The following is a 57,351-nucleotide window of genomic DNA, read 5'->3' on the forward strand; positions in this document are numbered from 1 at the left end:
AAGGTTCAAGCGGGCGATACTGTTTCACTATGGCGGACTGCCTATGGCTCCTAACCCACACGGATAAGTGAAGAGCCATAAATCAACAGCGCCTTGTGGAGCGAGAGATGATCAGGTTTGAATCAGCAATGTAACCCGACACCAATACATGGCGAACCAGACTCAAAAATCGTACACAGTCACCGGAACACCCGCTGCCAGGAGCGTGTCCGCGATAAGAGGTTCAATTCGATCCCATCGACCGCCAGCCAGGCCACAACCGATTCGCGGCATATGCACGGAGGAGCCGGTTTCCATGGCTCTGTGGGCTACCGCTGCCAGGCCGGTGCGAACCGCGTCGTAGCGAATTGGTGGAGTTTTCTGCCCCCGCCGGGCGATGCCCCGTTGGCCGATGAGGTTGGCCACCTCAACAAATGTTTCCACCGGTACAAACTGGACACTGCCGAGGGCTGGTGGTGAGTTGCTGGCGTAAGCCTCCCGATAGGATCGCTCCGGCGCCGGCCACCGTTTGCTGAGGGCAAGCACAAAGCCCCGCCCCCACTTGCCGAGGTCATTGCAGACATGAACGATGATTTTGGGTTTTGCCGCGGCCTCTTGAGGATCGGTGGCGTCACCTTTTAGATAGCGAATTGCCGTCAAACAAACGCCCTCCTTTGCACCAGAATTCAGGCAGAGTTGATGTTGGTTACTCACCCTCCACCAACTGCCGGTGCCTCAGGCAGGCGTTGTTGCGGAACGCTTTGTTCCTCGAGTTGGCTTCCCGCTCATGCTGCGTAATCCAGTACTCACACTCTTCCCGGGCATTGACGATCAGCATGGACCGCTGCGCCGTGTAGGTTCTCAGCGGGGCGTACGGGTCCTGTTTGGGGGGTGGGGTGTCGTGCACCACGATGTCTGGCGTGATCGCGGTGACGTTGGACGTGGCTTTGCCGGATGACAGCCAGTCCGAAGCATTGCTGATAGCGCTGCCAGCAAACAGCATTGATGCCCCGAACAGCGCCAGCAGGGTAAGAACATTGGCGGTAAACACCGCAAGAACAACCTTGAGGAATCCCACAGTCAGCTCCCTTGACCGTTGATCATGGATTGCTCAGTTATGTTACCGCAGCGCTCGCCGTTGTTCTATTGCGAGTTATTGTCCGGAGTTTACTCGACCCCTTCAGGCCAAGCCGACAGGGTGCCCAGCGCCTCACGGACCAGTTGACGGCGTTTCGGCAGATCCGCCAGACCATTCGGCATGTCGATATGAAGCGCAAAGAACACCGGACCATCGGGCCACTCGATCCAGCCAACCCACCAGCCTCGCTCTCCGTCCCAGCCGGTCTTGCTCCGTAGTCGCCACTCGGGGCCGGCGGCCGAGATCATCAGGTCCCGCACCAGGCGCTGGTGGCGCTCAAGAAAAGGCAGTCGGTTGCGATACAGCCGCTGGAGAAAATCAAGTTGTTCATCGGCAGACACCGCCAGCTCACCATCGATCCAGAATGCCGGCGTCGCGCCGTCAGGATTGGCGTTGCCATAATCCACCAGATTCAGGTAGTAGCGCTCGGTGTCCCGACCCAGCACGTCGGCAAATCCTTCATACACCCACACCACTGAGTGGGTCATCGCCGAACGCAGAGTCTGGTTGCGGTTCCAGGTCTCCATTCCACGGTCTTCGCCATCCCAGGGCAGCACATCGAACTCACTGGCCACCAGGCCGGCATCCAGCGCAAACAGAGTATGGGGAATCTTGAACGTCGATGCCGGACTGTAACGCCGACCGGCCCGGGCCTGATTGTGATACCAGGTTTGCGGGCCGGCGCTGCGGTGGTCAACAACCGCCAATGTGCCCGACACACCCGCCTGCCGGAACAGCTCGGCCCAGTCCTCACGCTCCCCGGCGCCAGCCGCCATCGCCGGCCAGCTCCCCAGCAGCAGCCACAATAACGCCCACCATTGCCAATGCCTGTTCATCTCGCTCTCCTGCTCTGGTTGATGATCCATCTATTGCAACGCGATCAGATGGCAAAGCGGTGATGCAATTGTGGCGAAATGTGGCAATGATCAGTCTGCGCTCAGAGCACCGAAACGGAGGGAGTGCATCTGTGCTTCGATACGCTGGGACAGCCAGCCCAGCACGGTGCTGTCATCGCCCGGCACCGTGCAGCTGTGGGCCAGATAAGGGAACCAGGTGGAAACCTGGCCGTGGGCCACAGTGCCCAGGCCGGAGCCGGCCGTTTCTGACAGCCCGGCCAGCAGCGGCGCCGGCACATAGCCCCAGCCCAGGCCGTCACGAATGGCATCCCGAACCAGCTCGAAACTACTCAACCCCAACCGTTCCCCTGCCACTTCCGGCACATGGAAGCGGGCCTCGCCGGCCTGGTCCAGATAGACCACCTGAGGCACATCCGCCAGATCGGCATTGCTGACCTGCGACAATTGGCTGAGGGGGTGATCCTGTGCAACCGCCAGCGTCATCGTGATTCGCCCCAGCACCCGGCTGTGGATTTCCGGCCCGGCCTGCAACCCGGGGCCACCCAAACAGCAGGCCAGATCCAGCTGGCCCTGATGCAACTGGCGCAGCAGTACCTCCGGACTGGCGTAAAGCATGTTCAGCTCCAACCCCGGTCGGTGCTGACGCAGGTCCCGGATGATTTGTCGCCAGAACGCCTCGGGCAGCACGTCATCACGCCCCAGGCGCAGTTTTGCGGGCTCACCGTCCCGGCTGTGGTCAACGTTGCGACGCAGTTTGTCCGCCAGGGCAATGAGCCGGACGGCGTCATCAACCATGGCCTCACCGGCGGGTGACAGCGCCATGCTGTTGCCACTGCGCCGGAACAGCGGCGCCGCGAGTTCGTCTTCCAGAGCGGCAATGGCCATGCTCACCGTGGTGCGGTTGCGCCCCAACCTTGCAGCGGCCCGGCTCACCGAACCGGTCTGGGCCACCGCCACGAAATAACGCAGGGATTCCACTTTCACGGGCACCTCCTCCAGGCTGTTCCTCGCCGACCTCAAGCGCCAAATACTATGACACTGAGCAACTGGCGTCGCCAGGACAGCTCCCCTAATGTCTCGATTCTCCCCCTATCAACGGTATCTGGAGTTCTGAAAAATGCATTGGGTGTTCTTACTGTTGGCCATTCTTGGCGAAGTCGCCGGCACAACGTCAATGAAGCTGCTGGTCTCCGCCGGCCATCCCTGGGCAGGCACGCTGGTCGTCACGGCAATGATTGGCCTGTCTTACGTGCTGCTCAGCCAGGCCACGCTACGCATTCCCATCGCCATGGCGAACGCGTTCTGGGAAGGGCTGGGCATGATCCTGATTGCCACCGTGTCCTGGCTCTGGCTGGACGAACAGATCCAGCCCATGCAGGCTGCGGCCATTGCGCTGGCAGTGGTGGGAATCGTGATCCTGAACATCGGCCATCACCGTCAGGAGTCACAGGTATGAGTATCTATCTGGGCTATGTTCTGGGGTCGGTGGTGCTGGACATCATCGCCAACGTCCTGCTGCAGCTGTCGGACGGCTTCCGCCACAAGCGCTGGGGCATTGCTGCGGTGCTCTGCATCATGGCTGCCTTTGCCCTGCTGGCACTGGCGGTAACGGGAATGGAGCTGTTTCTGGCCTATGCGCTCTGGGGTGCGCTGTCCATTAGCGGCACCGCCCTGGCAACCCGCTGGCTGTTCAATCACCGTCTCAACCGCTGGAGCTGGACCGGGCTGGCGATTCTGATCGTCGCCATCATCCTGATGCAGTGGGGTGGACACTGACCGCGTCGAGCAGGGTCAGCAACTGACGCTGCTGGCTTGCCGGCAACGCATCTTCAAGCGTGTACCGGTCCAAAGTTGCCAGGAAGGCGGCCAACGCTTCACCAAAGATGCCCTTGAGCCCGCAGGCCGGCGCGATGACACATCGGTTATCGGCGGAGAAACACTCCACCAGTGACAGATCCTGTTCGGTCTGACGCACCAGGGCGCCGATGTTGATCGCCTCCGGGGCCTGCGCCAGGCGCATCCCGCCGTGCTTGCCCCGCACCGTTTCAATGTGGCCACTGCGATTGAGCTGATGCACCACCTTCATCAGGTGGTTTCGGGACACCTGATAGCTGTCGGCAATCTCCTGAATGGTGACCAGGCGCTCCTGGTGCAACGCCAGGTAGATCAGCACACGCAGCGAGTAATCGGTGTAACGGGTTATGTGCATTCAATCACTCCAGACAGGCCCCGAGCGTTAACCGGTAGCGGTTGCCGCCGGCACAGCGGTTATCAGTGTATCGGTCTGCCCAGACGCTTCAGCGCCACCAGTCGCAGCACGTAGGCTACCTTCAGCCCCGCCGCGAACACCATGGTACCAATATGGGCGCCAATCTGCGCCGACATGGGCAGCGCCCCTGCCAGCGGGTACGCCAGCATGACGGTGCTCACCAGAGCCAGGAAGCACACCAGCAGGGTTCGGTTGGCAAACAACAGCGTCGGGGCCATGACAGTCCTCCTCACAATGCCCGATCGCAACCGGTCGCGGACATTGTCCTGGGTCAACTATAACAAACATTCTGTTTACATCTTAATCTTTGAAGATGTATTTTGAAAGCATCTTTTAAGAATTCAGCAGACAGGAGCGAATCATGACCGCCACTCCCCACTCCCCTGAGCACCACGACAGCCACCACGATCCCGATGCCAACGCGGTTGATCTCCAGGGGCTCCAGACATTGCCCGATAACCGGCTGGTGGAGCACATACTCACCCGCTACCACGACACCCACCGCCGTCAGCTGCCGGAACTGATTCGGCTGTCACAAAGGGTGGAGCGAGTCCACGGCAGCCACCCGGCCTGCCCCGCCGGGCTCAGTGACCATCTGGAGACCCTGCAGGATGAGCTGGATATGCACATGCAGAAGGAGGAACGCATCCTGTTTCCGATGATCCTTCGCGGCGCCACAGGCATGGCGGTGGCGCCGGTGCAGGTCATGCGCCAGGAGCATGATGAACACGGCGATGCCCTTGAGCGGCTGCTCGCTCTGACCAACCGGCTCACGCCACCGGATGACGCCTGCGGCAGCTGGCAACGGCTCTATAGCGGTCTGGCTACGCTGGTCGCCGATCTGAAGGAGCATATCGAGATCGAGAACTCGGTGCTGTTCCAGCGTGTGGGTTGATACGGTGGGGAATCGAGCTTGGGGACAGCACACCCTTGCAGCTATGCTGTGGCTTTCCATTGCCAAGGACATTGTCCGATGATATCCACCAGAACCCTGTTTGCACTGGCCTCATTGTCCCTGTTTATGGGCTGCAGCAGTGTGCCGACAGACCAGGCCAGCGCCACAGTCCTGCCACAGACTGCCACCAGCAAACCCGAGCAGGACGCGCTGATGGATGTGCGGCGAGACTTCGTGCCGCATCTGTGGTCCGATCACAAGTTTGTCGCGGGCACCGCCGAGCAGTGCGCCCGCCGGGGCGAAGACAGCTTGCGTCTGCTCGGGTTTGATCACGTGGTCCGTAACGGCACCTTCGTGTATGGCAACTTCTTCGGCGAATTCAGTGGCAACCGGGCAGCGGTGAAGTGTGTGGCCATGGCGGATCGAACCTTCGCCTACACCATGGTCGCCGGGCCCCGGGTCAAGCTGGTGGAGCGGCTGCGCAATGAGATCGTCTGGCGCCTGGACACCCGCGAAGACTGATCAGCCAACCGCCAGCGTGACCGCCAGCACCAGGGGCGCCGTCACCACGGCCAGCACATTGGCGCCCATGAACGGTATCAGCCGGGGAATATCATTGGCATAACGAATCGCCCCCCACAACGTGAACACCGCTGCCAGCATCGGCACCAGGGCCAACAGCGCCAGTGCTGGCAGCCGGTCACCGACCACGCCCAACCCCACCGTCAACGCCGCCGCCAGCAGAAAGCCACCGTACAGCGCATTACTCGCTGACAGCCCCAGGGCGATCGGAATGTGCCGACGGCCAACGGCAGCATCCGCCTCCCGGTCGGGGTACTGGTTCAACAGCAGCAGGTTGTTGACCAGGAAGAACGGCACCAGTGAAATCAACGCCGCCAGGCTGGTGAATTCGCCGGCCAGGGCATACTGGGTACCCATCACCATCAGCGGGCCAAACGCCACTCCCGGCGCCACCAGACAGACCCAGGGCAGGCGGTTGATCCAGTGGGTGTAGGTCAGAATGATCACCACGCCCAGCAGACCAATGGGCAGTATGCCCCAGCCGTGCCGCAGAATGACGTAGCCCCCCGCCAGCACCGTCACCGCCAGGGTCAGGAGCGCGGAGTTGAGTACAGACACCGCCGCCGTCGGCCGCTCCACCAGGGAACCGCTGCCCCCGCTGAACGGGGTGCGCTGGGTCTGGGCATCCAGGCCGCTGCGAAAATCAAAGTATTCATTGAAGGCATTCACACTCATGTGGGCACACAGCGCGCCACCAAGGGCCACCAGAGCATCCCCCCAGTGAATTGCGGCGCCGGTGAGCCAGGCCGCAACGACCCCAAGGCCCACACACACCGGGGTCAGAACCAGAAAAGGAACACGAAACGAACGAATAACGGCTTTCAAGGGACCTCCGCCCAGAAAAGTAATTCAGAAACTCTATGAAATAACGGATGAATGTTAAGCCAAGACGACCATCGCTGCTTTGGTCCGGATCAACCCCCGCTCTCGCCACTGCCGTTTTTGGACTACTGGATGTCGCCCCGGAGCCGGCCCGCCTGCCGGTGGCGAGCCACAGTAGGACAAAACCCACCCGAACATGCGGAGACGGCCATGGCGATCAAATTCGAGCAGGCTCTGTTGGACTACCCTCAACAACGCGCCGGCGCAGCGCGCCAGACGGACAGCGTCGACCAGTCGGACCGGCGGGTCCCCATCAACCTGCGCCAGTCCGGGCCCACACCGGTGGAAATGCTGATCTCCACCCGCGTGCGCAAGTCCCCCTACTGGCACCTGGCGGTGGAAGCCGGCTGCTGGCGGGCCACCGTCTACAACCGCATGTACCACCCCCGCGGTTATGTGCGGCCAGAGGACGGCGGCGCCATGGTGGAGTACCAGTCACTGGTGAACGACGTCACCCTCTGGAACGTGGCGGTGGAGCGGCAAATCCAGGTCAAAGGACCGGATGCCGAAGCTTTCGTGAACTATGTGATCACCCGCGACGCCACCAAGATCAAACCCATGCGGGGCAAGTACGTCATCCTCTGCAACGAGGACGGCGGCATCCTCAATGACCCGGTACTGCTGCGGGTCGCCGAGGACGAGTTCTGGTTCTCGTTGTCCGACAGCGATCTGGAACTGTGGCTGCGAGGGGTTAACCTGGGCAAGGGGTTTGATGTCAGCATTGCCGAGATCGATGTGGCACCGGTACAGATCCAGGGGCCCAAGTCCGAGGCGCTGATGGCGGATCTGTTCGGCGACGAGGTCCGGGATATTCCATTTTACGGACTGATGGAAGGCCAGGTGGCGGGCCGGGACGTGATCGTATCGCAGACCGGCTTTACCGGTGAAAAGGGTTACGAGATCTATCTCAAGGACGCCAGCCGGTACGCGGAAGACCTCTGGTACACCGTATTGCGGGCGGGCGAACGCCACAACCTTCGGGTGATCGCCCCTGCCCACCACCGTCGCATTGCCGCCGGCATCCTGTCCTGGGGGCAGGACGTGGATCAGGAAACCCTGCCATTCCAGTGCAACCTGGCCTATCAGGTCCCCCGGAATAAAGCCGCCGATTACATCGGCAAGGCCCGGCTGGAAGCGGTGCGGGATGAGATCGATGCCGGCAGGCCGCCGTTCCGCCTGGTGATGGTGGGCCTGCGACTTGGCGGGGCCCCGGTGACCGATTACGCCAACGACTTCTGGCTGGTCAGCGAACGGGATGGCGACGAAGCCGTGGGCTATGTCACCTCCCCCTGGTATTCACCGGAGCTGGAGACCAACATCGCCCTGGCCTACGTGCCCTGGGAGCTGCGCCATCTGGGCACCGAGCTGAACGTGCGGCTGCCACCGGAGTACGCCGCCGCCGACGGCAGCCTGGATGCGGACGCCGAAGTGGTGGAAGTGCCGTTCCGGCCTTCGGTCAATCCCAACGCCCGGGAACGGGCCCGGGCCCGCGGCATCGACTTCGCGGACTGAACGGAGCGGCGGGAGAAACGCCATGAAACTGGTCCACGATCCCGCCCACGACCCGGCCATGACCGAGGCCTGTGCCGACGGTCTGGCCGCCATGGCGCGGGACGCCTCCATTGAACTGACCCCGCGCCAGATCGCGGCGGTAGACGAGTTGCGCCAGTGGCTGGCCGAAGGCACCCGGGTGTATGTGCCTTACCTGCCCAACGCCGACTACCAGGACGTGATCCTTGCCTGCCAACGGCTGCTCGACGCCGGGCTGACCGCGGTACCGCACTTCCCGGCCCGCGCCATGACCAGCCAACAGCAGGCCCGGGACCATCTGGACGCCCTCGCCGCCCACGGTGTCCGTGAGCTGATGCTGATTGCCGGTGATACGCCGCGACCGGCCGGACCGTATACCGATTCGCTGGCGCTGCTGGAGTCGGGACTGCTCCAACGCCATCGCTTTGGACTGGGGATTGCCGGCCACCCCGAGGGCCACCCGGCGGCCGACAGCTCGGCGCTGAAAACGGCGCTAAACACCAAGCGCGAGTACGCCCTGGCGACTGACACGCCAATGTGGGTGGTGACCCAGTTCGCCTTCGAGGCGGGCAGTTTTCTGGACTGGCTGCACGATCACGGCGACGTCATTGCGCCCCTGCCGGTGCATTTTGGCATTGCCGGTCCGACCCGGCTGCGAACCCTGATGGCCTACGCGGCCCAGTGCGGCGTCGGTGCCTCGGCGCGGGCGTTGATGCGCCACCCGGAAACCACGCGGCTGCTGCGCAGCTGGACACCCGACGGTCTGGTACAGGCTCTGGCGTGCTATCGTCTGGAGCACCCGCTCTCACTGTTCCACGGCCTGCACATTTTCCCGTTCGGTGGTCTCAAGCGCTCCGCCAAGTGGCTGGAGGGTCTGGTGGCCGCCGGCCAGCCCGAACGCGCCCCACACCTGTCGGGAGGCCTCCAGCCATGTCCCTGACCTCATCCGAATCCACCGCTGTCTCCAGCACCACTCTGCCACCGCCCGGAACCCCGGACATTGAGATTGCCCGTGCGGTGCAGCCCCAGTCGATCCTGCTGCTGGCGCAACAGCGTCTGGGGTTGGCGGCAGACAGCCTGATTCCGTTCGGCCACTACAAGGCCAAGCTGGACACCCGTCACGTCGGCCCGGTCAATCCGGCTAGCTTTGGCCGGCTGGTGCTGGTAACCGCCATCACCCCCACGCCGGCCGGCGAAGGCAAGACCACCACCAGCGTCGGCCTCAACGACGGCTTTAACAAGCTGGGCGTACGCTCCTCGGTGTGTCTGCGGGAGCCGTCACTGGGTCCCTGTTTCGGCATGAAAGGCGGGGCAGCCGGGGGCGGTCGTGCCCAGGTGATCCCGATGGAGGACATCAACCTGCACTTCAATGGCGACTTCCACGCCATCACTGCCGCCCACAACCTGCTGGCATCGATTCTCGACAACCATATCCACTGGGGCAATGAGGCCGGCCTGGACCCCCGTCATGTGTACTGGCGCCGGGTGCTGGACCTGAATGACCGCGCCCTGCGCAACACCATCGTCGGTCTTGGCGGCGGCGCCCACGGTTTGCCCCGGGAGACCGGGTTCGACATCACCGTGGCGTCGGAGATCATGGCCATCCTGTGCATGGCGGACGACCTGACCGACCTGCGCCAACGCCTTGGCCGGATCATCGTCGGCCGACGCCACGACCACACGCCGGTGACCGTCAGTGATCTGGGGGTGGAAGGGGCCCTGGCGATCCTGCTGCGGGATGCGCTGCAACCAAACCTGGTGCAAAGCCTGGAGCATAACCCGGTGTTTATCCACGGCGGCCCGTTCGCCAACATCGCCCATGGCTGCAACTCGGTGATGGCCACGCGCTACGCCCTCAGCCTCAACGACGTGGTGGTGACTGAAGCGGGCTTCGGCGCCGATCTGGGGGCAGAGAAGTTCATCGACATCAAGTGTCGCCAGAGTGGCCTGGCGCCCGATGCGGTGGTGCTGGTGTGCACGGTACGCGCCCTCAAAATGCAGGGCGGCATGCGAAAGGTGGACCTGGCCCGTCCCGATCTGACAGCCCTGCACGAGGGCGCTGCCAATCTGGAGCGTCATATCCGCAACCTGCGCCAGTTCGGGCTGACGCCGGTGGTGTCGATCAACCGTTTTCCCACCGATGCCGAGGAGGAACTCATCGCCATCCAGGCAATCTGTCGCGAACTGGGTGTCAACGCCGTGGTGGCAAACCACTGGGCCCTGGGTGGCGCTGGCGCCACCGACCTGGCCCAGGCGGTACTGGATCAGCTGGCCGAAGGTACGCCGGAGGTACAACCGCTCTACCCGGACCACTGGACTCTGGTGGAGAAGATCGAAACCATCGCCAGCCGCCTTTACCACGCCGGCGACGTCGCCTTCAGCGCCGACGCCCGACGGCAACTGGAGGAATACCAGCAGCTTGGTTTTGGCCACCTGCCGGTGTGCATCGCCAAGACCCAGTACAGTTTCTCCGCCGATCCCAAACTTCGCGGCGCTCCCAGCGGCCACACCCTGCCGGTACGGGAGGTGCGCCTGTCGGCGGGCGCCGGATTTGTGGTGGCGGTGTGCGGCGACATCATGACCATGCCCGGCCTGCCCAGGCGCCCCGCAGCACTCGACATGGGCCTGAACGCCGAGGGCGACGTCTATGGTCTGGTGTGAACACGGGATGGGTATAAGAACGGGACTGGAATGAACGTGGCTCAGGTGCGACAACTGCGCCTAAGCTATTCGGGCGAAAGCGGGTGATAGCGAAACACGCCAAAGGTAGGCTCGGCCTGGGCCCGGCTCAGGGCGTCGGTGGCCGGAGAACGCCATTCCCCGAAAGGCGCGGCTTCCGCACCAGTCGCCATCAACGATGCCGTACGTGGCTGACGGTCAGCCTTAGGCGCCGCCCCCATGTACTTCCGGTAACAGCGACTGAAATGGGTGGCAGAGACGAACCCGCACATGGCGGCAATCTCCACCACCGAACAGGACGTCTGCTTCAATAGCCGCCGGGCACGATCCAGCCTTAATTTCAGGTAGTAACGTGAGGGGGTGCAGCCCAGGTGCTTGAGGAACAGCCGCTCCAGCTGGCGCCGCGAGACCGCTGCCAGCATCGCCAGTTCCTGCAATTCCAGCGGCTCCTCAATGTTGGCCTCCATCAACTGGGCCACTTCTGCCAGCTTGGGCTGGGCCACCGCCAGCTGGTGTCGCAGGGGCAGCGGTTGCTGCTCGCAGTCCTCCCGCACCCGGTCACAAACGAACATGTCGGAGATGGCATCGGCCAGAGGTTGCCCATGCCGGCGGGCCAGCATGCCCAGCATCATGTGCAATGGCACTTCACCCCCGGTGCAGGTCATCCGGTCACGGTCGAGGCTGAACAGCCGGTTGTTGCATCGCACCCGCGGAAACCCCTCCTGCAGAGCCGCCAGGCACTCCCAGTGAGCGCTGCAGTGGTAGCCATCCAGTAGCCCGGCACTGGCCAGCACATAAGCGCCGGTGCACAACGCGCCCAGCGGCACACCGCGACGGGCCAGATCCCGCAGCCAGGCCTGCTCGCGGCCGTTGAAACTGCGGGTGACATTGATGCCGGCCACCACAATCACCAGATCGAAGCGACGACCATCCGCCATCGCCGCGTCCGGCATCACCACCATGCCATCGCTGGCTCGCACCGGCTGGCCGTCCACCGACACCAGCTGCCAGGTGTAAAGTTCACTGCCGGTGAGCTGGTTGGCCATGCGCAGGGGCTCGATGGCACTGGCCAGCGCCATCAGGGTGTAGTTTTCGATCAGCAGAAAGCCGACGCGATAGGCTGCCGGGCTCGCGCCTGGGCTCCGGTCACATTCCGCCATGTCATCACCTCCCTGGACATCCTGTCCCTGCCGAATGGGTCGACCACCCTGCACACTTTTTGACCATAACGCCCACAACGATCAGCCGCAACTATCCACCTGCAACCATCTACCCGCAACCATCCACCCGCAACCATCCACCCGCAACCATCACCCGCCTGATCCCGTGCTACCGGCGCTCAGCTGCGCATCCGCGCGGCCCCCGGATCGTACAGTGAACGGTAGCCCACCGCTTCGATGCGGATCGGGTAATGCTCGCTGAAGTATTCCAGCACCAGCTCCCGCCCCTCCTCGGCATACTCCGCCGGAATGTAACCCAGCAGCAGCATCTTGCCGACAGAGGGCCCAAAGGCCGCACTGGTGTTGTAGGAGCGGCGCCCCTCACTGTCCACCAGCACGTCGTTGGTGGCCGGATCAAGAATCGGCCACTGCCCCACCGGATAGCGGGCAACACCGTCGGCATCCCGGTTGTCCACCATGCTCAGGGTACACAGGTAGGCCGCTTGCCGAGGCCGCTGGCGCTGGGCCAGGTAGCCGGCCTTGCCATGAAAATCGGCGTCCTTCACTTTCTTGCGGGCCAGGTCCGCCTCGTAGAGGTTGTAATCGGTTTCCAGGTCCACATTCTGCAGCCGCAGGCTGTTTTCCAGCCGTCGGGTATTGGCGTAGGTTTCGATACCCACCGGCACCACACCCGCATCGAACAGCAGGTCCCAGAGCCGCAGGCCATAGCAGGGCGCGATGTACAGCTCCCAGCCCTGCTCGCCCACGTAGGAGATGCGGAAGGCCCACAGCGGGATGCCCGCCACCCGCAGTTCACGAGCGGTGGCGAAGGGGAAGTTGTCGTTGGCGATCTCATCGGGGTCGTCGAGGAACTGCTCTAGGGTCTCCCGCGCCTTCGGCCCCCACAATCCCAACGTAGCCAGGGCCTCGGTGCGGTCTTCAATGTGGACATCGGTCAGCCCCTGGCGCTCACTCATCCGCCGTATCCACACCAGGTCCCGGTGACCGGTGTCACCGCCGCAGATCACCCGGTATTGCTGCTGCCCGAGACGGACAATGGTCAGGTCGGCACGAATACCGCCGCGGTCATCGAGGAAGTGGGTGTAGACGCCCTTTCCCACCGGGGTGCTGCCGCCGACCCGGGCCACCGACAGATACTCCATCAACGCCTCGGCGTCTGCACCGGATACATCCAGAATGCAGAAATGGGACAGATTGATCATCCCCACGCCCTCACTCATCGCCAGCCCTTCGGCATCCGAGACCTCCCAGAAGTGGCGGCTGTCCCACTCATGGGCCCGTTCCGGTACGCGGTCCCGGTATCGTTCCAGCAGCGAGGCCTCGTTGCTGCGGTAACCATGGGCCCGCTCCCAACCGGCCGCTTCCATGAAGTAGCCGCCCAGTTCCACCTCGCGGGGGTAGAACGGACTGGTGCGCAACCGCCGGCCACTGACGTAGGGCTCACGGGGATGCACCGCCGGGGTGTAGATTTTCTTGGCGGTCTCGTAACAGCGATCGTAGACATACCCCCGCGCCTTCTGGGGCGGGTAGAAACGGGCGATGTCGACGCTGTGGGGGTCCAGCTCCGGCTGACCGTCGGTAAGCCAGTCCGCCAGCAGCTTGCCCGCTCCGGGACCGTCCTTGACCCAGATGGCCTCACAGAACCAGAGATTGCGAACCTCCGGTGTTTCCCCAATCATCGACCCGCCATCCGGCGTCACCGACAGCAGGCCATTGAAGGAACGCTTCTCTTCCCAGCCCAGCTCTCCGAGGATCGGTGTCATGTCGATGGCTTTCTCGTAGGCGGCCATCACCTGTTCCAGATTCAGGTCGCGCATCGAGGGGGACATCCGTGCGGTCTCCGGCTCGGCAATGGCCCAGGGCGACACCAGCCGGGGCTCATCCGGTTCATAGTAGCCCCATTCAATGAGCCCGCCCTCACTGGTGGTGGGGTCACCGGTGTCACGCACGTAGGCGGAGTTGCCCTGGTCCCGGAACAGCGGATACACGATCTCTTTGCCGGTGCCTTTGAGGGCGTCATAGGGTCCGAAAAACAGCAACGGATGTTCCACCGGCATCAGTGGCAGCGCGGCACCGGCGGTGTCCGCCATGATCGGCCCCCAGATACCAATGGTCAGGACCACGTACTGGGTTCTGATGTACCCCTTGTCGGTCTCGACACCACAGACCCGGCCATCCTGCACGTCGATGCGCCGGGCCGGGGTGTAGGGAAACGCCTGCAGGTGGCCACTGGCGACCGCCTCGTCCACCAGATCGCCGGCCACCGTTTGTGAGCGCGGCACCACCAGCCCCGCATCCGGGTCCCACATGGCGCCCTGGATCTGGCTTTCATCCAGCAGCGGGAACAGCTCCTTGGCCTGTGACGGCGTGATCAGGCTGACGTTGGTGCCAAAGGCCTTGCCGGAGCCCACTTTACGGCGGAGTTCGTCCATGCGCTCATCGTCGCCGACCCGCGCCACTTCCATCCCGCCCACCTGAATATAGTTGCCGCGACGGGCATAGAACGCCTGGCTGTAGCGGGTGGTGTGAATGTTGAGCTTGTCGTGGGAGGTGGTGAAACAGAAGTCCGAAGCATGGGACGTGGAGCCGATGTCGGTGGGAATCGCCGATTTCTCCAGCCCCACGATGTTGCTCCAGCCCCGCTCAATCAGATGGTGGGCCACCGAGGCCCCTACAATGCCGCCCTGGCCAATGATCACCACATCGGCACTTTCCGGAAGTTTTGCCACAGCTTACCCCTCCCACAGTCGGTTGACGGCAGCATCTGCCAATCAATTTCACTCTGGGGGGCTAGGTGCCGGCACGCGGTTTCCAATGCGACACGAAACCGACCAAAAGCGTCACGGCGTGAAAGGGAGGAGGTGGGAGCCCGCAGGGAGCGGGATAACGCAGAAACTCCAGCCCCGGACCGAAGTCGGGGCTGGACAAACGGGCGCTTAGCGGCGCTGTTGCAGGGAATAGTCTTCCGGGACCATGAAGGTGGAATCGTGAACCATCTGCTCAGACACCTGGGTGGCTTCATACTCGTAGCGAACCAGGGCCTTCTCTTTCCAGTTACTCGCTGAGCCGCTGCGCTGATCAGCAATGAAGCCTCCCAGGGCATTCGCCGCGACATCCGCCAGGCTTCCAGGGCCTTGGCCACCCCCGGCTCCTGCGGCACGACCACCGGCTCTGCCACGACAGGCGTCCGTTTTCTGGAACCACTCGACCTTGCTGGCCAGCGGATAGCCTTCAATGGCAGACAGTTGCTCGGCGGCATCAGAGATCGCGCCATCGTGAATCTTATCCAGATCCTCGATGAACCCGCTGAATGCCTCATAGGCCTCGGGCCCAACCATCCGGGCCAGCGGATGATTCGCATTCAATGCCTGGTAATAGTTGTCCATAGATTGCTGGTGTCCCTGCCACAGCGGGCTCTGGGCTGCTTCGGGCGTGATGGTCCAGAACACAAACTTGAACAGGTTGGTGTCAACACGATTGCGCTGATCGGCCATATCAATCTGCCAACTCACCTGATATTCGATGGTGTCGTAACCACCAATTACCCGACGTTGGCCGGTTTCCTCTACCGTAAAATCATTGGACTTCAGCGACACCTGACAGCCACGGTCACTGTAGCCCTGATACTCACCACCAGCGCCTGCCCCGGAGTTGCCACCGGGCCCCAGGGAGCTCAGATCAAACTCGAGATCGCCGAAACAGCCTGCCAGGGGGCACTCCCGATAGGACTCGTTGTTGTTGTCCAGCATCCAGAGCTTGTTCTGATCAATCCGGTAGATATCCGAACCGCTGTAATCCGCCCAGCCCAGCATGAAGCTGTCAAATTCCATGTTGTCGTCCACCCGGCGCCGGTCCGGGCGGATGTAAATAACCTCAGTGCCCGACGCATCCGGCAGGAACGCTCCCCCCATGGAGTACTTACCCTGGATGACCATGGTGGGGTTCTTTGGTGTGGTGTCCGTCATGGGCCCTGCGCAGCCACCCAGAACGGACAGGCCAGCAACAACAACCGGAAGCGCTTTCATTTTCATAAAAATCCCTTTCATGTAAGACGTGGCAGTCACGCCAGAGGTACGACTCATGTAACAAATACGGGGGCAGGTTATACATAACGGATCGTTATACATGCAACCCGAATTTAGGGAGCTATTGATTAATAGGGAGACTCTGATTAAGCAGCCACGCCGGTGAAGCCCTGTTATCTTGCCGACGACTCAGTACAATCAAGTCAGCACGATGACGGCCCTGTAGCCACAGCGGCCAACCAACAACGTTGACACGGCGGCCTCCACCGGCCGTTCCAATAAAGACCCAAGGACTCAGGCATGAAACCGGAAACCCTCGCCCTGCATGCAGGTTTTAGTGGCGATCCCGCCACCAACGCAGCCACCACACCGATCTATCAGACCACCTCCTACACCTTTGACGACACCCAGCACGGGGCGGACCTGTTCGACCTCAAGGTTCAGGGCAATATCTACACCCGCATCATGAACCCCACCAACGCGGTGCTGGAACAGCGCATGGCCGAACTCGAAGGCGGTGTCGGTGCCCTGGCGGTGGCATCAGGCATGGCGGCGATCACCTACGCCCTGCAGACCATCTGCAAGGTCGGCAACAACATCGTCAGCACCGGGCAACTGTACGGCGGCACCTACAACCTGTTCGCCCACTCGCTGCCAAACCAGGGGATCGAAACCCGTTTTGCGCCCCACGACGACTTCGAGGCGGTGGAGAACGCCATCGACGACAACACCCGGGCACTGTTCTGCGAATCCATCGGCAACCCGGCGGGCAACGTGGTCGACATCCAGCGCTGGGCCGAGATCGCCCACAAGCACGGCCTGCCGCTGATTGTCGACAACACCGTGGCGACGCCCTTCCTGTGCCGGCCCTTCGAGCACGGTGCCGACATCGTCATCCATTCCCTGACCAAATACATCGGTGGCCACGGCACCACGGTCGCCGGGGTGGTGGTGGATTCCGGCAAGTTCGACTGGGCCGCCAACAAGGACAAGTTCCCGATGCTCAACGAGCCGGACCCGTCCTACCACGGCGTGGTCTACACCGAAGCCCTGGGGGCCGCCGCGTTCATTGGCCGCTGCCGCGTGGTTCCGTTGCGCAACACCGGCGCCGCGCTGTCGCCGTTCAACGCCTTCCTGATCATGCAGGGGCTGGAAACCCTGGCCCTGCGGATGGAACGCCATTGCGAGAACGCCCAGAAAGTGGCGGAGTTCCTGGAGCAGCACCCCAGTGTGGAATGGGTCAACTACGCCGGTCTGAGCAGCAGCCCTTACCGCACCACCTGCGAGAAGATCTGCGGCGGCCGCGCCTCCGGCATCCTCAGCTTCGGCATCAAGGGTGGCCGTGATGCCGGCGCCCGCTTCATTGATGCCCTGAAACTGATCTATCGCCTGGTGAACATTGGCGACGCCAAGTCCCTCGCCTGCCATCCCGCCTCCACCACCCACCGCCAGCTGAACGCCGAGGAACTGGCCAGCGCTGGCGTCAGTGAAGACCTGGTGCGGCTGTCCATCGGTATCGAGCACGTCGACGACATCCTCGCCGACGTCGACCAGGCCCTGGCCGCGGCGCAGTAAGCTGTAGCCCGTGGAGCCGGGCAACCACGGCGCGTCGTCGTGGTTGCCCGGAGTCGATACGGTTCCCCGCCGTTCGGCTCCTTCCGAAACACTTGCGCCAGATCAACCGGGCCGGTAATCCCCCCTTTCAAGCCGTAGCGACGCCGGGATGCAGGCTGATACCATCCGATAATCAATAGTATTATCAGGACCATCCGTTATGCCTCTGAACCGTCGGCAGTTCCTCCAGTCCACCCTGGCTCTGGGTGCACTCAGCCAGCTTCCCCGCCTGAGTCTGGCCGCCAGCCCGTCGGCGGACGTGGACTATGAGCTCACGGTGGCGCCGGCAGACATTCAGCTGGTCGACGCCGGCACCACCCCCGCCTGGTGTTTCAATGGCGGCTACCCGGCACCGGTGATCCGCGCTCGCCAGCATCAGCCCATTCGCATCCGCGTACGCAACCAGCTGGCGGAACCCACCACCATTCACTGGCACGGCCTGCGCATTCCCATCGCCATGGACGGTGTGCCCTTCCTCAGCCAGGCGCCGATTCCCGCCGGCGGGGAGTTTCTCTACGAGTTCACACCGCCGGATGCCGGCACCTTCTGGTACCACCCCCACATGAACAGCGTCGAGCAGCTGGGCCGCGGCCTGGTGGGCGCATTCATTGTGGAAGAGGCGCAGCCGGTGGCGTTCGACAGCGAGCAGGTACTGGGATTGAAGAACTGGCATGTGAAAGCCGATGGCAGCTTCGACCGCCTCAGTCGTCCCCGCTATGCGGCCCGCATGGGCACGCCGGGCCAGTTGCAAACGGTGAATGGCCAGCAGCACCCCAGTTACCCGGTGCCCGCTGGCGGTTCGGTGCGGCTGCGCTTCCTCAACCTGGACAACACCGTTACCTACGATCTCACCAGTTCCGTGGAAGACGCCCGAATTCTGGCGGTGGACGGCAACCCTCTGGCCCAGCCGGTAACGCTGGAACGCCACGCCATGGGGCCGGGCATGCGGGTGGACGTGGGCCTGCTGGCTCCCGCCGCGGGCGAGACCGTCACCTTCTACCACAAGGGCAAGCCTCTGGTGACTCTACACTCGGAACCCGGCGAGGTTCGCCACAGCCAGATCCCCGCCCTGCCGCTGAATCCGGTGCCGGCACCGGACCTGGCCAACGCCGAAACCCTGTCCTTCGTTTTCGAATGGGATGCCGCCATCAGTCCGGTTGCCAAACAGGGGGAAGCCTCCGGGCCATCGTTCTGGACCATCAACCGACGATCCTGGGAGGGCATGAGCCAGGGCAACATCCCGGAACCACTGGCCCGGCTGAAGCTGGGCCAGACCTACATCTTCGAGCTGGAAAACCTGACCCAGTACCACCACCCGATCCACATCCACGGCCACACCTTCACCGTGCTGTCGTCGGACAAACGCGCCATTGAGCCGTTCCACACCGATACCGTGCTGCTGGGCAAGAACGAGAAGGTCCTGGCCGCCTTCGTGGCGGACAACCCGGGGCGCTGGATGTACCACTGTCATGTCATCGAACACCTCAAGACCGGCCTGATGGGTTACATCGAAGTCAGTTGATCTGTAAAAGGAAAGCCGGGGACTACGACAAAAGTTGGTACCCCGGCGCCCCGTGATTGTGCCTACTGTGCTTGTCTCCCCCGGTCGCGGGCATTACCCTTGAAGACTCCCCCAATTCCAGCAAGCAGAGTCCGGTTGTCATGAGCGACAGCGCGAAACCCCGCGTTACCAGTGGTACCAAGTTCAAGAGTGCACACGGCATTGCCGCCATCAAGGATGGCGTCAAGAAATCCGGCCATGCCAGTACGCCGGTGACCCGGAAGCCCAAATGGCTGCGAGCCCGGATGCCCGGCGGCGAGCGCTACGACGCGGTGCGCCGCAACGTCAACGAACACCGGCTCAGCACCGTTTGCCAGGAATCCCACTGCCCCAACATCGGCGAATGCTGGAACAACGGCACCGCCACCATCATGGTGATGGGATCGGTCTGCACCCGTGCCTGCAAATTCTGCGCGGTGGACACCGGCAACCCCAAAGGCTGGCTGGACCACGACGAGCCAGAGAACACCGCCAAGTCGGTGGAGCTGATGGGGCTGCGCTACATTGTGCTGACCTCGGTGGACCGTGACGACCTGCCGGACGGCGGTGCCGCCCATTACGCCGCCTGTGTTGCCGCCATCAAGGAACGCACACCGGAAGTGGCGGTGGAGGCCCTGACCCCGGACTTTGATGCGGTCATGGAAAACGTCGAGAAGGTGGTGGATTCCGGTCTGGACGTGTTCGCCCAGAACGTGGAGACCGTTGAGCGCCTGACCCACTGGGTTCGAGATCCCCGCGCCGGTTACCGCAAGACCCTGGATGTGCTGGCCCATGCCAAGCAGCACCGTCCGGATGTCATCACCAAGACCAGTCTGATGCTGGGCCTGGGTGAAACCGACGACGAGATCATGGCCACCATGGACGACCTCCGTGAGGTCGGTGTCGATATTCTCACCTTGGGCCAATACCTGCGCCCAACCCCCAACCACCTGCCGGTAGAGCGCTACGTGTCGCCGGAAGAGTTCAACCGCTACCGCGACATCGGTCTGGCCAAAGGCTTCATGGAAGTGCCATCCGGTCCCATGGTCCGCTCCAGCTATCGCGCCGACCGGGTCTTCGAGAAGAACAACCTCGGCCTGATTACCCCCGACGTACCGGCGGCAGAACACAACCAGGCGCTGCAGATTCCGGTCAAACAGGTCGACTGACCGCCGCACCTGCCCGCCCCGCTGGCGGCTCGGCCCACCCCGTGGACAGTCCGAACCGCCAGCGACAGCCTACCCCGGCACGGAATCCCCGTGACCCTGACGCCTACAGACAAGCCCTGACTCCCTTGCTATCTTTAGGGGGCCTGCGGGCCCCTTTGCCAAGAAACACAGTGGACTCAATATGCTACAACTGCTCAAGAATGCGCGGCTGAAGTACAAGTTCTGGCTGCTGAACATCGTGGTACTGGCAGTGCTGTGCCTGTTGGTGCTCTACGCCATGAACATGATTGCCGCCTTGACCGATCGTTCGTTCGCCGAGGTGTTTGCCAACACCGCGGTTGAATTTGGTGGTCTGGTGGCCGTGCTGATGCTGCTGGAGATGGCCGGGTCACAGATGCTGATCAGCTTCATCGAGCGTCACGTCCACCGCCTCAAGGGCACCATGGTGGCGGTGCAGAGCTCCGGAAACCTGAGCCAGCGAGCAACGGTGGACTCCCACGATGAGATCGGCGAGATGGCCTCCGCCTTCAACGCCATGCAGGACCGCACCATGGATGTGGTCAAAAGCATGAAGCAGGCTATCGAGCGGCTCCACGTTGAGGTTCACGAACTTACCCGTGCCTCCGAGCAGCGCCGGGATGACCTCAGCCGCCAGCAGGCCAGCACCGACAGTTCCGCGACGGTGATCGCGCAGATGCTGCAGAGTTTCAATGGCATCGCGGAACAGGCCGGCATTGCCAAGACCCTGTCCCACGAAGCCCGCAAGGCCGCCGTGGACGGCAGCACCCAGGTGCGCCGCAGCACCGATTCCATCCGCGGCCTGGCGGATGTTATCGGCCAGTCCGCCAACAGCGTTCAGGCGTTGTCAGCCAATTCCCATGAAATCAGCCACGCTGTGGCGGAGATCAAGGGCATTGCCGAACAGACCAACCTGCTGGCCCTCAACGCCGCCATTGAGGCGGCCCGGGCCGGTGAACAGGGCCGCGGCTTTGCGGTGGTGGCGGACGAAGTCCGCAAGCTGGCGCAACGGGTGCAGGATTCCACCGACCAGATTCAGGGCACCATTGACCGGTTGCTCACAGCCATGGACAGTGCCGTGGCACAGATGGGCGGCAGCTCGGAAGACGCCAGTCGCTGCGTTGGTGAGGCAGAACAGGGTCGCGAGGCCCTCGAAGCCATCAACGATGTGGTGTCCCGCATCGACCGGACCAACGAAGAGATCGCCGCGGTCTCCGCGGAACAGACCGCCGCAACCGACGATGTGCTGGCCAATGTGGAGGGCATTCGCAACGCCACCGAAAACATGGTGGTGCAGCTGGCGGACAGCGCCGAGATGAGCCAGCGCCTGAAAACCCTGATCGACTCCCTCGAGTCCGCCGCCAACCGGGTGACCGTCAACTGACCGTTCCCCACCTCGGGGAGCCATTCTGAGGCTCCCCGGCACCCCGCACATTTCAACTATCAGCCGGGGCACCTTTATTCCCTGACAGAATATGGCAAACTGCCCGCTCTGATCCCAAAGGGACGCCACCGTCATGACCAAACTACGCACACTTTACGATCGCCTGATCCTGGCCCACCCGGTGGTGGTGCTGGTGCTGTTTGCCCTGGTGCTGGGACTGATGAGCCTCAACCTGCACCAATTCCGGCTCGACGCTTCCGCCGAGTCCCTGGTGCTGGAAAACGACCGCTCGCTGGCCCAGTACCGGACCGTCAATCAGCGCTTTACCACCTCCGATGATTTTCTCATCGTCACTTACAGTCCCCACGAGCCGCTGTTTACCGACGCCGGCCTGGCCCGATTGGCCGGGCTGCGGGATGAACTGGCCGCCGTCGCCGCCGTCGGCTCCACCAACAGCATTCTGAACGTGCCGCTGTTGCACAGCCCGAAGCTGTCGCTGGACACCGTTGACGAGGAAATCCTCACCATCGACGACGACCAGGTGCCACCGCAGCAGGCCCGCGATGCCCTGCTCAGCAACCCGCTCTACCCCAACCTGCTGCTCAGCACCGATGGTGGGACCACCGCCATCCAGGTCAACCTGCCGACCCCGCCCGCGTTTTTTGAGCTGCTGGAGAAGCGCAAACAGCTGCGTGCCAAGGCGGAAGCGAACCCCGGTGATGCCGACGCCCAGGACAACCTGGCCCAGGTGGAAGCCGAATTCCTGGCCCTGACCGAAGAGCTGGACGCCCGCCGGGACGCCACCATCGACGAGGTTCGGCAGATTCTCGAGCGCCATGGTGACGATGCGGTAATCCACCTGGGTGGGGTACCCATGATCGTTGCGGACATGATCCGTTTCATCCAGAACGACCTCTCCACCTTTGGTATCGGCGTCCTGCTGTTCCTGGTACTGACCCTGGCCATCATCTTCCGACAGTGGCGCTGGGTGCTGGTACCGCTGCTGTGCTGCAGCTTCACCGTCTGGCTGGTGGTGGGCTACCTGGGCTGGGCGGAATGGCCGGTTACGGTGATTTCCTCGAATTTCGTGTCGCTGCTGCTGATCATGACCCTGTCACTGACGATCCACCTGATTGTCCGCTACCGGGAGTACCAGCACGACGAGCCGGACGCACCGCCGGCAACGATCCTCAGCCGCACCGTCAGCGCCATGGTCAAGCCCTGCGCCTACATGGCGCTGACCACCATCGTGGCCTTCGGCTCGCTGACCTACTCCGGTATCCGCCCGGTCATTGATTTTGGCTGGATGATGACACTTGGCCTTGCTGTAGCCTTTGTGGTGGCGTTCCTGGTCTTCCCCGCCCTGCTGCGCCTGCTGCCGCCGCCGGTCGATCAGCGGGTACGTTCAAACCGGCGGCCATTCACCGATCACTTTGCCAGCCTGACCGAACATCAAGGCCCCGCGATCCTGGTGGGCTCAGTGGTGCTGGCAGTGCTGTGCGCGATTGGTGTGAGCCGGCTGACGGTGGAGAACAGCTTCATCGACTACTTCAAGTCCAGTACCGAGATCCACCAGGGCATGATCACCATCGACAACCGCCTGGGCGGTACCACGCCGCTGGATGTGATCATCACCGACGACCCGCCTCCCGCTGGCGCGGCGACCAGTGACACCGCTGCCGCCGACGATCCCTTCGCGGCCGGCGACCCGTTTGCCGAGGATGATCCATTTGCCAGCGACTGCGATCCATTTGTAGAGGACTGCGAAGCGGCGGAGAGTTATCGGGATACCTGGTACACCTACCGCAAGATGTCGCAACTGGCGAAGGTCCACGAGTACCTCGACAGCCTGCCGGAAACCGGCAAGGTGCTGTCCATCGACACCACCCTCGACCTGCTGGCCCAGGTCAATGGCGGCAAACCGCTGGATGCGCTGCAACTGGCCTTTGTGCCGGCGGCGGTACCGGATGATCTCAAGGGCATCTTGCTGACCCCCTACATCTCCGAGGAACACGACCAGGCCCGCTTCAGCATCCGCCTGCTGGAAACCTCACCGGAACTGCGACGCCAGGAACTACTGGATCGCATCCGTCAGCATCTGACCGAAGAACTGGGCTACCGCGACGACCAGGTGCTGTTTACCGGCATGACGGTGATGTACAACAACATGCTACAGAGCCTGTTCGACTCCCAGATCAAGACACTGGGCGTGGTGTTCCTGGCCATCTGCGCGATGTTCCTGCTGCTGTTCCGCTCGCTCAAGCTGGCACTGATCGGCATTGCTCCCAACCTGCTGGCGGCAGGTTCGGTGCTGGGTCTGATGGGCTGGCTGGGCATACCGCTGGATATGATGACCATCACCGTGGCGGCCATTACCGTGGGCATTGCGGTGGATGACACCATCCACTACATCCACCGTTTCAAGGTCGAGTTCGAGAAGGATCGGGACTATCTGGCCACCATGCACCGCTGCCACAGCAGCATCGGGCGCGCCATGTCCTACACCTCCATCACCATCATCGCCGGGTTCTCAATCCTGGTGCTGTCGAACTTCATTCCCACCATCTACTTCGGCCTGTTCACCGGGTTTGCCATGCTGATGGCACTACTGGGTGCGCTGACCCTGCTGCCCCGGTTGATACTGCTGTTCCAGCCCTTCGGCCGGCCCGGAACCGCCGACTAACAAAAAACCCCGCACCGGAACCGGTGCGGGGTTTTTCATGTTCGCAAGACAGGTTGCGTTACTGCGCCGGAGCACCTGGCTGCGGCGGCTGCCCCTGCATCTGCTGCTGCATGGCACGCATGCGACGATCCAGCTCATCCCGCTGGTCCTGGGTGAAAACGCTGTCTACCCGTGCCTGCATCAGGGTCGACAACGCGGAAATCTCACCAGAGAGTTCGCCCAGTTTGCTGGCCTGCTCACGAATGCTGGCTTCGTCGTAGTCCGGCTTGATCTCGTCCTGCAGCTGCTGCTGGAGGCTGCGTGCTTCCATCTGCAGGCTCTGGATCTCACCCTGGAGCTCTTCCAGAATGCCGCGGATCTCGGACTGCTGCTCGTCACTCAGCCCCACCATCTGGGCCAGTCGATCGACCTGATCCGGCTGTTGCTGCGACTGCGCCCAGGTTGGCGCCGCGAGACCCATGGCCATAACCAGGGCTCCAACCAGGTGTGCGAATGTCTTGACTCTCACCATAACTTGGCACTCTCCGTTAATGCTTGCTATCCATACATTGGCTTGCACGGTCACGTTCAGTGTGTCGTGAACTCCGGAACCGCCACCCTAAAGCAAAGCCCCACCCGGTTTCACCCCGGGACCTGTCATTTTTCCACACAGGTCACAGCCGGTGTGGGCCCTCCCCCCGCCATACGGGGGCTGACGCCGATGTGAAAATTTTGTCATTCCCCGCCATAATGGCGCGATTCAGCCAGTCACCGGAGACATTCCATGGCCATTAACTGGTTTCCAGGGCACATGCACAAGGCCCGCAAGGAGATCAAAAAGATCATGCCGCAGATGGACCTGATCATTGAGGTCCTCGACGCCCGCCTGCCGTTCAGCAGCGAAAACCCGCTGGTACCGGCTCTGCGCGGCGATACGCCGGTGATCAAGGTGCTCAACAAACGGGATCTGGCCGATCCGGACAGGACCGCCGAATGGCAGGCCTACCTGGAGCGGGAACGGGGGGTCACGGCGATTACCCTGAGCCACAACCAGCGTCAGGAGGCCCTGGGAATCCTCCGCCTGGCCAATGAGCTGGTGCCGAACCACGACCGCCAGACCAGCGCCCTGCGGGTGATGATCCTGGGCATTCCCAACGTCGGCAAGTCCACCCTGATCAATACCCTGGCCGGCCGACCAGTGGCCAAGACCGGCAATGAGCCGGCGGTCACCAAGGCCCAGCAGACCATTAAATTGCCGGACAACATCCTGCTGTACGACACCCCCGGGTTTCTCTGGCCCAAACTGTCCCCGGAAGCCTGCGGTTATCGGCTGGCGGTATCGGGTGCGATTCGCAGCTCGGTGATCGACTTCGAGGATGTCGCCCTGTTCGCCGCCGATTACCTGCTGGAAGCCTATCCCGAGGTGGTCCGGGACCGTTACGACCTCGACACTCTTCCCAGCTTCCCCAGCGACGGTATCGCGCTGATGGATGCCATTGCCGAGCGCCGCCGATTCTTTGGCCGTGGCGGCATTCCCGACCTGCACAAGGTGGCGGAGGTGCTGCTCAACGAGCTGCGGGCGGGCAAACTTGGTCCGATGACCCTGGAAACCCCGGCGATGGTGGAACGCGAACGCCAGCAGGCGGAACAGGCTGAGGCGGCCAGGGAAGCCAAGAAGGCAGCCCGCCGTCAGCGTGACTGACAGCGGCAAACTTCAAACCCGCCGGCCAGCACGTAGGCCGAAGGCAGGGCGTCGTACATCTCGCGGGCGGTGCGTACCAGGTGGGGCTGATCGTAGAAGCCCGCGTCCACCGCCAGCTGCGACAGCGTCATCCCCGGCTGCCAGCAGGCCAGGGCCCGGTTCAGTTTGAGATGCAGCAGGAACCGGCGCAGGGACACCCCGGTATCGTGGCGGAACAGGTGGCTGAGCCGTGAGCCCGACAGCCCGACCCGGGACGCCAGTGCAGCCAGGTCGAGGCGATCCGGCAGGGTGTCCCGGAGCTGCCGGCAGGTCGCGGCAACCCGCTCATCCAGCGGCGTCACCACGCCTTCAAGCCGGGTGACGTAAGCCGCCAGCCAGTGCGCCATGGCGCTGCAATCGGTGCCTGAGGCCGGCGAAGGCCAGTGCTGCGGCAGCGGCAGATCCACACTGACACCGCCATCCAGACGCCCCATCAGCCGCCGCCAGAGCGGGCAATCCGGGTCCAGCTGACTGACCCAGAGCGTGCCCCCCAGCGGGTCCAGCGCCTGAACCACATCCGGTGCCACCAGAGCCGCCCGGGTCCGCCGTTGCCGACCATCGCACTGCAACAGAAACTCTCCCTCCAGCCCGACCAGCAACGACGCGCTGATGTGGCGGTGGGGATCGTTCGGTAACAGGCGCCCGACCACCTGCCAGTGGTCGGGCCAGACATGAAGGTGGCCCCGCCAGGGAACGGGGCCGGTTGCGGACTGCGGCATAGGGCGACGGCCAGTGGTGATCGACAGGCCCTCAGCTTACCGCATTTACCCCCCTCAGTGGCCCTGGGCATGGCGGACCGGCAGCCCCAGTTTGGCTGCAAACTCGATGCTGACAAACACCGGGCCGATGAGCAGGAACACCAGGTCCTCGATAAAGGACGGTTTCTTGCCCTCCACCTTGTGGCCCCACACCTGGCCGATCCAGGCCAGAACCCAGACCGCCACGCAGATCCACAACAGCGGCCAGCCCGCGCCCTGAATCGCCAGGATGATCCACACCGACAGCGCAAACCACCCCACCATCAACACAAACACCCAGGGCGACAGCCGCAGGTACAGGATGCCAGACAGCACTCCCAGCAAGGTCGCGCCATTGACCCAGCCGGCCCAGGCCGCTGACAGCCCCAGCCACTGTCCCAGCGGCACCAGCCACAGCAGACCCAGGGTGGACACCAGAATCAGCGGCACACAGACAATGTGAACCCACTGGTTTACCGGATTGCGGTGGCTCTCGCCGTAGTCAGACAGGAAACGGGACAGGGAACGCACGGTGATCTCCTCTTGTTTTGTTGTTGATCGCTCCGGGCAGATTAGCAGCGTAGGGTGCCGCAGCCTTGTACGCAGTGGTTACGCGCCTGCGGGCTGTCGGGTCGCCCTACCGTACCAAGGTCAAATACCGGAACCGCTCGAAAGTTCCTAGAATGTTGCCATCGCAACGAATACAGCCCGGTGACCGGCAACCGCCGAACCGGACAGGAGGAAAGTTATGAGACGCGTTGTCGTCACCGGCATGGGCATCGTGTCCTGCCTGGGCAACTCGGTGGACGAAGTGGCTACCAGCCTGAAAACCGGCCGCTCCGGCATCCGCTTCAACGAGCGCTATCAGGAACTCGGCTTCCGCAGCCAGGTCTCCGGCTCGGTGGATGTGGACACCGGCACCATCGATCGCAAGATCCGCCGGTTCATGGGTCAGTCCGCCATGTACAGCTACCTGGCGATGGAACAGGCCATTGCCGCCGCCGGACTGACCGACGACCTGATCTCCAACGACCGCACCGGTCTGATTGCCGGCTCCGGCGGCGCCTCCTGCGCCAGCCAGGTGGAAGCCATCGACGCCATGCGGGAGAAAGGGGTCAAACGCATCGGGCCCTACATGGTGCCACGGATCATGACCAGCACCGTGTCTGCCTGCCTGGCCACCGCGTTCAAGATTCGTGGCGTCAACTATTCGATGTCGTCCGCCTGCGCCACCAGCGCCCATTGCATCGGCCACGCCATGGAGCAGATCCAGGCCGGCAAACAGGACATTGTCTTCGCCGGCGGCGGGGAAGAAGAGGATTGGAGCCTGACCATGCTGTTCGACGCCATGGGCGCGCTCTCCACCAAGTACAACGAAGCCCCGGCCACCGCATCCCGGCCCTTTGACAGTGGTCGTGACGGCTTTGTGATCGCCGGCGGTGGCGGCATGGTGGTGTTGGAAGAACTGGAACACGCCCGCGCCCGTGGCGCCCACATCATCGCCGAACTGACCGGCTATGGTGCCACCTCGGACGGTCACGACATGGTGGCCCCCTCAGGTGAAGGAGCGCAACGCTGCATGCGCCAGGCCATGGCTACCGTCGATGGCCCCATCGACTACATCAACGCCCATGGCACCAGCACTCCGGTTGGCGATGTGGCGGAAATGGGCGCGGTACAGGCCACCTTTACCGACCAGATCCCAGCCATCTCCTCAACCAAGTCGCTGTCCGGCCATTCCCTCGGCGCGGCGGGCGTGCACGAGGCGATCTATTCCCTGCTGATGCTGCAGCATGGCTTTATCGCCGGCACCGCCAACCTGGCAGACCCGGATGAGAAAATCCGTGACCTGCCCATTGTTGGCCCGCAGTCCCGGGATGCCGACCTGCGTACGGTGATGTCCAACAGCTTCGGCTTTGGCGGCACCAACGCATCCCTGATTTTCCAGCGCCTCGACTGAGGGGCGCAGGTAGTCGCCTGCCTGCCGAACGACAGGAAACCGGGAGCTTCTGCGCAAACTCGAATCGCTCCGGCGCAGTCCGGGGCGGTACGTGGTTCAGAGGCTGCCTAGGAAACTAACGAAACTGATCCCAGGTCAACGATAACCGTTGGAATCCCGGTCCTTTCGTATTAATGTACGCATTTGATATGCATCAAATTCGGCAGTAGACGCTATGGAACAGACCATCAAGATCGGCAAATCCCCGACACTGAAGGCATCGTGCCAACAGTGCAGCCTCAGCAACCTGTGTCTGCCGCTGGCCGTCAGCGATCAGGACCTGGCCAGGCTGGAGGATGTGGTTCAGCAGGGTCGCATCTATAACCGGGGGGATTATGTGTTCGAGCAGAATGCGCCCTTCCGCTCCTGTTTTGCGGTTCGCAGCGGTGCCATCAAGACGTCGATCGTGACCGAGAACGGTGATGAACAGGTCACCGGCTTTTTCCTGCCAGGCGAACTGGTTGGCCTCGACAGCATGAGTGGCACTCACTACGCCTGCTCCGCCAAGGCCCTGGAGCGCACCAGTGTGTGCGAACTGCCGATGGACCATATGGAAGAGCTGACCCACAAACTGCCGGGCCTGCAGCATCACTTCTTCCAGTTGATGAGCCAGGAAATCCAGAGCAGCCATCAGTTGGCGATGATGCTGAGCAAGCGCACGGCGGAGGAACGTATTGCCAGTCTGCTGCTGTCACTGTCCAGCCGCTTCCAGCGTCGCAAGCTGTCAGCCACCCATTTCAACCTGCCGATGGCCCGCAACGACATTGCCAACTTCCTGGGGCTTGCGGTCGAAACCGTCAGCCGGGTGTTCACCCGTTACCAGAACCAGGGCCTGCTCAAGGCCCGTGGCCGTGATGTTGAGCTACTGGACATGGATGCCCTGCACGCCATCGCCCAGGAGGCCTCAGACGCGCCACCGTGCCGCTGAGCATCACACTCACGCCGGTGGCGTAGAGAACACCGACGCCATCCGGCGCCAGCCTCAGTCCTCCCGGATCTGGCCGACCGTTTCCCGATCCGGCGCCCGGGCACTGATCAGCGCCAACTCCTCATCCAGCATCCGTCGCCAGGGCAACTGCTTGATGCCGAAGGTATTGCGGATCTTGGTGCAGCCCAGGGTGGCATTCTCCGGCTCCAGCGCAGCCCACTCCGGCACCTCGTCCACCACCCGGGTTCCCTCCGGCAATCCCGCCAGCTCGGCGATCGCCAGTCCCAGCTCATAGTGAGAGATTTCCTCCGCACCAGCATACTGGAAGGTCCCCCACACCTCCGCACCGCAGTCAATCTGCTGCAAAATCGCCACAATCACCCGCGCCAGATCCCGATAGGCCACCGGCTGACCGTGATAGCGGCTCGACAACGGCAACATCGAGCGATCCAGCGCACTGTCCTGAACCTTGCGAATAAACCGACCCAGGCTCCAGCCCGTGCGCAGGATCAGGTGACGCGGCAGTAGCGTACGCAGGGCCTGCTCACATTCCCACTGCCAGTTGCCCAGTTGACTGAATGGCTGGCCGGGGTTCGACGCCAGATAGGCACTCTGCTTGCGGCCATCGAAGACATAGCAGGACGACAACTGAACCAATGCCATGCCATGCTCACGGGCGTGCTCCGCCAGCGCCATCGGCAGCGAAAACGCGGTTTCTCGGGCCGCTTCCGGATCTGGCTCGGCCACCTCGGGATCAGCCTGCCAAAGGGCGTTGACGATCAGGTCAGTGTCCGCCGGCACCCAATCGGCCAGGGCCGAGAGGTTGGCGTTGCCGGGTTCGCTGATCAGCAGCGGGCTGATGTGCAGGGTGGTCTGTTTGAGCTGCTCCAGCAACACCCGACCAAGGGGACCATAGTCATGGACAACAAGCACGTTCACAGGGAAACTCAGACTCCAAGCAAGTGATTTCAGCGCGGCCACGCCGGCGCCTGAGGCCATTTCGGCCAAGGGATATGGTGCTACTGTAAGGCCTTATCGGCCGTGGAGAAAGCCCGTATCACGATCGCAGTTCTGACAGCCGCCGCCCTGCGTCCCAGCCAATGCCGGCAACCGCCCACCCACTACAATATCGGGCCCGAAGAGCATACAACAATGGGAAACGCCATGCTGAAAGCGCAAAGCCACATCGTCGCCCCAATTGACGACGAACTCCGCACCCGAGCCCTGTACACCGTCGGTGAGATCCGTAACCGCGGCAAGGCCGACAAGGAAGCCATTGACCAGCTCTACAACCTGATCGTCGACCTGACCGAATCCGGCCTGGACTTTTTCTTCCTCGAACCGCTGCGTCGCCTGAATGCCGGCAGCATGGTGATGGGCATGGCCCGGATGGGAATCGGCAGCATGCTCAAAGGCAGCAAGATGGTGGTTCACAAGGTGCTGAAGAAGCTCGACGAACGCAGCCTGGTGAGCATCCTCGACTTCATCGAGGAAATCATTCACGAGCCGGAAAATGCCGAAGCCTAGTGTCCGGTGTCCGGCTCGGCACCGGAATAGATCCGCGGCACCCGGGCGGTAACGCCGGTCAATAGCTCGTAACCAATAGTGCCCGCATGTCGGGCCACTTCGTCCACCGGCACCTCCGCGCCCCACAACTCGACCCGATCCCCGGGGCTGGCGTTTGGGGCGCCGGTCAGATCCACCGCCAGCATGTCCATCGACACCCGCCCGATCAGCCTAACCCGCTGACCATTGATCGCCGCCGGCGTACCGGTGCCGGCGTGGCGAGGGTAGCCATCGCCATAGCCGACGGCAACGATCCCCATTCGCGTGGGCTGTTCGGCCCGCCAGGTTTCGCCGTAACCCACAGCATCCCCGGGGTTCAGCCAGCGCACAGCGGTCAGCTCCGACTCCAGCGTCATCACCGGTTTCAGCCCCAGCTCGGCCCCGCAGCGTTCCGCCATTGGCGAAGCGCCGTAAAGCATGATCCCTGGTCGACTCCAGTCAAACAGCGGCTGATCAACGCGGAAATGGGCGGCGGAGTTGCCCACACTCAGCAGTGCCTCCGGCCAGGGCGCGACGGCATCCTGGAAATAACGGGTCTGGCTCTCGGTGGTTTTCCGGTCGGGGTCGTCGGCAGCAGCAAAATGGGTGACAAAACCAAGGAAGGCGCCGCGCCCGGCATCCGTCAGCGCGCGTACCGAGGCCATCACTGCAGGCAGCTCAGCGGCCCGAAAGCCCAGCCGGTTCATGCCACTGTTGACCTTGATCCAGAACGCCGGCACCTCGTTACCGGCGGCCAGCCAGTCGAGCTGGCGCTCGCAGTGAATCACCGGTTCCAGACCCAGCCGAACGCAGGTCGCCACATCCTCGGCGGCATGCACGCCCTGCAACAGCACCACGGTTTGGTCCAGCCCGGCCTCGCGAATGGTCAACGCCTCCTCCAGGCAGGCAACGGCAAAACGCTCCACCTCCCCGGCCAGGGCCTTCGCCACGGCGGCAATACCGTGACCGTAACCATCCGCCTTCACCACCGCCATGGCGCGGGCATGACCCGCCAGGCGGGCGGCCTCACGATAGTTGTGCCGAAGGGCATCCAGATCGACCCGCGCAACGGTTGGTCTAGGCATGGCGCATTACCCTGCTGATCATCCAGACTGCGACCTCAGTATTCGTCCCCGTAATCGCCATGGGCGAGGTCTTCAAACTTGGTGTACTTACCCACGAACGCAAGCCGTATGGTGCCAATGGGACCGTTCCGTTGCTTACCGATAATGATCTCGGCCACCCCTTTGTCCGGGGTGTCCTCGTTATAGACCTCGTCGCGGTAGACGAACATGATCACGTCGGCGTCCTGCTCGATCGCTCCGGATTCCCGCAGGTCCGAGTTCACCGGTCGTTTGTTGGGGCGCTGCTCCAAACTCCGGTTAAGCTGCGACAACGCCACCACCGGACAGTTGAGCTCCTTGGCAATCCCCTTGAGGGAGCGGGAGATCTCGGAGATTTCCGCAGTACGCCCTTCGGTATTGCCCGGCACCCGCATCAACTGCAGATAGTCGACCATGATCAGGCTGAGCTTGCCGCCATTCTCCCGGGCCACACGACGGGCACGGGAGCGCAGTTCGGTGGGACTCAGGCCAGCGGTATCATCGATGTACAGCGGCTTGTCCTTCAGCAGTGACACCGCCGAGGTCAGCCGGGGCCAGTCGTCCTCTTCCAGCTTACCGCTCCGGATTTTGGTCTGGTCGATGCGCCCCAGTGACGACAGCATCCGCATTACGATGGAATCGGACGGCATCTCCATACTGAACACCAGGATCGGCTCACCGGTTTTCAGCAGCGCGTTCTCCACCAGGTTCATGGCGAACGTGGTCTTACCCATGGAGGGACGACCGGCCACAATGATCAGATCCGCCGGCTGCATCCCCGAAGTGCTGTTGTCGAGGTCCCGAAAGCCGGTGGTCAGGCCGGTGATGGCATCGCCGGATTCAAACATTTCTTCAATCCGTCCCAACGCCGTGGTCAGGATCGGGTTGATGCTTTTCGGTCCGGCATTCTGGGTGTTGCGGGATTCGGCAATCTTGAACACATTCCGCTCGGCCTCATCCAGCAATTCATCACTGGTGCGCCCAAGTGGATTAAACGCCGAATCGGCGATGTTGCCGGACACTTCTATCAGGCTGCGCAGTACCGAACGCTCCCGCACGATCTCGGCGTACGCCCGAATGTTGGCCGCGCCCGGCGTCTTCTCCGCCAGCTCGGCCAGATAACCCAGGCCGCCGGCGTCTTCGATGTCCCCGGCCCGCTCCAGGAACTCCGCCAGGGTGACCACGTCCAGTGGCTCACTGTCACCTGCCAGCCGCTCGGCTGCCGCGAAGATCAGGCGATGGTCCTGACGGTAGAAATCCGTCGAGGTGATGATCTCCGACACTTCATCAAAGCGGCGGTTGTCCAGCATCAGGCCACCAAGCACCGCCTGCTCGGCTTCCAGCGAGTGCGGAGGAACCTTGACGCGGGAGGTTTCCAGGTCAGTGGATGCCGCTTTCAGATTGGAATTGGCCATGGATTCTCTTCAGTAAAAAACGTTCGGGATCATTGCGACAGACGGGACACTAGCATACCAGAAAGCAACAGGCCCGGAATCCGCTTTCGCGGCCCGGGCCTGGGCGGTGACCCACAAGGGATCACCAAAGCAGTCTCCGGCACAGGGCCGGGGCCGAATCACTCGGCGACGACTGCAACCTTCACTTCGACGGTTACGTCGGTGTGCAGCTGAAGCTCGATGTCGTACTCGCCGACAACCCGCAGCGGGCCTTCCGGCAGACGAACTTCGCTCTTCTCAACGTCGGTACCGGCGGCAGTGATTGCATCTGCAATGTCACGCACACCGATAGAACCGAACAGCTTGCCTTCGTCACCAGCCTTGGAGGTGATGGTGAAGGAAGCGCCTTCCAGAGCTTCGGCGCGGGACTGGGCAGCGGCCAGCTTTTCAGCGGCAGCTTTTTCCAGCTCGGCACGACGCTCTTCGAACGCCTTCAGGTTGTCTTCCGTGGCAGCAACAGCCTTGCCGTAGGGAAGCAGGAAATTACGACCGTAACCGGCCTTTACCTTAACCTTGTCACCCAGTGAGCCAAGGTTTGCAACTTTCTCGAGCAGAATAACTTCCATCTCGTTAACCTCTTCGTGCTTTATTCAGCCGACCCGGAGGACTTGATTCGCCCCCGGATATCCAGCCAGCTATCCACAAACGCCACAACCAGTAACAGAAACATCAGACTCGGACCCAACAGCATCAGGGCCACGTAAAACATTACCAACCAGTGACTGCCCATGCCCCGCAGGGCGACAACACCGTGCACCAGGCCCAAGGCGGCCAGGAACAGCGGCAACCCTGCGGCCCAGGCCAGCAACAGCGCGTTCAGGCCAAGGTAGGGCCCGGCCACTATTGCCAGCACGCAGCCCAGAGCCACCGGCACTGACAGCCTCAGGGAGTGGAACTCCCGCTGGAAACCACCAGGGTTGTCCAGCCCGGCCTGCCAGGACCTGGCCAGCATCGTCATCCCGATGCCCATGGCAAGGAACATGCCCGCCATGCTGGCCACCATGGTCTCGCGGATCACTGTCTCCAGCTGCCCGCCAGCCACCGGCGCCTCGACCTCGTAGCTCTGGTAGAACTCAACACCGGCCTGAACCAGCTGGTCCAGGAGCCCGGAGTAAAGAATCGGCAGTAACGCCCCCATCACCAGGGTCAGGCCGGCTCCGCTGAGCAGTGCCTTCTCCCAGGACAGGGAGGCCCGCAGAACTGCGGCCATCACCATCACCAGGAGCAACACCGACACCGCGGTGGGGTCCTGCCCCACCCAGGCCCAACCGAGCCCGGGCAGCAATGCCCAGAGGCCGATGCTAAGCCCCTGGCTGATGCCGAGCCGGAGAATCACCAGTCCAACGACGGCGGCTCCGACCCAAAACAGCAGGGGGACTGTCATGGCAATCGCTGCCACAGCACCCGCCTGCAGGGGACCTCGCATTACAAACTGTGCTAGAGCACGCATGGTCCCAAGTCCTGTCTAGATTTCCTGCAACTTAGTTGTCGTGGCTGTCCGAGTACGGCAGCAGTGCCAGGTAGCGGGCACGCTTGATAGCGGTGGCCAGCTGACGCTGATAACGTGCTTTGGTGCCGGTGATGCGGCTGGGCACGATCTTGCCGGTTTCAGTGATGTAGCCTTTCAGGGTGTCCAGATCTTTGTAATCGATCTCCTTAACACCCTCTGCCGTGAAGCGACAGAACTTACGACGTCTGAAAAAACGAGCCATAACTAACTCCTCAACTCAAAAAGTGATTTTACTCTTTGTCGCCCTGGGCTTCGGCCGGACGGCGCTCGCCGGATTCGGCGGAACGGCGCGGACGCTCATCTCCACCGCGACGGTCCTCGCGGGACTCAGCCGCCTTCATCGGAGACAGGTCAGTCACAGCCTCGTCGCGACGGATGATCAGGTCGCGAATGATGGCGTCGTTGAAGCGGAAGTTGTGAGTCAGCTCGTCCAGTGCGGTCTGTGAACATTCAACGTTCATCAGCACGTAGTGAGCCTTGTGGATCTTGTTGATCGGGTATGCCAGGTGACGACGGCCCCAATCTTCCAGGCGATGTACCTGACCGCCATCTTCGGTGATGACGCCGGTATAACGCTCGATCATCGCGGGCACCTGCTCGCTCTGATCCGGATGTACCATGAATACGATTTCGTAGTGACGCATGAGTTCTCCCTACGGTTTGAACAGCTTCCGACAGCCCCGCGCTGTTGCGACAGGCCCGGCAAGAAGCAAGGAGGCGGCAGCGCTTGGCTGCCCGTGTTCATCGGCTTTGTGAAAAGCCTGACGCGCCCTGCCATGAACAAAATTCAGACAATAACACGCCACCCCCGAAAAAAGGGGTGACGCATTTTAGGCGGGTAGACGGTGCTATGCAAGTCTTTGTCGCAGGGCCTCGTATAGACAGACGCCGGTTGCCACCGACACATTCAGGCTGTCGACATGACCCTGCATGGGAATATTGATCAACTGGTCGCAATGCTCACGGGTCAGCCGACGCATACCCTTGCCCTCAGCGCCCATCACCAGCGCCACCGGACCGGAGAAGTCAGCCTGGTAAAGCGAGGCCTTGGCCTCCCCTGCCGTGCCGATCAGCCACACCCCCTGCTGCTGCAGGTTGCGCAACGCCCGGGCGAGATTGGTGACCCGCACCAATGGCACCGTCTCGGCGGCGCCACAGGCCACTTTGCGTGCGGTAGGACTGAGCGAGGCGGACTTGTCCTTGGGCACAATCACTGCCTGGACCCCCGCCGCATCGGCGGTTCGCAGACAGGCCCCCAGGTTATGGGGATCGGTGACACCATCCAGCACCAGCAGGAACGGCGGCTTGTCGGACTGTTCCAGCATCGCCAGCAGGTCATCCTCGCTCCATTCACGACTCTTGCCAACCTGGGCAACCACCCCCTGATGCACACCGGCGACCCGCTCATCCAGCTCACGACGGTGAACCACCTGCCAGGGCACACCCAGCTCATCCAGCGCAGCGGTCACTTCCTTGACCCGACGGTCCTGACGACCGGTCTGAATCCACACCGCCTGTAGCCGCTCCGGCTCCCGCTTCAGTACCGCCTCAACGGCATGCCAACCAAAAATAAACTCTTCAGACACGTTCGTGCGTTCCTCAACTGCTCGTCGTGGCCGGCGCGCTGGGCAAACAGCCCTGCACCGACCAGGCACCATGCTTTACCAGGGCTTCTGACCACGTTTGCGGCCACCGGACTTGTCCGCCTCCTTGGCGGCCGCTTCCACCAGCTTTTCCTTCGCGCTTCTGGGTCGCTCTTTTTTAGCCTTGCCGGACTTGGCGCTCTTGTCAGGCTTGCCGGCGGCCTTGTGCCCCTTGCCGGAACCCTTGCGTCCGGACTTGCCGCCGCCCTTGTCCTTGCGCGCCCCGCCATCGCGGGAGTCCGCCATTTCCAGGGCCTCCCGGTCAGACTTGCGTCGCCGCGGTTTACTGAGCAGCTCCAGATCAATCTTGCGCTCATCCAGATCCACCCGCACCACCTGCACCCGTACTTCATCACCGAGCCGGAAGCTGACCGCAGTGCGTTCACCCACCAGCCGGTGTTTGGCGACGTCGTGGTGATAGTAGTCACCACCCAGGGTGGAGATGTGCACCAGTCCTTCGATGTAGATGTCCTTGAGCTCGACAAAGAACCCGAACGGCACCACAGCGGCAATGACGCCGTCGTACTCTTCACCCACCCGGTCCCGCAGGTACTCACACTTGAGCCAGGCCATGACATCGCGGGTGGCATCGTCGGCCCGCCGCTCCGTCATCGAGGTGATCTCGCCCAGCTGGGTCATCCGCGCCAGGTCGTAGGGGTATTCCGCCAGATTGGCATCCCGCTGCCCGGGCTGCTCCACCCGCTTGCGGGTCTCGGCACTGTGAATCACCGATTTGATGGCGCGGTGGACAATCAGGTCCGGATAGCGGCGGATGGGCGATGTGAAGTGAGCGTAGCTGGCAAACCCGAGCCCGAAGTGACCGGACTCCTCGGGGCTGTATACCGCCTGACTCAACGACCGCAGCATCACTGTCTGGATCACCTGAGCATCGGGTCTGTCAGCAACCACTGACAACAGCGCCTGATAATCCGCCGAGGTGGGCTTGTCACCACCGCCGAGCTGCAACCCCAGCTCCCCCAGGAACAGCCGCAAAGCCCCCAGCCGTTCTTCCGACGGGCCATCGTGAACCCGATACAGTGCCGGCAGTTTGTGGTATTTGAGGAACCGCGCTGCCGCCACGTTGGCGCACAGCATGCACTCTTCCACAATCTTGTGGGCATCGTTGCGATGCACTGGCACGATTTCCTCAATTTTCCGCGCCGGATCGAAGATGATCCGGGTCTCGGTGGTTTCGAAGTCAATCGCACCGCGTTCCGTGCGCGCCTGACGCAACACTTTATAGAGGCCGTAAAGGTCGTGCAGGTGCGGCAGCACCTCGGCGTACTGCTCGCACAGACGGTAGCCCGGCTCGGAGTCCGGCCGCTCCAGCATGTCGCTGACCTTGGTGTAGGTCAGCCGGGCGTGACTGTGCATCACCGCCTGATAGAAGGTGTAGCCGCTGATGTTGCCCGCCGCGCTGATGGTCATGTCGGCCACCAGGCAAAGACGATCCACTTCCGGATTCAGCGAGCACAGGCCATTGGAGAGCTTCTCCGGCAGCATCGGCACGACATGGTCCGGGAAGTACACCGAGTTACCACGGTTCAGCGCCTCTTCATCCAGCGGACTGCCAATGCGCACGTAATGGGAAACGTCAGCGATGGCGACAACCAGGCGATAACCACCCCGGGACCGGCGCTCACAATAGATGGCGTCATCAAAATCGCGGGCGTCCTCACCATCGATGGTCACCAGTGGCAGCTGCCGCAGATCCACCCGGTTGGTCTTGTCGGCCTCGCCCACTTCGGCCGGAATGGCCGCCGCCTGCTCTCCGGCCGCAGGCGGCCAACTGTGAGGCAGGTCGTAGGAGCGTATCGCCACCGCGATCTCCATACCCGGCGCCATGTGATCTCCCAGCACTTCAATGATCCGGCCGGTAGGCTTGGTGCGGGGCGTTGGCTGCCGGAGAATCTCCACCACCACATACTGGCCATGGTAGGCATCGGCGCAATGCTCTTCGGGAATCAGCACTTCATGATTGATGCGGGCGTTTTCGGGAACCACAAAGGCAACCCCGCTTTCCCGGAACAGACGGCCAACCACCTGCGCGGTTCGGGCTTCAAGCACCTCAACAATCACGCCCTCGCGGCGGCCACGGTCATCCACTCGATCCACCCGGGCAGCCACCCGGTCGCCATGAAACACCTTGCGCATCTGCCGGGCGGTGAGAAACAGGTCGGAGCCACCGTCATCGGGCACCAGGAAGCCGAACCCGTCCCGATGCCCCATCACCCGGCCACTCACCAGGTCGGCCTCATCGATAGGCAGGTAGGCCCCGCGACGGTTGCAGATCAGCTGGCCGTCACGGCACATGGCGATCAACCGGCGGCGCAGGGCCTCAATGTTTTCCGGGGTGGTCAGGGCGAGCTCGTCGCACAGGGTCTCATGACTGGCTGGCGCTCCGCGCTGCCGCAGGTGATCCAGGATAAATTCCCGGCTCTGGATGGGATTGTCGTACTTCGTGGCCTCACGGTTGGCGTGAGGGTCCTTGTCTGTCTTCTTTCTGGAAGCCATTCGCTACCTTTTCCTGGGGTCACGCAGCCACTTGGAGGCTGGCGACCGATTCAATGTGACTGGAGTATAACTCTCACTATCAGTACCTGCGAACCAATCCAAAAATTTTTGAGGAAAACGTTTGACAGCCCTTACACGAATCCGTAAAGTACGCGCCATCGGTTGAGACGAACACCCCAACCGACGGCAGAACTGCCAAGTTTTCAATAAGCTACATCTTATAAAGCTTAGTGATTACAAAACGGCAAACCTGCAAATCACCTGCCGAGGTGGTGAAATTGGTAGACACGCTAGCTTCAGGTGCTAGTGGGGGCAACCCCGTGGAGGTTCAAGTCCTCTCCTCGGCACCATTCCTTCCTTCAAGGAATGGCGATTAAATCTCCCTCATAATTTAATGCAAAGCAGACGAAAGTCGCCAGATGTGACTTCAATCGTCGCTGCCTTCCGTTGTACCTCAGAGCTTGCACTTCAGAACTTGCACTTCAGAACTTACTGTCGACTGCTTCCTTCATCTGGCAGCGCCTGTCAGACGGACCCGGAAACACGGTCTCCACTGCAAAAAAACGTCATTAACGCAAAAGCGGGCTTGAATATCAGGCGAGTTTCATTATCATAGCGGTCGCTTGCCGAGGTGGTGAAATTGGTAGACACGCTAGCTTCAGGTGCTAGTGGGGGCAACCCCGTGGAGGTTCAAGTCCTCTCCTCGGCACCATTCCCTTCCCCAGGGAGTGGTCAGCAGCAACGAAGACATCCCGTCTGAACTTCGTACTTTCCCAAGCCCCCAAACAACAAACCACCACCGATCCACGCCGGTGATGGCCCGCTTTATCCGTGTCCGATCAGTTAATCAGTTCACACCACCAGCCAGAATCTCAGAAAGACGTTTGTACCCCCGATTGATCCGGCCGAACAGCGCCCCTGGCGAGGAGTCCTCGTTGCGACCGCAACTCTGTGGCCGGGTGTGCAGGGTCAGGAAGCCCTGTTCGATCAGATTGGGCTGTTCCGGTTCGATGATGCCGTCCTCCGACTGGTAGAAAAACTCCCACCGAAAGCCAGCCTGGCCGTCCAGCGCCGGCACCGCCGCCAGGCGATCGTCGAGGAAGCTGTAACTCAGCAGCCGCTGACGCTCCTTGCGGGTGTCGAACTCCAGCAGCAGGGTTTCGAACAGGTCCGGTTGCGGCTCAAATCCGCTGAACTGATAGCTCTGCTGGGCCGACACGACTCGCGGCGGCAGTTGATCGGCATCATCCAACTGATCAAGGCAAGACACCAGCTCTCCGGTCAAATCCAGCGCGGCCAGTTCAACGCCGTCTTGCAGTAGGCGATAGCCCAGGAAGGTCTCGCTGGCATTTTCGTAATCCGGCACCAGGGTGCGTTCGCCATCAGTGATGGACAGTACCCGGCCCGCATTCAGCGACCACTGATAGCTGCGGGCCGGCTCACCGTCGAGGGCATCAGTCGCCGCAAGTTCAGGGTGGCAATCCGTTGTCGTGTAGAAGCGGGCAGTGCGGGTTGCCCAGTCAATCTCCAGCACTTCGTCGACGCCGTCTTCCTGCAAATACCCCATGCTGAGCTGAGAAGCGGAAATGCTCGGCAGCCACTGGGTGCCGGTAGCCGCCATTTCGCCGCCGGCGTTGGCCAACCGCGCCAACTCCTGCATGGAGGGTGCCATGCAGCCATTGGCTTCAATCCGCACCAGTTGTCCCGCCGGGTTGTAGCTGTAGGCAAGCTCCGCCGAGCGCTCCAGCCCGGAACGCGAAGCCGGCAGCGCACCGTCCTCGCTGTGGGCAAACACCACCTCGGTGGCCAGCACCACCGGGTTCAACAGGTCCAGTCCCTCCACCGGCAGCTCAATCGCGTCGATATCGACATTTTGGTAACGACCGGCCGGCGCCGCTTCATCGACCCGCTGCACCAGTGTCGCCGCGTTGCGGATAAACGCCACCGCCAACACCTTGATGGCGTTGATGTCCAGCAGCCGTTCGGTGCCATCACCGTTGGCCAGGGCTTCACTGGTGCCCTCCGGGAACTGCGCCGCCAGGAAGCGGGCAAACACCCGGGCGTAGGCGTAGGCGCGGTCATCGCCGGCCTTCAGGTAATCCTGCCGCGGGTTGGAGTGACGAAAGGCATCGGCCAGTGTCGCGTTGGCTTCAAACTGACCAGCGAGGCCTGCCAGTGCCCGGAACCGCTCCAGGGAGGTCAGCGGGCTGATCAGTCGCACACCCGGCGGTGCGGACATCATGAATGCCTTGTCCAGCACCACACCACCACGGCTCTGGTCGGTCGTACGGCCCGGCAGGATGGTGGCGTAAAGCGCGTAGTCCCTCGGGTCCAGGTCCGGCCCGACCGTCGCGTCCAGCTGCAGCTCGGAGGTGTCCAGCTCAAAGCGACCGTTATCACCGCTGAGGGCAGTAGGCTCGCCATTTTCCAGGGTCACCACCGTGCCGGATTCCAGCGTGATCTCCAGCGGCCCAGCGGTCACCTGACCATCGCCGTCAATATCCAGCCACACCCGGGCCTGGCTGAGATAGCCATTCATCACCGTGCCGGTGTAGGCGCCCGGCTCGATATAGTCGCCGGAATCAAAATCCCGGCCATCTTCGGGCGGCGGAGTGGATTCGTTCTTGCAGCCGGTAAGGCTGAACACGGCCAGGGACAGGGCCAGGGGGAGCAAACGCGTCATGACGGCAACCGATTATCCTTATTAGTGGTTGGGATTCACTCTAGGGAAGTTTACCGGCGGGAACCTTGATAGGCTTGGCAAATTGTAAAGAAGGGTAACCGGGCAGCAGCGCTTGGCCTGCCCGGCAATGTCGTCGGTAGCTCAGAACGAGCGGGCAACGATCTCTTTCATGATTTCATTGGTGCCGGCGTAGATCCGCTGCACCCGGGAATCGGCCCAGGCCCGCGCGATGGGGTATTCCCACATGTAGCCATAGCCGCCGTGGAGCTGGACACACTCGTCCATCACCTTGCACTGCAGATCGGTGGTCCACTGCTTCAGCATGGCGGCGGTGGGGATATCCAGCTTCTTCTCCAGGTGCAACTCCAGGCAACGGTCAACGAAGACCCGCGCGGCGGTGATCTCGGCTTTCATTTCCGCCATCTTAAAGCGGGTGTTCTGGAAGGCGATCACCGGCTTGCTGAACGCCTTGCGTTCCTTGACGTAGTCCAGAGTCCAGCCCCAGGCCGCCTCGGCAGCCGCAACCGCCGTCAGCGCCACCTGCAGGCGCTCCGCCGGCAGTTCCTGCATCAACTGGAAGAAGCCCTGCCCTTCCCGGCCACCCAGCAGGTGGGTCTCCGGAATCCGGACGTCCTGGAAGAACAGCTCCGAGGTATCCTGGGCTTTCATCCCCACCTTGTTGAGGTTCTGCCCCTTCTCAAACCCTTCCCAGGCACATTCCACCAGGAACAGGCTGGTGCCCTTGGCGCCTTCCTTGGGATCGGTCTTGGCCACCACCACCACCAGATCCGCCAGCTGGCCATTGGTGATGAAGGTCTTGGAGCCGTTCATGACGTAGTGGTCGCCCTGCTTGACGGCATTGGTCTTGACCCCCTGCAGGTCGGAGCCGGCGCCGGGCTCGGTCATCGCAATAGCCCCTACCATCTCACCGCTGACCAGCTTGGGCAGGTAATGCTGTTTCTGTTCTTCCGAACCGTAGTGGAGGATGTAAGGTGCAACGATGTCGGAATGCAGCCCCCAGCCAATGCCGGAAAGTCCGGCTCGGGCCAGCTCTTCCATGATGACGGCACTGTAGCGGAAATCGGCGCCCACACCGCCATACGCTTCCGGCATGGTGGGGCAGAGAAAGCCCAGCTCACCGGCCTTGGTCCAGAGTTCCCGGCTGACCTGACCGTCCTTCTCCCACTGTTCGTGGTAAGGCACCGCCTCCTGCTCCAGAAACTTGCGAACGGAGTCCCGGAAGCCTTCGAGATCGGCATCAAAGAGCGTGCGTGGAATCATGGTGAACCTCTGTGAATGACTGTCGTTGTGGTTGTTCACAGAGTCTGTGGGGGGAGCCGAATCGGCTCAATGGGCAAAAGCATCAAAAGCAGTGGCCAAATCCGCCTTGCCGGGACCTTAGCGGGCCAATTTCTGCGCCACCCGACTTTCGCCCCATTTTGGCATCAGGGTCTGATCGATACCGAGATGATCCAGCAGCCGGGCAACGATGAAGTCCACCAGATCCGCCACCGACTGGGGCTGGTGATAGAACCCAGGACTGGCGGGAATGATGGTCGCGCCCATCCGGGTCAGCTTCAGCATGTTCTCCAGGTGCAACTCAGAGTATGGAGCTTCCCGCGGCACCAGGATCAGTGGCCGGCGCTCCTTGAGGGCAACGTCCCCCGCCCGCTCAATCAGGTTATTGCTGGCACCGGTGGCCAACGCCGACAGGGTGCCGGTGCTGCATGGACACACCACCAGCGGGGCTGGCTCACCAGATCCGGACGCCGGCGGCGCAAACCAGTCCTCACGGCCAAACACCAGCAACTGTTGCGGCTGAGCCTGGAAATGTTCCGTCAGGGCCGCCGCCATGGCCTTGGGGGCACCGGGCAGCTTGAAGTCGGTCTCCGTTGCAATCACTACCTGGGCCGCCCGACTGACCATCAGGTGAACCCGACAGCCCGCCGCCAGCAGGCATTCCAGCAGACGCAAACCGTACTGCGCACCCGAGGCGCCAGTGAACGCCAGATTGACGGTGGTGATCGGGTTCGACATGGAGCCTCCTGTGTGTCGCTGTCAGTCCGTGGCGGCTCAGGCGCCGGTACGGTCCTTGAGTACGGCCACCAGCTTCCGATGGATGCCACCAAAGCCACCATTGCTCATGATCACAATATGGCAAGGCTGGGTCAGTTCCTCCAGGGTCTGTTCAATCAACCGCTCGACCGAGCCCAGCACCCGATGGGTGTCGTGGTCATCGGTGGCCTGCTGGTGTTCGCCGACCAGGGTATCCAGCCACGCCAGGTGCTGGAGGTTGGCCCACAACACCTTGTCGGCGGCACCGGCACTGGCCAGCAGGGACTGCTGGTGCACGCCCTGCTGCATGGTATTGGAACGGGGCTCGATCAACGCAACGATGGGCTCATCCCCTACCCGGTTACGCAGCCCCTCCAGAGTGGTGGCAATGGCGGTGGGATGATGGGCGAAATCGTCGTACACCCGCACGCCATCAATATCAGCCAGCAGCTCCATTCGCCGCTTCACCCCGGAGAAGCGGTTGAGCGCGGCAATGGCGTGGTCCGGGGTCACGCCGACGTGGCGGGCCGCGGCAATGGCCGCCAGGGCATTGCGGACGTTGTGGTGGCCGGTCTGCTGCCAGTTCACGGTGGCCACCGGTTGTTCGTGATGGAGCACCAGGAAGCGGCTGCCATCGTCCGCCAGCAGTTCCGCCCGCCAGTCGGTCGCCTCGCTTTCACTGCCAAGCGCCGTGGTCTGCAACCCACTCCAGCAGCCCAGCGCCAGCGCCCGATCCAGGTGTTCATCCCGACTCGGACGCACAATCAGCCCCTGGGATGGCACCGTGCGGACCAGGTGGTGAAACTGGCGCTCAATGGCCTCGACGCTGTCAAAGATATCGGCGTGGTCAAACTCCAGGTTGTTGAGAATCAGCGTACGGGGCCGGTAGTGGACAAACTTGGAACGCTTGTCGAAGAAGGCACTGTCGTATTCGTCGGCCTCAATAACGAAGAAATCACTGCTGCCGAGCCGGGCGGACACCGGAAAATCCTTCGGCACTCCACCCACCAGGTAGCCGGCATCGAAACCGGCCTGCTCCAGAATCCACAGCAGCATGGCGGTGGTCGTGGTCTTGCCGTGGGTGCCGGCCACCGCCAGAACCCAGCGCTTGCTCAGGACCTCCCGCGCCAGCCATTCCGGGCCGGACATGTAGTCGATGTTGCGGTTGAGGACCGCCTCCACCTCCACGTTGCCCCGGGACATGGCGTTACCGATCAGCACCAGATCCGGTTTTGGTTCCAGATTGGCGGCGTCGTAGCCGTCCATCAGGGCGATGCCCTGGGCTTCGAGCTGGGTGCTCATGGGCGGGTAGACCCCCTGGTCCGAACCGGTCACCGTGTGCCCCAGTTCGCGGGCGATGACTGCCAGGCTGCCCATGAAGGTGCCACAAATACCCAGGATATGAATGTGCATAACCATCCGCCCTTTACCAAGAAATCCGCCAGAAAGCCCACAACGATGCGCTCTCGATGGCATCCGCGATGGGGCCACAAGCCTCCCGTATCACCGTCACTCCGTCAAGAGTCAATTCCGGTTTCCACCACCATCGCCGCCATGAAAAACCCCCGCGTTTGACGTATCATTCGCGACATTCGCTCAACCAGCAGGAGGCGGCACTCAAGATGGCCATCAAGAACGCGTTTTATGCTCAGTCCGGCGGTGTCACCGCCGTAATCAATGCCAGTGCCTGCGGGGTCATCCAGACCGCCCGGAAGCACCCGGAACAGATCGGCAAGGTCTACGCCGGCCGCAACGGCATCATTGGCGCCCTGCGGGAAGAACTGATCGACACCAGCCTGGAGTCCGACGCAGCCATCGAAGCCCTGCTGCACACGCCAGGCGGCGCCTTCGGTTCCTGCCGTTACAAGCTCAAGAACCTGACCGAGAATCGCCGCGAGTACGAGCGTCTGATCGAGGTGTTCCAGGCCCACGACATCGGCTACTTCTTCTACAACGGTGGTGGCGACTCCCAGGACACCGCCTTCAAAGTCTCCCAGCTGGCGGAGAAAATGGGCTACCCGATCACCTGCATTGGCGTGCCCAAGACCGTTGATAACGACCTGCCGTTTACCGACTGCTGCCCGGGCTTCGGCTCCGTGGCCAAGTACATTGCCACCTCCACCCTCGAAGCCAGCCTCGACATCCGCTCCATGAGCGAGTCGTCCACCAAGGTGTTCATCCTCGAAGTGATGGGACGTCACGCCGGCTGGATTGCCGCCTCTGGTGGCCTGGCCGGGGAAGGCGAAGGCGAGCCACCCCACATCATCCTGTTTCCGGAAGTGCCGTTTGATCGCGAAGCCTTCCTCAAGCGTGTGGACTTCTGCGTGGAGAACTATGGCTACTGCGTGGTGGTCGCCTCTGAAGGTGCCCAGTACGAAGACGGCCGTTTCGTTGCCGAAGCCGGCTCCAAAGACGCTTTCGGCCACACCCAGCTCGGCGGCGTGGCCCCGGCACTGGCCAACATGGTGAAACAGGCTCTGGGCCACAAGTACCACTGGGCCGTGGCCGACTACCTGCAGCGGGCGGCCCGCCACATCGCTTCCGCCACAGATGTGGAGCAGGCCTACAAGGTTGGTCAGGCCGCCGTGGAGATGGCCCTGGCCGGCAAGCAGGCACTGATGCCCACCATTGTCCGCGAGCAGGCGTCCCCATACCGCTGGCACATTGGCGAGGCACCGCTGAGCGAAGTCGCCAACCAGGAAAAGAAAATGCCCATCCACTACATCACCGATGATGGCTTTGGCATCACCGACGACTGCCGTGCCTATCTGCAGCCGCTGATCGAAGGCGAGAGCTTCCCGCCGTTCGAGAAAGGCCTGCCCAAGGTGGCCAAGCTGCAGAACCAGCTGGTGGAGAAGAAACTGAAGGCCGAGTTCGATATCTGAACGGTCACCAGCCCCCCATGAAAAAAGGGACAATAACTCGTCCCTTTTTTTGTAAGCGCCAATCGGCGGATTCAACTGAGCCCTCAGCTGCCCGCCAGCGCTTCCTGCTGACGGACGAAGGCGAAGAACTCATCGCAACCGCCGACATAGTCATCGCCCACCAGTATCTGTGGCACCGTCACCACCGGACGCCCCAGGGTCTCCGACAGGTCTCCCTTGCTGATGCCTTCGGCAATCATATCGACAAAGCGATAGTCGTAGCCTTTGACCTCACACAATTGCCTGGCGCGGACACAAAAACCGCAGGACATGCGGCCATAGATGGTTACAGGTTCCATAGGTACTCCTCACGGGACCGTCGCCGCAGTCGGCGAGCGTCATCAGATTCGGGACGGTCGCCATAGTGCCACTGCCAGGTCAGAAAACAAACTGAAGCCTTTTGATGGCCACCATAGCCTGCAGCAATCGCCGCATTGCGGCGACTGCCATGCGGGCGTCAGGTCTTGAGCCGGCTCAGCTCGTTGTCCAGGGTTTCCACTTGCTGATCCAGCAACTGGCCGCTGTTACGCACCCGTTGCGCCAGGTCCCGCAGGTCATTGGCGGCATCGCCAATGGCGGTGAGGTTGCGGTTGATCTCCTCGCTGACTGAACTCTGCTCCTCGGCGGCGGTGGCCACCTGAGTCACGTGCTCAACGATAACGCCGATACGCTCAACCACCGTAGCCAGGGAGTGATCGGCCTCGCGGGTGCCGTCCACCGCCATGGTCGCCCGGTCCACCCCGGTCCGGATTACCGCCACCGTCTGGGTGACTTCCTGCTGCAGGCCATCGATCATCTGGCTGATCTCGTCGGTGGATTCCCGCGTCCGCGATGCCAGGGTTCGCACCTCATCCGCCACCACCGCAAAGCCACGCCCCTGCTCACCGGCCCTGGCGGCCTCGATCGCCGCGTTGAGGGCCAGCAGGTTGGTCTGCTCGGCGATTCCACGAATCACCTCCAGGATGCGGTTGATGTCATCACTGCGGCTGGCCACGTGGCTGATGGCCTGACTGGCCTGTTCCATATCCCCGGCGAGGGCGCCTACCCCATCCACGGCCGTTCCCAGGGTAGACTTGGTGAACTGAATCCCATCCTGGGCCTGGCGGGCGTTCTCCGCCGCTTCACCGGCGAAGCCGGCCACCTCACCGGCGGCCGCCGACATTTCGTTCATCGCCGTCACCACGCTGGCGATCTCCTGATTCTGGCGCTCGGTGTTCTCATCGGTCTCCACCGCAATGGCACCAACGTCCGATGCCTGACCGTGGACCTGCCGGTTGACCGCCTTGAGATCGTTCACCATGGTGCGCAAGCGCGCCAGGAAGCGATTGAAACCATCCGCCAGATCGATCAGTTCGGCGTGGGTGTCGATGGTCAGCTCCCGGGTCAGGTCACCCTCGGCGCCGGCCAGGTTCTGCATGCGGTCGCGGATTTCATCCAGCGGCCGGGTCACCGAACGCACCAGCACGATCAGGCCAATGATCGCCAGCACCGACACAATCACGCCGGCCAGCAGCTGGCGGCCGGCGGTGGCGGACACCGCATCGGACATCAGCGTATTGATCTCGTTCAGCTCCGCCAACGCCGCTTCCCGGGGCAGCTCGATCACCATCGACCAGACCGCATCGGTCTCCGCAAAGCGGATCGGATACGACACCGCCAGCATCTCGCCATCGTCGTAGCTGCCACCGTTGCGGTGCAACTCCTTGAGCACCTGCGCCTGCTCCGGCGCCGCCTCTGCCAGCGGCCGGCCCAGATTGTCCTCGTAGTGGCTGGCGGCGGCAATCAGCCCCATCTCACTGAGCAGAGTGACCCGGGACTGGCCATCGTAAAGCGAGCGGCTGACGGCCAGGATCGCCTCCTGCAGGGTCGACAGATTGATGTCCACCCCCACCACCCCGACGAACTGATCGGCATTGAGAATCGGCACCACCAGGCTGGTCATCAGCTCGCTGTAGCCTTCCTCGATCTCGTAGTTGTAGGGCTCCATGATGCAGGACGCCTTGGACTCCATGGAGCACAGGTACCACTCGGCCTCACGGATGCCGAACTCATTGCGGCCGTCCAGGTATTTTTCATCCGCATCGGCGGTGCGGGCAAATTCGATACCGTCATCGGGGGTGCGGTAGTAATAGATCTCAAGGGTGCCGGAATCGGAACTGTGATCCTCGACACCACCGGTGAAGTAGCGGTCCTGGCCGTCATAGCCGTCGGGCTCGAACTGGGCGTAGATCGCACTCAGGCCCGGTTCCGACGCCAGCACACCGCCAACAATCTCCTGCAGCGCCGGACGGCTGATACGGCTGTACTGGTCCGCCGCGACGTTGCTTTCCACCACATCCCGGACCACATCCGGTGTCTTGAACGCAGAGTCCAGCAGCCCGCTGACCTTCTCCCCATGCTCACCGGCGGTGGCCTGCAGACGATCCATCACGATCTCCTGCACCATGTCGGTTGTCGCACCAGAGAGTTCCGATTCCATCCGGTTCATCGACCACTGCGCTGTCACGATCAGACTGCCCCCCATCACCAACAGCAGGGCGATCACCAGGGCATACAGCTTAAGTTTAAGGGACAGCTTCTTCATGGATCGTTTAACCTGTCGTAGATCACTGATTCCCCATCAGGTTAGCGGTGGGTAGGCATTAATTCCACATGCGAATCATAAGGGAGTGTTGCGTTTGGCGTACCTGAGTCTGTTTGTCACCGCCTTTGTCGCCGCCACCATCCTGCCGGCGTATTCCGAAATTCTTCTGGGAGGGCTGGTACTGGAAGGGTATTCGGTGTTCTGGCTGTGGTTCTGGGCCACCGCGGGCAACACCCTGGGCTCGGTGGTCAACGGGATGATCGGACGCCAGGTGGACCGCTTCAAGCACCGGCGCTGGTTTCCGTTCTCACAGAAGCAGCTGCACCGGGCCCGGCAGCGGTTCAATCGTTACGGCCAGTGGTCACTGCTGTTTGGCTGGCTGCCGATCGGTGGTGACGCGCTGACGCTGATCGGCGGCATCATGCGGGTGCCCTGGCTCAACTTTGTCACCCTGGTAGCGATTGGCAAGGGCGCCCGCTACGCCGTGGTGCTGTGGCTGGTGGTCCAGGCCAATGGCGGCCCGGGGTAGAGACGCCCGGCTCAACCGGTTCTGTCGCCGCCGTCCTCCGGGTAGAGGTAGCGGCGCAGCAGGGGTTCGCCATTGAACTCTGCGCACAGCACGGCAATGAAGGTGTAGACCCCGATCAGTTTGCGGTTGAGGAACACGAATTCCTTGGGCGGGATGCGGAAGTAGCGACTGATGGCAGAGCGCGCGGCGTAACGGGCCACCCGCGACGGCAGATCGCTCTGTTTCCAGCGGTACTGGCCATTGTCGTTGACGGCTTCCGGCGGCCACTGGCCGCGATCAGCCTGCAACGGCTCCAGCACCGACATGCACACCTCACCGAAGGTCCGCAGCACGTCCTCCGGCCAGTCCCGGCTCATGAATCGAAGCTGCACCCCACCCTCGACCACCTGTTCGCGATCGCCTTCATAGGAGGCCTGGATCATATGGATCACCGGCTTGAGGAAACTGTCCGGGTAGCTCTGGACGGCGCCAAAATCCAGCAGCACGATCTGGTCGTGATCACGGTCTGCCCCGGGTTCGCCGGCAATGCGGATGCGGTAATTGCCGAAGTTGGGGTCGGTCTGGATTTCCCCCCACAGGAACAGTTCGCGGAAGAACAGCTCCAGCGCAGCCTGGCCCAGGGCATTGCGCCGCGCCAGCGGCAACTCCCGCACCGCCACGGAACTGACTGAATGACCCTGCTCATAGGTGGACGCAATCACATGGGCGGTGGAGTATTCCGGCAGCACCCGCGGCACCACAAAGCGGTCGTCGTCCGCCAGCAAGGCCCGGAATTTTTCTGTGGTCCGCGCCTCCAGCCGGTAATCCACTTCCCGGTGCATCATCTCTCGGACTTCTTCCAGCCAGTCGTTGAACTCCGGGCCAATGGATACCAGGCGGGCAATGCGCAGCAGTTGGGCCACGGAATTGAGATCACTGTCCACGGCATCGGCAACACCGGGATACTGCACCTTGAGCACCAGTTCCAGGCCATCGCTTCTGCGTCGGGCACGGTGGACCTGCCCCAGGGAGGCGGCGCCGATCGGTTCCGGGTCCACTTCCAGCTCCGCCAGCCGGTCGCTGCCGAGCTCGCGAGCAAGCACCTTGCGGATCGACGCCCATTCCAGGGAGGTGGTCTGGTCTTCCAGGGTGTGCAGGGCTTCGGTGACTTCCTCAGGCAGGAAATGCTCACCATACAGCGCCATCACCTGGCCAATTTTCACCACACTGCCCTTGAGTTTCCCCAATTCTTCCACCAGAAACTCGGCCTGGCTCGACAGCATCGCCCGATGACGCTGTTCGCGGGTCTCACGACTGCTCAGCCAGTTGGTGGCCAGGTGGGACGCCATGCGGGTACCGGCAAACAGTCCGGCCCGGGTCAATGACAGCCGGCGCTCAAAACTGCCGGTCTTGATTCGGGATACGCTGCTGCCTCGTCGCTTGGAAGTCATCAATGCCTTTCCGCTGGGAGAATGAAGCACGGTCGGAGCCCGTGTGTCGCCATTATACGTTCTGACCCTCGAGTTCAGGTTACAGCCGCGCCCGCCGTACGTCGACGCCGCAGCCAATGCATCCCCGTCACAGGGGGTATTAATTGATCAATTCCAAGACAGCCCTACCCGGCCACGGACCGTTACGATTCTATACACTTCATGATCGGGTTTGGCGCTAAGCTTGATTCATACAAGAACAAATTGAGCCTGCAGGTTATACAACAGGCCGAACTGACAACAGCGATACCCGTCATGCCTCACTCGTCACCCCAGCGCACTGACAGCGAACTCGGTGAGTTCCGCGTCAAGGGCGAGATCCCCGTTCCCATCCTGATTGTGTGGATGACGGCCGCGGCCGTGCCCGCCCTCAGTTTCTTTGCCTTTCGCGCCCACCTGCGCAGCGACCCCCAAACCACCTACGTGCTGCTGACCTTTGCGGTGTTGCTGGCAGCCAACGCCCTGATTCACTTCCTGGCAAACAGCGACACCCTGCTGCGGCGGGGGTTCATTCTGGTGATCACCGCGTTGTTCTGCTACCTGGCGGTGTTCGCCATCGAGAATGGCGCCGGGGTCATGTGGCTGTTTGCCTATCCCCCGATCATTTTCTACATCAGCGACTCCCGGGTCGGCATCATTGCCTGCGGTGGCGGCTGGCTTGGCCTCGCCCTGCTCTACTCCCCCGTCGGCGCGGCCATCATTGACACGCCTTACAGCGGCAGTTTTCGCCTCAGCATGATGATCGTTCTGGGCTTCGAGATGGTGAGCTGTTACCTGCTCGACCAGAGCCGGCGCCGCAGCAAGCTTGGCCTGATCCAGCTGGCGTCCCGGTTCGAGTATGCCGCCAAGCACGATGCCCTGACCGGCCTGGCCAATCGCCGCGAAGGTCACAACCGCATCGACAGCGAATACCAGCGCTACCTGCGCAACGGCCGAGGTTTTTCGGTCATGCTGATGGACATCGATCTGTTCAAGAGCGTCAATGACAACTACGGCCATCAGGCCGGGGACAGGATGATCAAACTGGTGGCCGAGTCGCTGCAGACGGAGTGTCGCCGGGTGGACATGATCGCCCGTTGGGGCGGAGAGGAGTTTCTGGTGCTGTTGCCGGAAACCGACACCGCCGAGGCCATGCAGATCGCCAATCGGGTACGACAGTCCATCGCCACCCAGGCCATCGAATTTGACGGTCAGGCCATCACCGCCACCATCAGTGTCGGCGTGGCCTCGATCCATGGTCATGAGACCATCGACCGGGTGTTGCAACGGGCGGATGAAGCGCTCTACCAGGCAAAAACCCAGGGCCGCAACCAGGTCTGCGATTCCGATGGCCGACACACGGCCGCGTGAGACCGCCGGTTACGCCGCCCAGCCGTCCTCGTGGCGGACATCCCCGGCGCCGAGTCGTCGCGCCAGCTCTGCCGACAGCGAGGTGGCCAGCGTCGCCACCGTGTGGCCGGCCGCGAAATCGCGAACCTGGCACATCGCCAGGCCCGCATAACCACAGGGATTGATGCGGCCGAACGGCGCCATGTCCATATCGATGTTCAGCGCCAGACCGTGGAAAGAGCAGCCCCGACGGACCCGCAGACCCAGTGAGGCAATCTTGGCCTCACCAACGTAGACCCCGGGTGCGTCCGCTCGTGGCGCCGACTCAATCCCCAACGGCGCCAGCACCGCCACAATGGCCTGTTCGATATGGTCCACCAGGTCACGAATCCCGAGCTTGCGGCGCTTGAGGTCGATCATCAGGTACACCACCAGCTGGCCGGGCCCGTGGTAGGTAACCTGCCCCCCACGATCCACCTGGATCACCGGAATATCGCCAGGCGCCAACAGGTGCTCGGCCTTGCCGGCCTGCCCCTGGGTGAACACCGGAGGATGCTCCAGACACCAGAGCTCGTCCAGCGTGTCGGCATCCCGCTGTGCGGTGAACTGCTGCATCGCCTGCAGCGTTTCGGCATAAGGTTGCAGGCCCAGATTCCGAACCACCAGCGCCGTCACGATTACAGCACCATGTGAACGCGGCCGCTGGCTTTCAGCTCTTCGAACAGAGCTTTGAGCTGCGGTTCGCCAGTGGCCACGATGGTCAGCCGGACCGAAGTAAAACGGCCATTGCGGCTGGGGTTGAGACGAATGTTCTCTTCCCGAAGGCCAGGGGCATGACGTTCCACCACGGTCACCACGAAATCGCGGAAATCCGGCGCGGCGTCCCCGATCACCTTGATCTCATAATCACAGGGAAACTCGATTTTGGGAGCTTTGGGCTCGGTCATCTGATACCTCCGCGGCTGGCTGGTGCCGGTTTCATGCAAACAATTGTACGAAAAACAGCTTAATGGCATCCCAGAGCCGCTTGAACAGGCCGCCTTCCTCAACGGTCTGCAAAGCCAGCACCGGCTGATCCACCACCGTCTTGCCATCCAGGCTGACCCGGACCTGTCCCAGCTCATCGCCTACGGAGACCGGCGCCTTGATCACGGTGTCCACATCCACCACCGACTCCAGGGAATCCATCGAACCGCGGGGAATGGTGACAAAGACGTCGTCCTTCACACCCAGTGACAGGCTGTCCGCCTGACCGCCCCAGATACGGCTGTTCAGCAGTTCCTGGCCAGCGCTGAACAGTTTACGGGACTCATAGTAGCGGAAGCCGAAATTAAGCATCTTCTGCACTTCCTGAGCCCGGGCGTTGTTGCTGGGCGTACCCATCACCACCGCAATCAGACGGGTGTCGTTACGCACAGCGGAAGCCACCAGGCAGAACCCCGCCTCTTCGGTGTGACCGGTCTTCAGGCCATCCACGCTGGGGTCGCGCCACAGCAGCGAGTTACGGTTGGGCTGACGGATGTTGTTGTAGGTGAAATGCTTCTGGGCGTAAATCGGGTAGTTGTCCGGGTAGTCATTGATGATGGCACGGGCCAGCACCGCCAGATCGTGGGCGGTGGAAAAATGATCCGGGGACGGCAAACCGGTAGCGTTGGCAAAGTGGGTATCCCGCATGCCCAGCAACTGCGCCTGCTGGTTCATGATGTCGGTGAAAGCCTGCTCGCTGCCGGCAATAAACTCCGCCAGCGCCACCGAGGCATCGTTGCCGGACTGGATGATCACCCCCTTGAGCAGATCTTCCACCTTGACCTGGGTGCCTTCCCGCACGAACGTCCGGGAACCTTCGGTTTTCCAGGCATTGACGCTTACAGGCACCATGTCGTCGAGACTGATACGGCCCTCATCCAGCTCGCGCTCAACGATGTAGGCGGTCATCATCTTGGTCAGACTGGCCGGCGGCAGACGCTCGCCGCTGTTGCCTTCCATGATGATATCGCCGCTGCGGGGGTCCATCAGGATGTAGGAGCTGGCGCCGATCTGTGGCGGCGAAGGAATCAGGGGAGCCTGTGCCATCGCCGGCAAGACCGGCATCAGGACCATCAACAGGACAAAGGAAAGTGCGCGAGTAACAGAAATGTGTGCCATGGGTCCGTTCATCGTTGGTTATACAAGTTCGGTTCAGTAAGACCAGGGACGGTTCCCCCTGGCCCAGGGTTGAGCCGGTCTGGGTTAGCGGGTGTCCGTAAGCAGAATGGAATCCACAAACCCCCGGTCCGCCAACTGCTGCCGGGTCCGTGATGCGACATCGGAATCCTGGAAGGGACCCACCTGCACCCGATGGAAGCGGCCGGCATCGGTTTCCACCGACCGCACCCGCACCTGCGGTCCCACCAGAGCGACCGCACGATCCGCCAGCCGTTGGGCGGGGTCCCGGTTGCTGAAGGAACCCAACTGCACAAACAGGGCGTTCCCCGGCGGCAACGCTGGCGTGACAGCCGGCGTGGTCCCGGCAGATCCGGGGTTTGACGGCATGCTGACGGTGCCTTCGCCGGCAATGGAGACAGCGCCATCCGGCGTTACCGTGATGGCGGCCACCTCAACCCGGGCCGTGCCCCGGTTGTGATAGTCCAGTTTCTTGGCCGCGGCGTAGGACAGGTCAATCAGGCGGTCGTCATGGAACGGACCGCGATCGTTCACCCGCACAATCACCGAGCGTCCGTTATCCAGGTTGGTGACCCGGGCGTAGCTGGGAATGGGCAGGCTCTTGTGGGCGGCCGACATGGCGTACATGTTGAACACTTCGCCGTTGGAGGTCTTGTGGCCATGGAACTTCTCGCCATACCAGCTGGCCACGCCCTGCTGAAGATAGCCGTCGGCACTGGCCATGACCGTGTACTGCTTGCCCCAGACCGTGTAGGGGGACCGGTTGCCGGCGGAGCGACGGGGTTCATAACGCGGGACCGCGTCCGCCAGCCCGGAGACATCAAATTCCCCGGACGGCGCCCGGTCCTGGGACAGGGTATAGCGTGAATCCTGGCTCGGCGTGGATGTACAGCCAGCCAACCACATCATCAGCGTTATCACCATCAGCCAGCCGAAGGGACGGCCGCGCACTTCTCGAGCTTTCACGGACTACCGTTTTCCTGTTCCAGTTCCGACCCCTTAAACCACCCCGTCACCGGGGCAATACCCACTACGCCAATGCTACCAGTTCTTGCCCGGCCACACAGTCTCAACCCCGTATCCACAGACTGACCGGGCGTCGATACCATACCACGCAGCCCAAAGACCCAACATTACCCGGCATCCACCTGGCCCCAGAGGTCCCTAGGCAGTGATCATGCGCCGGTGGGTGTGGATCGACATCAACACCCCGAATGCCGCCATCAGCGTCACGCTGGAGGTTCCACCGTAGCTGATCAGCGGCAACGGCACCCCCACCACCGGCAGCAGACCACTGACCATGCCGATGTTGACAAAAATATAGATAAAGAAGGTCATCGTCAGCGCCCCGGCCAGCAGCCGGCCGAACGAATCCTGGGCGTTCACCGCGATGTACAGGCACCGCAACATGATCAGCAGGTACACCGACAACAACACCAGCATACCGATAAAACCAAACTCCTCCGCCAGCACCGCGACGATGAAGTCAGTATGGCTTTCCGGCAGGAATTCAAGGTGGGACTGGGTGCCCTGCAGCCAGCCCTTGCCACTCCAGCCGCCGGAGCCGATGGCGGTCTTCGACTGAATGATGTTCCAGCCGGCGCCCAGCGGGTCACTTTGCGGGTCCAGCAGGGTCAGAACCCGCTGCTTCTGGTAATCCCGCATCACGAAGAACCACATCAGCGGCGCCGCCACCGACACCATGCCCAGGAAGGCGGTGATCAGTTTCCAGCTGATGCCGGCAAAGAACACCACAAACAGGCCGGCAGCGCCTACCAGCAACGCCGTTCCCAGATCCGGCTGCTGCACGATCAGCCCCATCGGCAACAGCACAATGGCCAGGGCAATCGCCACCTGGGACAACCTCGGCGGTAAAAAGTGCCGCGACAGGTACCAGGCGGCCATCATCGGCACCACCAGCTTCATCAGCTCCGAGGGCTGAAACCGTGGCAGACCGGGCAGTGCCAGCCAGCGCTGAGCCCCCTTGGCGCCCACTCCCACGGCCAGTACCGCCACCAGGGCGCCAAGCCCGACCAG

53 protein-coding genes and 2 tRNA genes (1 of these 55 only partly in view) are annotated in these 57,351 nt (G+C 62.3%); 21 read left to right on the forward strand and 34 right to left on the reverse strand.

Annotation, left to right across the window (positions count from 1 at the left end; all coding sequences use genetic code 11):
• Window positions 1-162: 162 nt before the first annotated feature.
• From MLD24_RS12885 to MLD24_RS12900, 4 genes are all read right to left on the reverse strand, one after another.
• Entirely contained in the window at window positions 163-693 is a 531-nt protein-coding gene (locus MLD24_RS12885; protein ID WP_248166955.1) for a macro domain-containing protein, read from the reverse strand.
• Window positions 686-1,057 carry a hypothetical protein gene (locus MLD24_RS12890; RefSeq protein ID WP_248166956.1) on the reverse strand — a complete coding sequence of 124 codons (372 nt, stop codon included), beginning with the start codon at window positions 1,055-1,057 and terminating at the stop codon, window positions 686-688. Before MLD24_RS12890 ends, MLD24_RS12885 begins: the two co-directional genes overlap by 8 nt.
• A gap of 89 nt (window positions 1,058-1,146) precedes the next feature.
• Complete coding sequence (locus tag MLD24_RS12895) at window positions 1,147-1,953, reverse strand: penicillin-binding transpeptidase domain-containing protein (RefSeq protein WP_248166958.1); 807 nt, start codon at window positions 1,951-1,953, stop codon at window positions 1,147-1,149.
• A gap of 90 nt (window positions 1,954-2,043) precedes the next feature.
• Window positions 2,044-2,958 (reverse strand): LysR family transcriptional regulator, encoded by a 915-nt coding sequence (locus MLD24_RS12900; RefSeq protein WP_248166959.1) that lies wholly within the window; start codon window positions 2,956-2,958, stop codon window positions 2,044-2,046.
• Window positions 2,959-3,091: 133 nt separating this feature from the next.
• On the opposite strand from MLD24_RS12900, the gene MLD24_RS12905 reads away from it, so the two are divergent.
• Together MLD24_RS12905 and MLD24_RS12910 are read left to right on the forward strand one after the other, a co-directional pair.
• Window positions 3,092-3,430 carry a DMT family transporter gene (locus MLD24_RS12905; RefSeq protein WP_248166961.1) on the forward strand — a complete coding sequence of 113 codons (339 nt, stop codon included), beginning with the start codon at window positions 3,092-3,094 and terminating at the stop codon, window positions 3,428-3,430.
• A complete protein-coding gene (locus tag MLD24_RS12910) occupies window positions 3,427-3,750 on the forward strand; it encodes an SMR family transporter (protein ID WP_227172160.1) in 324 nt (107 codons plus the stop codon). Before MLD24_RS12905 ends, MLD24_RS12910 begins: the two co-directional genes overlap by 4 nt.
• Here the strand turns inward: MLD24_RS12910 and MLD24_RS12915 are convergent.
• Together MLD24_RS12915 and MLD24_RS12920 are read right to left on the reverse strand one after the other, a co-directional pair.
• Entirely contained in the window at window positions 3,722-4,183 is a 462-nt protein-coding gene (locus MLD24_RS12915; RefSeq protein ID WP_227172161.1) for an RrF2 family transcriptional regulator, read from the reverse strand. The two genes, MLD24_RS12910 and MLD24_RS12915, sit on opposite strands and share 29 nt — an antisense overlap.
• 62 nt (window positions 4,184-4,245) lie before the next feature.
• Complete coding sequence (locus MLD24_RS12920; protein ID WP_248166963.1) at window positions 4,246-4,461, reverse strand: hypothetical protein; 216 nt, start codon at window positions 4,459-4,461, stop codon at window positions 4,246-4,248.
• A gap of 143 nt (window positions 4,462-4,604) precedes the next feature.
• Here MLD24_RS12920 and MLD24_RS12925 point away from each other — a divergent pair, with 143 nt between their 5' ends.
• Together MLD24_RS12925 and MLD24_RS12930 are read left to right on the forward strand one after the other, a co-directional pair.
• Complete coding sequence (locus MLD24_RS12925; protein ID WP_248166965.1) at window positions 4,605-5,138, forward strand: hemerythrin domain-containing protein; 534 nt, start codon at window positions 4,605-4,607, stop codon at window positions 5,136-5,138.
• A 78-nt stretch (window positions 5,139-5,216) separates the two neighbouring features.
• Window positions 5,217-5,660 carry a hypothetical protein gene (locus MLD24_RS12930; RefSeq protein ID WP_227172164.1) on the forward strand — a complete coding sequence of 148 codons (444 nt, stop codon included), beginning with the start codon at window positions 5,217-5,219 and terminating at the stop codon, window positions 5,658-5,660.
• On the opposite strand, the gene MLD24_RS12935 is transcribed toward MLD24_RS12930, so the two are convergent.
• Window positions 5,661-6,545: a prenyltransferase gene (locus MLD24_RS12935; RefSeq protein WP_248166967.1), complete on the reverse strand. Its 885-nt coding sequence runs from the start codon at window positions 6,543-6,545 to the stop codon at window positions 5,661-5,663.
• A gap of 207 nt (window positions 6,546-6,752) precedes the next feature.
• On the opposite strand from MLD24_RS12935, the gene MLD24_RS12940 reads away from it, so the two are divergent.
• The 3 genes from MLD24_RS12940 to MLD24_RS12950 are packed head-to-tail and all read left to right on the forward strand — an operon-like array spanning window position 6,753 to window position 10,793.
• Complete coding sequence (locus MLD24_RS12940; RefSeq protein ID WP_248166969.1) at window positions 6,753-8,114, forward strand: glycine cleavage T C-terminal barrel domain-containing protein; 1,362 nt, start codon at window positions 6,753-6,755, stop codon at window positions 8,112-8,114.
• A 22-nt stretch (window positions 8,115-8,136) separates the two neighbouring features.
• Window positions 8,137-9,072 carry a methylenetetrahydrofolate reductase gene (locus MLD24_RS12945; RefSeq protein ID WP_248166971.1) on the forward strand — a complete coding sequence of 312 codons (936 nt, stop codon included), beginning with the start codon at window positions 8,137-8,139 and terminating at the stop codon, window positions 9,070-9,072.
• Window positions 9,063-10,793, forward strand: a complete 1,731-nt coding sequence (locus MLD24_RS12950; protein ID WP_248166973.1) for a formate--tetrahydrofolate ligase — start codon at window positions 9,063-9,065, stop codon at window positions 10,791-10,793. The genes MLD24_RS12945 and MLD24_RS12950 overlap by 10 nt, the downstream gene beginning before the upstream one ends.
• Before the next feature lie 65 nt (window positions 10,794-10,858).
• Here MLD24_RS12950 and gbdR read toward each other — a convergent pair whose 3' ends face one another.
• The 3 genes from gbdR to MLD24_RS12965 all read right to left on the reverse strand — a co-directional run bounded on the left by gbdR (window position 10,859) and on the right by MLD24_RS12965 (window position 16,017).
• Window positions 10,859-11,971 carry a choline metabolism transcriptional regulator GbdR gene (gbdR, locus tag MLD24_RS12955; RefSeq protein ID WP_248166975.1) on the reverse strand — a complete coding sequence of 371 codons (1,113 nt, stop codon included), beginning with the start codon at window positions 11,969-11,971 and terminating at the stop codon, window positions 10,859-10,861.
• A gap of 179 nt (window positions 11,972-12,150) precedes the next feature.
• The gene (locus MLD24_RS21695; RefSeq protein ID WP_248166978.1) at window positions 12,151-14,721 is read right to left on the reverse strand and encodes a GcvT family protein; all 2,571 of its coding nucleotides are present in this window, start codon (window positions 14,719-14,721) and stop codon (window positions 12,151-12,153) included.
• 207 nt (window positions 14,722-14,928) lie between these two features.
• A complete protein-coding gene (locus tag MLD24_RS12965) occupies window positions 14,929-16,017 on the reverse strand; it encodes a hypothetical protein (protein WP_248166980.1) in 1,089 nt (362 codons plus the stop codon).
• A 300-nt stretch (window positions 16,018-16,317) separates the two neighbouring features.
• Here MLD24_RS12965 and MLD24_RS12970 point away from each other — a divergent pair, with 300 nt between their 5' ends.
• From MLD24_RS12970 to MLD24_RS12990, 5 genes are all read left to right on the forward strand, one after another.
• Window positions 16,318-17,592, forward strand: coding sequence for a bifunctional O-acetylhomoserine aminocarboxypropyltransferase/cysteine synthase (locus MLD24_RS12970; RefSeq protein ID WP_248166982.1), 1,275 nt, complete (start codon window positions 16,318-16,320; stop codon window positions 17,590-17,592).
• A 199-nt stretch (window positions 17,593-17,791) separates the two neighbouring features.
• Window positions 17,792-19,153 (forward strand): multicopper oxidase family protein, encoded by a 1,362-nt coding sequence (locus tag MLD24_RS12975; protein ID WP_248166984.1) that lies wholly within the window; start codon window positions 17,792-17,794, stop codon window positions 19,151-19,153.
• Window positions 19,154-19,293: 140 nt separating this feature from the next.
• Window positions 19,294-20,340, forward strand: a complete 1,047-nt coding sequence (lipA, locus tag MLD24_RS12980) for a lipoyl synthase (protein ID WP_248166986.1) — start codon at window positions 19,294-19,296, stop codon at window positions 20,338-20,340.
• A gap of 181 nt (window positions 20,341-20,521) precedes the next feature.
• Entirely contained in the window at window positions 20,522-21,742 is a 1,221-nt protein-coding gene (locus tag MLD24_RS12985; RefSeq protein WP_248166988.1) for a methyl-accepting chemotaxis protein, read from the forward strand.
• Window positions 21,743-21,875: 133 nt separating this feature from the next.
• Complete coding sequence (locus MLD24_RS12990) at window positions 21,876-24,425, forward strand: efflux RND transporter permease subunit (RefSeq protein ID WP_248166990.1); 2,550 nt, start codon at window positions 21,876-21,878, stop codon at window positions 24,423-24,425.
• 58 nt (window positions 24,426-24,483) lie between these two features.
• Here the strand turns inward: MLD24_RS12990 and MLD24_RS12995 are convergent, their stop codons facing one another.
• Complete coding sequence (locus MLD24_RS12995; RefSeq protein ID WP_248166991.1) at window positions 24,484-24,891, reverse strand: Spy/CpxP family protein refolding chaperone; 408 nt, start codon at window positions 24,889-24,891, stop codon at window positions 24,484-24,486.
• 297 nt (window positions 24,892-25,188) lie between these two features.
• On the opposite strand from MLD24_RS12995, the gene ylqF reads away from it, so the two are divergent.
• Window positions 25,189-26,106 carry a ribosome biogenesis GTPase YlqF gene (gene ylqF / locus MLD24_RS13000; protein WP_248166993.1) on the forward strand — a complete coding sequence of 306 codons (918 nt, stop codon included), beginning with the start codon at window positions 25,189-25,191 and terminating at the stop codon, window positions 26,104-26,106.
• On the opposite strand, the gene MLD24_RS13005 is transcribed toward ylqF, so the two are convergent.
• Together MLD24_RS13005 and MLD24_RS13010 are read right to left on the reverse strand one after the other, a co-directional pair.
• Entirely contained in the window at window positions 26,094-26,864 is a 771-nt protein-coding gene (locus MLD24_RS13005; RefSeq protein WP_248166995.1) for a helix-turn-helix transcriptional regulator, read from the reverse strand. The two genes, ylqF and MLD24_RS13005, sit on opposite strands and share 13 nt — an antisense overlap.
• Before the next feature lie 54 nt (window positions 26,865-26,918).
• The gene (locus tag MLD24_RS13010; RefSeq protein ID WP_248166997.1) at window positions 26,919-27,413 is read right to left on the reverse strand and encodes an Mpo1 family 2-hydroxy fatty acid dioxygenase; all 495 of its coding nucleotides are present in this window, start codon (window positions 27,411-27,413) and stop codon (window positions 26,919-26,921) included.
• A 217-nt stretch (window positions 27,414-27,630) separates the two neighbouring features.
• Between MLD24_RS13010 and fabB the strand changes: the two genes are divergently transcribed.
• Both fabB and fnr read left to right on the forward strand, forming a co-directional pair.
• Entirely contained in the window at window positions 27,631-28,842 is a 1,212-nt protein-coding gene (fabB, locus tag MLD24_RS13015; protein WP_248166998.1) for a beta-ketoacyl-ACP synthase I, read from the forward strand.
• Between the two features lie 214 nt (window positions 28,843-29,056).
• Complete coding sequence (gene fnr / locus MLD24_RS13020) at window positions 29,057-29,809, forward strand: fumarate/nitrate reduction transcriptional regulator Fnr (RefSeq protein ID WP_227172182.1); 753 nt, start codon at window positions 29,057-29,059, stop codon at window positions 29,807-29,809.
• A 54-nt stretch (window positions 29,810-29,863) separates the two neighbouring features.
• On the opposite strand, the gene MLD24_RS13025 is transcribed toward fnr, so the two are convergent.
• Window positions 29,864-30,748, reverse strand: coding sequence for a sugar nucleotide-binding protein (locus MLD24_RS13025; RefSeq protein ID WP_248167000.1), 885 nt, complete (start codon window positions 30,746-30,748; stop codon window positions 29,864-29,866).
• 225 nt (window positions 30,749-30,973) lie between these two features.
• Between MLD24_RS13025 and MLD24_RS13030 the strand changes: the two genes are divergently transcribed.
• Complete coding sequence (locus MLD24_RS13030; protein ID WP_227172184.1) at window positions 30,974-31,336, forward strand: hypothetical protein; 363 nt, start codon at window positions 30,974-30,976, stop codon at window positions 31,334-31,336.
• Here MLD24_RS13030 and alr read toward each other — a convergent pair.
• The 8 genes from alr to rnr form a co-directional block, all read right to left on the reverse strand.
• The gene (gene alr / locus MLD24_RS13035) at window positions 31,333-32,439 is read right to left on the reverse strand and encodes an alanine racemase (protein ID WP_248167001.1); all 1,107 of its coding nucleotides are present in this window, start codon (window positions 32,437-32,439) and stop codon (window positions 31,333-31,335) included. The genes MLD24_RS13030 and alr overlap by 4 nt on opposite strands.
• 35 nt (window positions 32,440-32,474) lie before the next feature.
• A complete protein-coding gene (dnaB, locus tag MLD24_RS13040) occupies window positions 32,475-33,872 on the reverse strand; it encodes a replicative DNA helicase (protein ID WP_227172186.1) in 1,398 nt (465 codons plus the stop codon).
• Window positions 33,873-34,030: 158 nt separating this feature from the next.
• Entirely contained in the window at window positions 34,031-34,477 is a 447-nt protein-coding gene (rplI, locus tag MLD24_RS13045) for a 50S ribosomal protein L9 (RefSeq protein ID WP_227172187.1), read from the reverse strand.
• 20 nt (window positions 34,478-34,497) lie between these two features.
• Window positions 34,498-35,361, reverse strand: coding sequence for a hypothetical protein (locus MLD24_RS13050; RefSeq protein WP_248167002.1), 864 nt, complete (start codon window positions 35,359-35,361; stop codon window positions 34,498-34,500).
• A 31-nt stretch (window positions 35,362-35,392) separates the two neighbouring features.
• Entirely contained in the window at window positions 35,393-35,623 is a 231-nt protein-coding gene (rpsR, locus tag MLD24_RS13055) for a 30S ribosomal protein S18 (RefSeq protein ID WP_007154918.1), read from the reverse strand.
• A gap of 28 nt (window positions 35,624-35,651) precedes the next feature.
• Window positions 35,652-36,065: a 30S ribosomal protein S6 gene (rpsF, locus tag MLD24_RS13060; RefSeq protein WP_227172189.1), complete on the reverse strand. Its 414-nt coding sequence runs from the start codon at window positions 36,063-36,065 to the stop codon at window positions 35,652-35,654.
• Window positions 36,066-36,269: 204 nt separating this feature from the next.
• A complete protein-coding gene (gene rlmB, locus MLD24_RS13065; protein WP_248167004.1) occupies window positions 36,270-37,007 on the reverse strand; it encodes a 23S rRNA (guanosine(2251)-2'-O)-methyltransferase RlmB in 738 nt (245 codons plus the stop codon).
• Between the two features lie 75 nt (window positions 37,008-37,082).
• Window positions 37,083-39,578, reverse strand: a complete 2,496-nt coding sequence (gene rnr, locus MLD24_RS13070) for a ribonuclease R (protein WP_248167005.1) — start codon at window positions 39,576-39,578, stop codon at window positions 37,083-37,085.
• A gap of 263 nt (window positions 39,579-39,841) precedes the next feature.
• Between rnr and MLD24_RS13075 the strand changes: the two genes are divergently transcribed.
• Window positions 39,842-39,928, forward strand: a tRNA-Leu gene (locus MLD24_RS13075).
• Window positions 39,929-40,203: 275 nt separating this feature from the next.
• A tRNA-Leu gene (locus MLD24_RS13080) sits at window positions 40,204-40,290 on the forward strand.
• 135 nt (window positions 40,291-40,425) lie between these two features.
• Here MLD24_RS13080 and MLD24_RS13085 read toward each other — a convergent pair.
• The 4 genes from MLD24_RS13085 to mpl form a co-directional block, all read right to left on the reverse strand.
• Window positions 40,426-42,261, reverse strand: a complete 1,836-nt coding sequence (locus MLD24_RS13085; RefSeq protein ID WP_248167006.1) for a hypothetical protein — start codon at window positions 42,259-42,261, stop codon at window positions 40,426-40,428.
• Between the two features lie 141 nt (window positions 42,262-42,402).
• A complete protein-coding gene (locus tag MLD24_RS13090; RefSeq protein ID WP_248167007.1) occupies window positions 42,403-43,542 on the reverse strand; it encodes an acyl-CoA dehydrogenase family protein in 1,140 nt (379 codons plus the stop codon).
• Between the two features lie 117 nt (window positions 43,543-43,659).
• The gene (locus MLD24_RS13095; RefSeq protein ID WP_248167009.1) at window positions 43,660-44,298 is read right to left on the reverse strand and encodes a flavin prenyltransferase UbiX; all 639 of its coding nucleotides are present in this window, start codon (window positions 44,296-44,298) and stop codon (window positions 43,660-43,662) included.
• A gap of 36 nt (window positions 44,299-44,334) precedes the next feature.
• Window positions 44,335-45,729, reverse strand: coding sequence for a UDP-N-acetylmuramate:L-alanyl-gamma-D-glutamyl-meso-diaminopimelate ligase (gene mpl / locus MLD24_RS13100; RefSeq protein ID WP_248167011.1), 1,395 nt, complete (start codon window positions 45,727-45,729; stop codon window positions 44,335-44,337).
• A 209-nt stretch (window positions 45,730-45,938) separates the two neighbouring features.
• On the opposite strand from mpl, the gene MLD24_RS13105 reads away from it, so the two are divergent.
• Window positions 45,939-47,201, forward strand: a complete 1,263-nt coding sequence (locus MLD24_RS13105) for a 6-phosphofructokinase (protein WP_227172196.1) — start codon at window positions 45,939-45,941, stop codon at window positions 47,199-47,201.
• A gap of 83 nt (window positions 47,202-47,284) precedes the next feature.
• On the opposite strand, the gene MLD24_RS13110 is transcribed toward MLD24_RS13105, so the two are convergent.
• Complete coding sequence (locus tag MLD24_RS13110; RefSeq protein WP_248167012.1) at window positions 47,285-47,539, reverse strand: GrxA family glutaredoxin; 255 nt, start codon at window positions 47,537-47,539, stop codon at window positions 47,285-47,287.
• Window positions 47,540-47,697: 158 nt separating this feature from the next.
• Window positions 47,698-49,824 carry a methyl-accepting chemotaxis protein gene (locus tag MLD24_RS13115; protein WP_248167013.1) on the reverse strand — a complete coding sequence of 709 codons (2,127 nt, stop codon included), beginning with the start codon at window positions 49,822-49,824 and terminating at the stop codon, window positions 47,698-47,700.
• Between the two features lie 94 nt (window positions 49,825-49,918).
• On the opposite strand from MLD24_RS13115, the gene MLD24_RS13120 reads away from it, so the two are divergent.
• Window positions 49,919-50,353: a YqaA family protein gene (locus tag MLD24_RS13120; RefSeq protein WP_248167015.1), complete on the forward strand. Its 435-nt coding sequence runs from the start codon at window positions 49,919-49,921 to the stop codon at window positions 50,351-50,353.
• A gap of 11 nt (window positions 50,354-50,364) precedes the next feature.
• On the opposite strand, the gene MLD24_RS13125 is transcribed toward MLD24_RS13120, so the two are convergent.
• A complete protein-coding gene (locus MLD24_RS13125) occupies window positions 50,365-51,783 on the reverse strand; it encodes an ABC1 kinase family protein (protein WP_248167017.1) in 1,419 nt (472 codons plus the stop codon).
• A gap of 294 nt (window positions 51,784-52,077) precedes the next feature.
• Here MLD24_RS13125 and MLD24_RS13130 point away from each other — a divergent pair, with 294 nt between their 5' ends.
• On the forward strand, window positions 52,078-53,172 hold the full coding sequence (locus MLD24_RS13130; protein WP_248167019.1) for a GGDEF domain-containing protein: 1,095 nt from the start codon (window positions 52,078-52,080) through the stop codon (window positions 53,170-53,172).
• Between the two features lie 9 nt (window positions 53,173-53,181).
• On the opposite strand, the gene lipB is transcribed toward MLD24_RS13130, so the two are convergent.
• The 5 genes from lipB to rodA all read right to left on the reverse strand — a co-directional run.
• Complete coding sequence (lipB, locus tag MLD24_RS13135; protein WP_248167021.1) at window positions 53,182-53,826, reverse strand: lipoyl(octanoyl) transferase LipB; 645 nt, start codon at window positions 53,824-53,826, stop codon at window positions 53,182-53,184.
• Window positions 53,827-53,828: 2 nt separating this feature from the next.
• Entirely contained in the window at window positions 53,829-54,098 is a 270-nt protein-coding gene (locus MLD24_RS13140) for an HP0495 family protein (RefSeq protein ID WP_227172204.1), read from the reverse strand.
• A 31-nt stretch (window positions 54,099-54,129) separates the two neighbouring features.
• Window positions 54,130-55,296 carry a D-alanyl-D-alanine carboxypeptidase family protein gene (locus MLD24_RS13145; protein WP_227172205.1) on the reverse strand — a complete coding sequence of 389 codons (1,167 nt, stop codon included), beginning with the start codon at window positions 55,294-55,296 and terminating at the stop codon, window positions 54,130-54,132.
• 84 nt (window positions 55,297-55,380) lie between these two features.
• Window positions 55,381-56,238 carry a septal ring lytic transglycosylase RlpA family protein gene (locus tag MLD24_RS13150; protein ID WP_282450640.1) on the reverse strand — a complete coding sequence of 286 codons (858 nt, stop codon included), beginning with the start codon at window positions 56,236-56,238 and terminating at the stop codon, window positions 55,381-55,383.
• 240 nt (window positions 56,239-56,478) lie between these two features.
• Window positions 56,479-57,351, reverse strand: partial view of a rod shape-determining protein RodA gene (rodA, locus tag MLD24_RS13155; RefSeq protein ID WP_248167023.1) — the 3' portion only. The gene runs 270 nt beyond the window's last position; 873 of the gene's 1,143 nt are visible here — the last part of the coding sequence; the start codon falls outside the window, past its right edge; it ends in the stop codon at window positions 56,479-56,481.

Source organism: Marinobacter xestospongiae (genome assembly GCF_023156385.1).
GTDB classification, from domain to species: domain Bacteria; phylum Pseudomonadota; class Gammaproteobacteria; order Pseudomonadales; family Oleiphilaceae; genus Marinobacter; species Marinobacter xestospongiae.

Coding starts and splice junctions, on each gene's coding strand:
- MLD24_RS12950 (WP_248166973.1), top strand. CDS start 9,063: ATGTCCCTGACCTCATCCGAATCCACCGCTGTCTCCAGCACCACTCTG.
- fabB (WP_248166998.1), top strand. CDS start 27,631: ATGAGACGCGTTGTCGTCACCGGCATGGGCATCGTGTCCTGCCTGGGC.
- MLD24_RS12915 (WP_227172161.1), bottom strand. CDS start 4,183: ATGCACATAACCCGTTACACCGATTACTCGCTGCGTGTGCTGATCTAC.
- alr (WP_248167001.1), bottom strand. CDS start 32,439: ATGCCTAGACCAACCGTTGCGCGGGTCGATCTGGATGCCCTTCGGCAC.
- MLD24_RS12905 (WP_248166961.1), top strand. CDS start 3,092: ATGCATTGGGTGTTCTTACTGTTGGCCATTCTTGGCGAAGTCGCCGGC.
- MLD24_RS13145 (WP_227172205.1), bottom strand. CDS start 55,296: ATGGCACACATTTCTGTTACTCGCGCACTTTCCTTTGTCCTGTTGATG.
- MLD24_RS13005 (WP_248166995.1), bottom strand. CDS start 26,864: ATGCCGCAGTCCGCAACCGGCCCCGTTCCCTGGCGGGGCCACCTTCAT.
- rpsF (WP_227172189.1), bottom strand. CDS start 36,065: ATGCGTCACTACGAAATCGTATTCATGGTACATCCGGATCAGAGCGAG.
- rpsR (WP_007154918.1), bottom strand. CDS start 35,623: ATGGCTCGTTTTTTCAGACGTCGTAAGTTCTGTCGCTTCACGGCAGAG.
- MLD24_RS13140 (WP_227172204.1), bottom strand. CDS start 54,098: ATGACCGAGCCCAAAGCTCCCAAAATCGAGTTTCCCTGTGATTATGAG.
- MLD24_RS12970 (WP_248166982.1), top strand. CDS start 16,318: ATGAAACCGGAAACCCTCGCCCTGCATGCAGGTTTTAGTGGCGATCCC.
- MLD24_RS12985 (WP_248166988.1), top strand. CDS start 20,522: ATGCTACAACTGCTCAAGAATGCGCGGCTGAAGTACAAGTTCTGGCTG.
- MLD24_RS12930 (WP_227172164.1), top strand. CDS start 5,217: ATGATATCCACCAGAACCCTGTTTGCACTGGCCTCATTGTCCCTGTTT.
- dnaB (WP_227172186.1), bottom strand. CDS start 33,872: ATGGCCAATTCCAATCTGAAAGCGGCATCCACTGACCTGGAAACCTCC.
- gbdR (WP_248166975.1), bottom strand. CDS start 11,971: ATGGCGGAATGTGACCGGAGCCCAGGCGCGAGCCCGGCAGCCTATCGC.
- MLD24_RS13130 (WP_248167019.1), top strand. CDS start 52,078: ATGCCTCACTCGTCACCCCAGCGCACTGACAGCGAACTCGGTGAGTTC.
- MLD24_RS13095 (WP_248167009.1), bottom strand. CDS start 44,298: ATGTCGAACCCGATCACCACCGTCAATCTGGCGTTCACTGGCGCCTCG.
- MLD24_RS13090 (WP_248167007.1), bottom strand. CDS start 43,542: ATGATTCCACGCACGCTCTTTGATGCCGATCTCGAAGGCTTCCGGGAC.
- ylqF (WP_248166993.1), top strand. CDS start 25,189: ATGGCCATTAACTGGTTTCCAGGGCACATGCACAAGGCCCGCAAGGAG.
- MLD24_RS13050 (WP_248167002.1), bottom strand. CDS start 35,361: ATGCGTGCTCTAGCACAGTTTGTAATGCGAGGTCCCCTGCAGGCGGGT.
- MLD24_RS12920 (WP_248166963.1), bottom strand. CDS start 4,461: ATGGCCCCGACGCTGTTGTTTGCCAACCGAACCCTGCTGGTGTGCTTC.
- MLD24_RS12990 (WP_248166990.1), top strand. CDS start 21,876: ATGACCAAACTACGCACACTTTACGATCGCCTGATCCTGGCCCACCCG.
- MLD24_RS12940 (WP_248166969.1), top strand. CDS start 6,753: ATGGCGATCAAATTCGAGCAGGCTCTGTTGGACTACCCTCAACAACGC.
- mpl (WP_248167011.1), bottom strand. CDS start 45,729: ATGCACATTCATATCCTGGGTATTTGTGGCACCTTCATGGGCAGCCTG.
- MLD24_RS13125 (WP_248167017.1), bottom strand. CDS start 51,783: ATGACTTCCAAGCGACGAGGCAGCAGCGTATCCCGAATCAAGACCGGC.
- rnr (WP_248167005.1), bottom strand. CDS start 39,578: ATGGCTTCCAGAAAGAAGACAGACAAGGACCCTCACGCCAACCGTGAG.
- MLD24_RS13085 (WP_248167006.1), bottom strand. CDS start 42,261: ATGACGCGTTTGCTCCCCCTGGCCCTGTCCCTGGCCGTGTTCAGCCTT.
- lipA (WP_248166986.1), top strand. CDS start 19,294: ATGAGCGACAGCGCGAAACCCCGCGTTACCAGTGGTACCAAGTTCAAG.
- MLD24_RS12895 (WP_248166958.1), bottom strand. CDS start 1,953: ATGAACAGGCATTGGCAATGGTGGGCGTTATTGTGGCTGCTGCTGGGG.
- MLD24_RS12975 (WP_248166984.1), top strand. CDS start 17,792: ATGCCTCTGAACCGTCGGCAGTTCCTCCAGTCCACCCTGGCTCTGGGT.
- MLD24_RS12910 (WP_227172160.1), top strand. CDS start 3,427: ATGAGTATCTATCTGGGCTATGTTCTGGGGTCGGTGGTGCTGGACATC.
- MLD24_RS13105 (WP_227172196.1), top strand. CDS start 45,939: ATGGCCATCAAGAACGCGTTTTATGCTCAGTCCGGCGGTGTCACCGCC.
- MLD24_RS13115 (WP_248167013.1), bottom strand. CDS start 49,824: ATGAAGAAGCTGTCCCTTAAACTTAAGCTGTATGCCCTGGTGATCGCC.
- MLD24_RS12925 (WP_248166965.1), top strand. CDS start 4,605: ATGACCGCCACTCCCCACTCCCCTGAGCACCACGACAGCCACCACGAT.
- rplI (WP_227172187.1), bottom strand. CDS start 34,477: ATGGAAGTTATTCTGCTCGAGAAAGTTGCAAACCTTGGCTCACTGGGT.
- MLD24_RS13150 (WP_282450640.1), bottom strand. CDS start 56,238: ATGGTGATAACGCTGATGATGTGGTTGGCTGGCTGTACATCCACGCCG.
- MLD24_RS13110 (WP_248167012.1), bottom strand. CDS start 47,539: ATGGAACCTGTAACCATCTATGGCCGCATGTCCTGCGGTTTTTGTGTC.
- MLD24_RS12995 (WP_248166991.1), bottom strand. CDS start 24,891: ATGGCCATGGGTCTCGCGGCGCCAACCTGGGCGCAGTCGCAGCAACAG.
- MLD24_RS13030 (WP_227172184.1), top strand. CDS start 30,974: ATGCTGAAAGCGCAAAGCCACATCGTCGCCCCAATTGACGACGAACTC.
- MLD24_RS12965 (WP_248166980.1), bottom strand. CDS start 16,017: ATGAAAGCGCTTCCGGTTGTTGTTGCTGGCCTGTCCGTTCTGGGTGGC.
- MLD24_RS12945 (WP_248166971.1), top strand. CDS start 8,137: ATGAAACTGGTCCACGATCCCGCCCACGACCCGGCCATGACCGAGGCC.
- fnr (WP_227172182.1), top strand. CDS start 29,057: ATGGAACAGACCATCAAGATCGGCAAATCCCCGACACTGAAGGCATCG.